This window comes from Pseudomonas sp. XP2 (assembly GCF_053557975.1).
Genome location: NZ_JBNRIK010000038.1, coordinates 1 through 41004, shown reverse-complemented (window position 1 = coordinate 41004; position 41004 = coordinate 1). Strand labels below are relative to the sequence as shown.

Annotated in this window: 21 protein-coding genes; 10 read left to right on the top strand and 11 right to left on the bottom strand. The window is 62.5% G+C overall.

Annotated features, from left to right (window positions below; genetic code table 11):
- From ACK1VC_RS27040 to ACK1VC_RS27030, 3 genes are all read left to right on the top strand, one after another.
- On the top strand, positions 1-5246 hold a 5246-nt coding region (locus tag ACK1VC_RS27040), incomplete at its 5' end, for an amino acid adenylation domain-containing protein (RefSeq protein ID WP_449118157.1).
- On the top strand, positions 5243-17569 hold the full coding sequence (locus ACK1VC_RS27035; protein WP_191086820.1) for a non-ribosomal peptide synthase/polyketide synthase: 12327 nt from the start codon (positions 5243-5245) through the stop codon (positions 17567-17569). The genes ACK1VC_RS27040 and ACK1VC_RS27035, both read left to right, overlap by 4 nt.
- Positions 17570-17600: 31 nt before the next feature.
- Complete coding sequence (locus ACK1VC_RS27030; RefSeq protein ID WP_070086765.1) at positions 17601-18563, top strand: alpha/beta hydrolase; 963 nt, start codon at positions 17601-17603, stop codon at positions 18561-18563.
- A 153-nt stretch (positions 18564-18716) separates the two neighbouring features.
- Here the strand turns inward: ACK1VC_RS27030 and ACK1VC_RS27025 are convergent, their stop codons facing one another.
- The 6 genes from ACK1VC_RS27025 to ACK1VC_RS27000 form a co-directional block, all read right to left on the bottom strand.
- Positions 18717-21143 carry a TonB-dependent siderophore receptor gene (locus ACK1VC_RS27025; protein ID WP_095116953.1) on the bottom strand — a complete coding sequence of 809 codons (2427 nt, stop codon included), beginning with the start codon at positions 21141-21143 and terminating at the stop codon, positions 18717-18719.
- Positions 21144-21261: 118 nt separating this feature from the next.
- Positions 21262-22911 (bottom strand): cyclic peptide export ABC transporter, encoded by a 1650-nt coding sequence (locus tag ACK1VC_RS27020; RefSeq protein WP_016488306.1) that lies wholly within the window; start codon positions 22909-22911, stop codon positions 21262-21264.
- A gap of 18 nt (positions 22912-22929) precedes the next feature.
- The gene (locus tag ACK1VC_RS27015; RefSeq protein ID WP_191086818.1) at positions 22930-24258 is read right to left on the bottom strand and encodes a lysine N(6)-hydroxylase/L-ornithine N(5)-oxygenase family protein; all 1329 of its coding nucleotides are present in this window, start codon (positions 24256-24258) and stop codon (positions 22930-22932) included.
- Between the two features lie 245 nt (positions 24259-24503).
- Entirely contained in the window at positions 24504-25598 is a 1095-nt protein-coding gene (ptaA, locus tag ACK1VC_RS27010) for a pyoverdine biosynthesis transaminase PtaA (RefSeq protein WP_191086817.1), read from the bottom strand.
- A gap of 21 nt (positions 25599-25619) precedes the next feature.
- Complete coding sequence (gene pvdO, locus ACK1VC_RS27005; RefSeq protein ID WP_016488303.1) at positions 25620-26495, bottom strand: dihydropyoverdine dehydrogenase; 876 nt, start codon at positions 26493-26495, stop codon at positions 25620-25622.
- Complete coding sequence (locus tag ACK1VC_RS27000; RefSeq protein ID WP_197884465.1) at positions 26492-27868, bottom strand: dipeptidase; 1377 nt, start codon at positions 27866-27868, stop codon at positions 26492-26494. Before ACK1VC_RS27000 ends, pvdO begins: the two co-directional genes overlap by 4 nt.
- A gap of 146 nt (positions 27869-28014) precedes the next feature.
- Here ACK1VC_RS27000 and pvdP point away from each other — a divergent pair, with 146 nt between their 5' ends.
- Positions 28015-29625: a pyoverdine maturation tyrosinase PvdP gene (gene pvdP, locus ACK1VC_RS26995; protein WP_016488301.1), complete on the top strand. Its 1611-nt coding sequence runs from the start codon at positions 28015-28017 to the stop codon at positions 29623-29625.
- A gap of 72 nt (positions 29626-29697) precedes the next feature.
- Here pvdP and ACK1VC_RS26990 read toward each other — a convergent pair whose 3' ends face one another.
- From ACK1VC_RS26990 to ACK1VC_RS26980, 3 genes are read right to left on the bottom strand one after another with little or no spacing between them, the layout of a single operon-like run.
- Positions 29698-31116 carry an efflux transporter outer membrane subunit gene (locus tag ACK1VC_RS26990; protein WP_191086815.1) on the bottom strand — a complete coding sequence of 473 codons (1419 nt, stop codon included), beginning with the start codon at positions 31114-31116 and terminating at the stop codon, positions 29698-29700.
- Positions 31113-33080, bottom strand: a complete 1968-nt coding sequence (locus tag ACK1VC_RS26985) for a MacB family efflux pump subunit (protein ID WP_145913928.1) — start codon at positions 33078-33080, stop codon at positions 31113-31115. Before ACK1VC_RS26985 ends, ACK1VC_RS26990 begins: the two co-directional genes overlap by 4 nt.
- A gap of 1 nt (position 33081) precedes the next feature.
- Entirely contained in the window at positions 33082-34263 is a 1182-nt protein-coding gene (locus ACK1VC_RS26980) for an efflux RND transporter periplasmic adaptor subunit (RefSeq protein ID WP_031312009.1), read from the bottom strand.
- A 230-nt stretch (positions 34264-34493) separates the two neighbouring features.
- Between ACK1VC_RS26980 and ACK1VC_RS26975 the strand changes: the two genes are divergently transcribed.
- On the top strand, positions 34494-34994 hold the full coding sequence (locus ACK1VC_RS26975; RefSeq protein ID WP_095116961.1) for a sigma-70 family RNA polymerase sigma factor: 501 nt from the start codon (positions 34494-34496) through the stop codon (positions 34992-34994).
- A gap of 37 nt (positions 34995-35031) precedes the next feature.
- Here the strand turns inward: ACK1VC_RS26975 and azu are convergent, their stop codons facing one another.
- On the bottom strand, positions 35032-35493 hold the full coding sequence (gene azu, locus ACK1VC_RS26970) for an azurin (RefSeq protein ID WP_023048064.1): 462 nt from the start codon (positions 35491-35493) through the stop codon (positions 35032-35034).
- Positions 35494-35792: 299 nt separating this feature from the next.
- Between azu and ACK1VC_RS26965 the strand changes: the two genes are divergently transcribed.
- From ACK1VC_RS26965 to ACK1VC_RS26950, 4 genes are all read left to right on the top strand, one after another.
- The gene (locus tag ACK1VC_RS26965; RefSeq protein WP_449118156.1) at positions 35793-36272 is read left to right on the top strand and encodes a histidine kinase; all 480 of its coding nucleotides are present in this window, start codon (positions 35793-35795) and stop codon (positions 36270-36272) included.
- Between the two features lie 72 nt (positions 36273-36344).
- A complete protein-coding gene (locus ACK1VC_RS26960) occupies positions 36345-37670 on the top strand; it encodes an MFS transporter (protein WP_060519867.1) in 1326 nt (441 codons plus the stop codon).
- 94 nt (positions 37671-37764) lie between these two features.
- Positions 37765-38061 carry a type II toxin-antitoxin system MqsR family toxin gene (locus ACK1VC_RS26955; protein ID WP_060519866.1) on the top strand — a complete coding sequence of 99 codons (297 nt, stop codon included), beginning with the start codon at positions 37765-37767 and terminating at the stop codon, positions 38059-38061.
- 2 nt (positions 38062-38063) lie between these two features.
- Positions 38064-38465, top strand: a complete 402-nt coding sequence (locus ACK1VC_RS26950) for a type II TA system antitoxin MqsA family protein (protein ID WP_024717924.1) — start codon at positions 38064-38066, stop codon at positions 38463-38465.
- 70 nt (positions 38466-38535) lie between these two features.
- Here the strand turns inward: ACK1VC_RS26950 and ACK1VC_RS26945 are convergent, their stop codons facing one another.
- Positions 38536-40218 (bottom strand): electron transfer flavoprotein-ubiquinone oxidoreductase, encoded by a 1683-nt coding sequence (locus tag ACK1VC_RS26945; RefSeq protein ID WP_080641073.1) that lies wholly within the window; start codon positions 40216-40218, stop codon positions 38536-38538.
- A 533-nt stretch (positions 40219-40751) separates the two neighbouring features.
- Here ACK1VC_RS26945 and ACK1VC_RS26940 point away from each other — a divergent pair.
- A partial coding sequence (locus ACK1VC_RS26940) for an electron transfer flavoprotein subunit beta/FixA family protein (protein WP_449118155.1) occupies positions 40752-41004 on the top strand: 253 nt, incomplete at its 3' end.

Here is a 41004-nt window from a genome sequence, read left to right as displayed (position 1 = left end):
CGCGTTATCGGGCGGACGGGGTGATCGAGTACAAGGGCCGTCTCGACCACCAGGTGAAAATCCGCGGCCTGCGCATTGAATTGGGCGAGATCGAGACACGCCTGCTCGAGCACCCGAGCGTGCGCGAGGCGGTGGTGCTGGACATCGACGGGCCCGGTGGCAAGCAGCTGGCGGGGTATCTGGTGGTCGGCGAAGCACCGGCCGACCCGCAGCAGCAGAACGCACTGCGCAGCGAACTGCGCGAGCACCTCAGGCACGGGCTGGCCGACTACATGGTCCCGACCCACCTGTTGTTCCTCGAGCGCCTGCCGGTAACGGCCAACGGCAAGCTCGACCGCAAAGCCCTGCCCAAACCCGACGCAAGCGTGCTGCAGGACAGCTACGTGGCCCCGCGCAGCGAGCTGGAACAACAGATTGCGACGATCTGGGCCGAGGTCCTGAAGCTCGATCGGGTCGGCGTGACGGACAACTTCTTCGAACTGGGCGGGGATTCGATCATCTCGATCCAGGTGGTCAGCCGGGCGAGACAGGCCGGGATCCACTTCACACCCAAAGCGCTGTTCCAGCATCAGACCGTACAAGACCTGGCCTCGGTGGCCACGCGCATGGAAGGCAGCGGCCCGCAGATCGACCAGGCCCCGGTGGTCGGCGAGACACGCTTGCTGCCTATCCAGCAGGCGTTTTTCGAACAGTCGATCGCCGAGCCTCATCACTGGAACCAGGCGGTCCTGCTTGCTTCGACGAGGCTCATCGATGGCGCCGCGCTGGAAAAGGCCTTGCACACGCTGGTCGAGCATCACGATGCGTTGCGCCTGCGCTTCACGCCACAACAGGACGCAGGCGCATGGCTCGCCGCCCATTGCGCCCCGGGCGACGTTGAGGCCGGGCTGCTGTGGGCAGAGACCCTGACCGACGCGAACGCGCTACAAGCCCTGTGCGAGCGAGCGCAGCGCAGCCTGAACCTGCAACAGGGTCCGCTGTTGCGCGCTGTACTGGCGACCTTGCCCGATGGCAGCCAGCGCCTGCTCCTGGTGATTCATCACCTGGCGGTGGACGGGGTGTCCTGGCGCATTCTCCTGGAGGACCTGCAGAACGCCTATGACCGCCACGTGGCAGGCCAACCTGCCGTGCTGCCCGCCAGGACCACCTCGACCAAAGCCTGGGCCGAACGGCTGCAGGCCTACGCGCAGAGCGATGCAGTGCAGGCAGAGCTCGGTTACTGGCAGTCGCAGTTGCAAGGGGTCGACGCGCAACTGCCCCAGGACAGGGCTGATGGATCGCTGCATGGCCGCCACACCGCGACGGTGCATGCGCGCCTGGACCGGCAGCAAACGTCGCGGCTGTTACAACAGGCGCCAGCCGCCTACCGCACCCAGGTCAACGACTTGCTGCTGACCGCCCTGGCCCGTGTGATCGCCCGTTGGACGCAGCGCGATGAGGTGCTGGTGCAACTGGAAGGGCATGGCCGTGAAGACCTGTTCGATGCGGTCGACCTGACCCGTACTGTCGGCTGGTTGACCAGCCTGTTCCCGGTGAAGCTGACAGCGGCGCCGACCCTCGATGCCTCGATCAAGCAGATCAAGGAACAACTCCGCGCGATCCCCGACAAGGGCATCGGTTATGGCGCGCTGCGTTATCTGGGGGATTCGCACGCACGGGATGTGCTGGCTCGCCTGCCAGTGCCCCCCATCACGTTCAATTACCTGGGGCAGCTTGACAGCACCTTTGCCGAAAGCCCAGGCACAGCCACGGAGCGATTCCTGCAGCCGGCCAGCGAGAGCAGCGGGGCTAGCCAGTCTGCCGAGGCCTTGCTGGAAAACCTGCTGTCCATCAACGGGCAGGTCTACGCTGGCGAGCTGAGCCTTGCCTGGACGTTCAGCCAGGACATGTTCGACCGCGCCACGGTACAGGCCGTGGCCGACGACTATGTCAGCGAACTTCAGGCGCTGATCGACCATTGCGTCAATCAGGACGTAGTCGCCCTGACACCGTCCGATGTCCCGCTGGCTGCGCTGGATCAGGCCCAGCTGGATGCCTTGCCGATTCCGGCAGGTGCCATCGAGGACATCTATCCGCTTTCGCCCATGCAGCAGGGCATGCTGTTTCACACGGTCTTCGAGCAAGGCCAGGGCGAGTATGTCAATCAGATGCGCGTCAACGTTTCGGGCCTGGATATCGAGCGGTTCAAGCGTGCCTGGCAGGCAATGCTGGACCGACACGACGTGTTGCGCGCCGCATTCGTCGCCAACCTTGAACGCCCGGTGCAGGTGATCCGCAAACACGTCGAGCTGCCGTTCGACGTGCTGGACTGGACCGCGCAGGAGGACATCGAGGGGCGGCTGGATGCCTGGGCCGAGGCCGATCGTCGGCGTGGCTTCGACCTGCAGGCGGCACCCTTGTTGCGACTGACAGTCATCCAGACAGACAGTGCGCAGCATCACCTGGTCTTCACCAGTCACCATATCCTGATGGATGGCTGGAGCAATGCGCAGCTGCTGGGCGAGGTGTTGCAGCACTACGCGGGCGTTGCTTTGGCGCGACCGGCCGGGCGCTACCGCGACTATATCGAATGGCTGCAGCGCCAGGATGCCGAGCAGAGCGAGACGTTCTGGCGCCAGCAATTGCTGCACCTCAGCGAGCCCACGCGACTGGCCCAGGCGCTACGCCTGGATAGAAGCCGCGCGGACACCGGCCATGGCGAACATCATCAGACGCTCGACGCTGCCTGCGCCCAGGCGTTGAGCGCGTTTGCAAGGCAACGACGGGTGACGGTCAATACCTTGCTGCAGGCAGCCTGGCTGCTGCTGTTGCACCGCTATACCGGCCAGGAAGGCGTGGCATTCGGTGCCACGGTTGCCGGCCGGCCGGCGGACCTGCGTGGCGTCGAGCACCAGCTGGGCCTGTTCATCAACACGCTACCAGTGGCAGCCAGGCTGCAGCCTGACCTGCGGGTGGGGGAGTGGGTCGAACGTCTGCAGGCACAGAACCTGAGCATGCGCGAACATGAACACACGCCGCTCTACGACATTCAGCGTTGGGCGGGCTCGGCCGGTGAGCCGTTGTTCGACACGCTGCTGGTGTTCGAGAACTACCCGGTCGGGGAAGTCCTGCAGCAGGGCTCCAGCGGAGGCCTGGCGTTTTCAGGCACGCAGAATCGCGAGCGGACCAACTATCCGCTGACGCTGATGATCGAGTCGGGCAATGCCCTGACGATCCACTACCACTACGACCGCAGTCACCTCGGCGACACCGGCGTCGAGCAGATCGCCCGGCACTTTGCCAATCTGCTGAACGCCCTGGTGCAGCACGCCGATACCCCGGTCGGTGAACTGCAGATGCTCGATGACGAAGAGCGACAGCGCATCGTCCACGACTGGAACCGTACCCAGATGCAGTACCCGCATGAGCGCAGCCTGCCCGAGCTGTTCGAAATGCAGGTCGCGCGCACCCCTGAGGCCCCGGCACTGTTGTTTGCCGAGCAGACCTTGAGCTATGGCGAGCTCAATCAGCGCGCCAACCGCCTGGCGGGCAAGCTGCGCACAATGGGCGTCGGGCCGGATGTGCTGGTCGCGATTGCCGTCGAGCGATCAGTGGAAATGGTCGTTGGCCTGCTGGCGATCCTCAAGGCCGGTGGCGCCTATGTGCCATTGGACCCGGAGTATCCGCGCGAGCGCCTGGGGTACATGATGGAGCAGAGCGGGGCGCATCTGCTGCTGACCCTCAGCCATCTGCTGCCGCAGCTGCCCACCCACAGCGCGCAAACCTGGTGCCTGGACAGCGACTGGCATCAGGTGGCGGCCTTCGATGGCGAGAACCTCGGTATCGTGCAGCATCCCGAGCACCTTGCCTATTGCATCTACACCTCCGGTTCCACCGGTCGGCCCAAGGGGGTCGAGGTGCGCCACCAGGCACTGGTCAACTTCCTTGCCAGCATGGCGGTCGAGCCTGGGATCGACGCCGGCGATCGGGTCCTGGCGCTGACCTCGCTGTCGTTCGACATTGCCGGCCTGGAGCTGTACCTGCCGTTGCTGGCCGGGGCTTCGGTGGTGCTGATCGGCGAGCGCCAGAACAAGGATCCGTCGGCGCTGCAGGCTGTGATCGAGCGCCACGCCATCACCACCCTCCAGGCCACACCTTCGACTTGGCGCATGCTGCTGCAGGCGCTGCCTGCGCAGACCCTGCGCGGTTGCAAGGTCATCAGTGGCGGTGAGGCGCTGCCTGTCGACCTCGCCGAGCAGTTGCTGGCGCTGTGCGGGCGCATCTGGAACCTGTACGGGCCAACCGAGACGACGATCTGGTCGGCGGCGTACTGCCTGGACAACCAACATCCCTTGCCGTTGCTGGGCAAGCCGATCGCCAACACGACCTTGCAGGTCATGGCGCACGATCTGTCGACTGCCGCGATCGGCATGGCCGGGGAACTGATGATCGGTGGCGATGGCCTGGCGCGGGGTTATCAGCGCCGCGCGGCATTGACGGCCGAGCGCTTCGTCCCGGACCCATACGATCGCAGCGGGCAGGGTGGTGGCCGGCTTTACCGTACCGGTGACCTGGCCAGCTATCGCAGCGATGGGGTGCTCGAGTACGTGGGCCGCATCGACCACCAGGTAAAGGTGCGTGGCTATCGCATCGAACTGGGCGAGATCGAGGCAAGGCTGATCGATGATCCCGCTGTGCGCGAGGCGGTGGTCATCGACATCGATGGCCCTGGTGGCAAGCAACTGGCCGGCTACCTGGTCTCGAGCGGCGAAGCAGCGGTCGCGACGGAGGAACAGCGCAGCGCCCTGCGTCGCCATCTGCGCGAACAGCTGCGCGCGACCTTGCCGGATTACATGGTCCCCGCGTACCTCACCTGGCTCGATGCACTGCCGCTGACACCCAACGGCAAGCTCGACCGCAAAGCGTTGCCCCAGCCTGATCCTGGCGTATCGCAGCAAGGCCATGTCGCGCCGCAGAGCGAGGTGGAGCAGCAGATCGCTGCCGTCTGGGCGCAGCTGCTGAATGTCGAGAAGGTCGGCCTCAATGACAATTTCTTCGAGTTGGGAGGGCACTCGCTGTTGGCGCTATCAGTGCTCTCGCGCTTGCAACTTTCGCTGGGATTGACCGTGGAACCGGCCGTTCTCTTCCAGCACCCGGTCCTTGGCGATTTTGCCAGATACATCGAATCCATCGGCGATGCGTCGGCTTTCGACGAAAAACTGCAGCGTCTGGATAGGCTTTTTGAAGAGTTCGAGGTGAATGAATGAGTAACGATGCCGCGCTGAATATCGCCACGCGTTTTGTCACGCTGCCGCTGGCCAAGCGCAAGCTGTATCTGCAGAAGATGCACGCCGAGAACATTTCTCCGGCTAACTTGCCAGTGCCTTGCACCCAGTCGCTGTTCGACCGCGTTCCGGTATCGTTCGCCCAGCAGCGTCAATGGTTCCTGTGGCAGATGGATCCGCAGAGCACGGCCTACAACCTGGCTATTGCGCTGAGACTGCAGGGCGCACTGGATATCGACGCCCTGCGTGGCGCCTTCCAGGCCTTGATCGTACGGCACCAGACCTTGCGCACCACGTTCTCGCTCGATGACGAACAGCTCGTTCAGGTCATTCACCCGCCAGAATCGTTCGAAATCGACGCGCAACCCGTCGACGTCGGGGCGGCGCCGGAAACCGACTTACAGATCAAGGCATGGGTCGAATCTGAGGCTCGCACGCCCTTTGACCTGGAGCGCCAGTGGCCGACCAGGGTCAGGTTGCTGCGTTTGCACGCGCATGACCATGTGTTGATCATCACCCTGCACCATATCGCTACCGATGGCTGGTCAATGCAGGTGCTGGTCGACGAGCTCATCGGGCATTACGCCCACGCATGTACCGGCGAGGCCGTGGACCTTGCTCCGCTGCCCATTCAGTATGCCGACTATGCCATCTGGCAGCGGCACTGGATGGAGGCAGGTGAGCAGGAGCGTCAGCTGGCGTATTGGCGGGCCCACCTGGGGGATGAACACCCGGTGCTGGAACTGCCCAGCGACCGGCCGCGTCCGGCGACGCAGCGCTTCGAAGGCGCGAGCCTGAAGTTCGAGCTCGAATCAGCACTGGCCGACGCGCTCAAGCAACAGGCGCAACAGCAGGGGGTGACGCTTTTCACACTGCTGCTGGCCAGCTTCCAGACCTTGCTGCACCGGTATTCTGGTCAGGATGAAGTGCGTGTCGGGATTCCCATCGCCAATCGTAACCGGGTCGAAACCGAGCGGCTGATCGGTTTCTTCGTCAACACCCAGGTACTCAAGGCGCAGTTCGATAGCTCGCTGACATTCACGGGCTTGCTCAGCCAGATGCACAAGACCACGCTGGCCGCCCAGGCGCATCAGGACCTGCCTTTCGAGCAACTGGTAGAAGCGCTGCACCCGGAACGAAGCCTGAGTCACAGCCCGTTGTTCCAGGTCATGTACAACCACCAGGCGCAAGCCAGGGGAAATGCCCGGCGCCTGCAGGGTCTGCAGGTCGAAGGCATCGCCTGGGAGCGACAGACCGCGCAGTTCGACCTCACGCTGAACACGGTCGAGCATGAGCATGGGATTGCGGTAGAGCTCAACTACGCGACTGCGCTGTTTGAAGCATCGACGGTCGCGCGCATGGCTTCGCATTTGACCCACTTGTTGGAGGCAATCGCCGAGCGGCCTTGGCAGCTTGTCGCCGAGTTGCCGATGCTCGGGCAGCAAGAGCATCGCCAGATTGTGGAGCAGTGGAACAGCACTCAAGCGTCCTACCCTGCCGACCAGGGCATGCATCAGCTGATCGAAGCGCAAGCCCGTGCGACGCCCCAGGCCCCTGCGGTGCTGTTCGGCGAGGATGTGTTGACCTACCGTCAACTGAACCAGCGCGCCAACCGGCTCGCTCACGCGTTGCGCGACAAAGGCGTGGGCCCGGACGTGCTGGTAGGGATCGCGGTGGAGCGTTCGCTCGAGATGGTGGTCGGGCTGCTCGCCGTTCTGAAGGCCGGGGGCGCCTATGTGCCGTTCGATCCCGACTACCCGGCCGAGCGCCTGGCCTACATGATGGAGGACAGCGGCATTCGTCTGCTGCTGACCCAGACTACCCTGCGCGACCAGTTGCCAATCGCCCCCAGCATGGCCTGCATTGTGCTTGATGACGCAGATGAATGGCTGGCTGCCTATAGCGACGTCGACCCTGTCAACCTCAGCGTGCCGGCCGATCTGGCCTACGTGATCTACACGTCGGGCTCGACCGGCAGGCCCAAGGGCGCCGGCAACACGCACCAGGCGCTGGTCAACCGGCTCTGGTGGATGCAGAAGGCCTACGGTCTGGATCACGGCGATACCGTGCTGCAGAAGACGCCCTTCAGCTTTGACGTATCGGTGTGGGAATTCTTCTGGCCACTGTTCACCGGTGCGCGGCTGGCAGTGGCTCGCCCTGGCGATCACCGGGACCCCGAACGCCTGGTGGAGGCGATCAGGCAACACAGGGTCACGACCCTGCATTTTGTTCCGTCCATGCTTCAGGCCTTCATGACCAGCGAGCACGTGGAGCGGTGCGAAACCCTCAAGCGCGTGGTGTGCAGTGGCGAAGCATTGCCTGCTGACCTTTCAGAGCAGGTCTTGGCCAGGCTCAAGCACGTCGGGCTTTTCAACCTTTACGGCCCGACGGAAGCGGCGATCGACGTTACCCACTGGACCTGCCAGGCGCAAGCCAATGGCAGTGTGCCGATCGGCACACCTATCGACAACCTCAAGACCCATGTCCTCAGCAGTGCCTTGCTGCCGGTGCCGCAAGGTGTGGCAGGCGAGCTCTACCTGGGTGGTGTGGGTCTGGCGCGTGGCTATCATCGTCGTCCGGGGCTTACGGCGGAGCGGTTCGTGCCCGACCCGCTTGATCGGAGCGAGCAGGGTGGTGCGCGCCTTTACCGCACCGGGGACCTGGCGCGGTACCGCTCGGGCGGCGTAATCGAATACGCTGGCCGCCTCGACCATCAGGTGAAGATTCGCGGCCTGCGCATCGAGCTTGGCGAGATCGAGTCCAAGCTCCTGGAGCACGACAGTGTGCGCGAGGCCGTGGTAATCGATATCGATGGGCCGGGTGGCAAGCAGTTGGCCGCCTATCTGGTGGTCGATGTACACGCTGGCGAGCTGGAAGAACACCTGCGCCGGCACCTCAAGGCCACACTGCCGGACTACATGGTTCCCAGCCATCTGCTGTTCGTCGACGCGCTGCCGCTGACCCCAAACGGCAAGCTGGATCGCAAGGCATTGCCACGCCCGGATGTACGTCAGCGGCAGAAACACCATGTGGCGCCGCGCACCCCTCTCGAGGCGCGAATCGCCGCGATCTGGGCTGACGTCCTCAAGCTTGAACGGGTAGGGGCCACCGACAACTTCTTCGAACTGGGCGGCGACTCGATCATCTCGATCCAGGTGGTCAGCAGGGCCCGCCGCGAGGGCATGACGTTCACGCCCAAACAGCTATTCCAGCTGCAGACAGTCGAGGGGCTGGCGGCCGTGGTCGCCAAGGGGCACGCCCCGGCCATGCAGATTGATCAGGGCGCGGTGCAGGGGCGCATGCAGCTCTTGCCGATTCACCAGGCATTCTTCAACGAAGACATCGCCGATCGTCACCACTGGAACCAGGCCCTTCTGCTCAAGCCCGGACAGGCCTTGGACAGCAACGTGCTCGACCGCGCGCTGCAAGCGCTGCTGGCCCATCACGATGCGTTGCGCGTGAGCTTCCAGCAGGAAGACGGCAGCACTTGGTCGGCCTGCTATCGCCAGATCGGCGAGCCAGCCCAGGCGACTTGCCTGTGGCAAGCGCAACTTCAGCACCCGTCCGAACTGCAGGCGCTGTGCGACAAGGCGCAACGCAGCCTCGATCTGCACCAAGGGCCACTGCTGCGAGCCGTGCTGGCAGACCTGCCCGACGGTAACCAGCGGCTACTGCTGGTGATCCACCACCTGGCGGTGGATGGCGTTTCATGGCGAATTCTGCTCGAAGACCTGCAGGCCGCCTACCGTCAGGAGGCGCTGGGTCAGACCATTTCCCTGCCAGCCAAGACCAGTTCCGTCAAGGCATGGGCCGAGGCGCTGCAGACGTACGCCAACAGCGAGGTATTGCGCAATGAACTGCCGTATTGGCAGGCACTGTCAGCGGTCGATGCCACGCTCCCTTGCGACAACGTTGACGGTTCACTGCAGGCCAGGCATGCAGCTGTCGCCCGGACACGGCTCGATGAGCGCTACACCCGCCAGCTCCTGCAGGACGCTCCTGGGGCTTATCGCACTCAGGTCAACGACCTGTTGTTGACGGCCCTGGCCCGCGTGATCGCCCGCTGGACGAAGCAGGAAGAGGTGCTCGTGCAACTGGAAGGGCACGGTCGTGAGGAACTGTGCGATAACGTCGATCTCAGCCGTACCGTTGGTTGGTTCACGAGCATGTTCCCGGTCAGGCTCAGCACCGCCGAGGCGATGGACACCTCGATCAAGACCATCAAGGAGCAGCTGCGTGCGGTTCCCAACAAGGGGCTTGGGTTCGGAGCGCTGCGCTATCTGGGCGACCAAGAGGCCAGCCAGGCCTTGGCCGAACTGGCACCACCCAGGATCACCTTCAATTACCTCGGGCAGTTCGATGCCAGCTTCGACGAGCCTGCCGGCGAACTCGGCCAGGCAGCCTTCCTCATGCCTGCTGCCGAGCACAGTGGCGCAAGCCGGGGCGAGACAGCGCCGCTGGGCAACTGGTTATCGATCGATGGGCAGATATTCAAAGGCGAGCTGAGCCTGAACTGGACCTTTAGCCAGGCCATGTTCGAGGTCACGACGGTCGAACGCCTGGCAGCCGAATACGCTCGGGAATTGCAGGATCTGATTGATCACTGCGTATCCGAAAGTGCCTTCGGCAGGACGCCTTCGGATTTCCCCCTGTGCAACTTGAACCAGGCGCAACTCGACGCCTTGCCTGTGCCCCTCGTCGAAATCGAGGACATCTACCCGTTGTCGCCGATGCAGCAGGGGATGCTGTTTCACAGCGCCTATGAGCAGACCGGAGATTACATCAACCAGATGCGTGTCGACGTTCAGGGCCTGGACGCTGCGCGCTTCGATCAAGCCTGGCAAGCGATGGCGGCGCAGCATGATGTGCTGCGTGCCAATTTCATCACCTTGTTCGAGCAGCCCTTGCAGATCATTCGTGAGCAGGTGCAGATCCCTTGCACCGAACTGGACTGGTCGGCGTCCAAGGATCTGCAACGCGAGCTCTGCGTCTGGGCCGAGCACGATCGTCGCAAGGGCTTCGACCTGCAGCATGATCCGTTGCTCAGGATAACCGCGATCCGTACAGGCCCCGATAGCCATCACCTGATCTATACCAGCCACCACATCCTCATGGATGGCTGGAGCAATTCGCAGTTGCTTGGCGAGGTGCTGCAGCACTACGCGGGGCAGCCGGCCGAGCGTAAGCCTGGACGTTACCGTGACTACATCCAGTGGCTGCAGGGACAGGGCAAGGATCGCAGCGAAGCCTTCTGGCGAGAGCAGCTTCAGGATCTGCAGGAGCCGACACATCTGGCGCAAGTGTTCCGACAAGGCAAGTCGAACAAGGACAGCGGTTATGCCGATCATTATCAGGTGCTGGACTGGCAGCCCACGCTGAGTGAGTTCGCCCGTGAACGACGGGTTACCGTCAATACGCTGGTGCAAGCGGCCTGGCTGTTGCTGCTACAACGTTATACTGGCCAGGAATGCGTCGCCGTGGGCGCCACGGTCGCTGGCCGACCGGCGGAAGTGGCCGGTGCGGAGCATCAGCTGGGTCTGTTCATCAATACGTTGCCGGTGATCAACCGGCTGCAGCCGACGATCACCGTGGAGCAATGGGTCACCGAACTGCAGGGGCGGAACCTGGCACTGCGCGAGCATGAACACACCGCGCTGTATGACGTCCAGCGCCTGGCTGGCGTAGCGGCGGATGGGCTGTTCGATACCTTGCTGGTGTTCGAGAACTACCCTGTCTCCGAGGCGCTGCGCGAGGGTGCTCCCGCAGGCTTGAGGTTCATCGACACGCACATTCACGAGCAGACCAACTACCCCTTGACCTTGGCCATTGGCCTGGGTGCGCAGTTGTCCGTTCACTACAGCTATGACCGTTCGAGCTTCAGTGACCGGGACATCGAGCAAATCGCCGGGCACTTCGCCAACCTGCTGCATGCCATCATCCAGAAGCCGCAGCGCCTTATTTCCGAGCTGCCGATGTTGGGTGTGGATGAATGCCGTCGCATCGTGGAGGAATGGAACCACACGACGGTCGATTACCCTGGCGCTCACTGCGTGCACCAGTTGTTCGAGGCCCAGGTACTGCAACGACCCGAGGCCGTCGCCCTGGTATTTGCTGGGCAGCAGCTCACGTACCGGCAGCTCAATGTCCGCGCCAATGGCCTGGCGCACCGCTTGCGCGAGCGCGGCGTGGGCCCGGACATATTGGTCGGTATTGCCCTGGAACGTTCGGTGGACATGGTTGTGGGATTGCTGGCAATCCTGAAAGCAGGGGGGGCCTATGTCCCTCTCGACCCTGAATATCCCCAGGACCGTCTGGCGTACATGATCGAAGACAGTCGAATCCAGCTGCTGTTGACCCATCGAAATGTCCAGCTACCTGCCTGTCCACACATCCACACCCTGATGCTTGATGAGCTGGATGACTGCCTGACGTGGCCGGCTGACAACCTGGCGTTTGCAGGGCACCCTGGCAACCTGGCCTATGTGATCTACACCTCCGGCTCGACGGGCAAGCCCAAAGGTGCCGCCAATACCCGCGAAGCGCTGCTGAACAGGCTGTTCTGGATGCAGGACGCCTACGCGTTGCGCACCGATGACAAGGTCCTGCAGAAAACCCCTTTCAGCTTCGATGTATCGGTCTGGGAGTTTTTCTGGCCGTTGATGACGGGAGCCCGACTGGTGCTCGCCCAACCGGGCGAACATCGCGACCCGGCGCTGCTCATGCGGCTGATCGAGACCGAAGCCATCACCACGTTGCACTTCGTGCCATCGATGCTGCAGGCCTTCATCAGTGGTGACAGCCCGCAGGCGGCCTGTACTTCGCTACGGCAGGTGATGTGTTCCGGCGAGGCGCTGCCGCTTGAGCTGCAACGCAGCGCGATGGCATTGCTGCCGGGTACCCAGTTCTACAACCTGTACGGGCCTACCGAAGCGGCTATCGACGTCACCCATTGGCACTGTGTGGACGAGCAAAGTCACAGCGTTCCGATCGGCCGGCCGATTGCCAACCTGCATACCTACATTCTTGACGATGAGCTCAACCCGGTGCCTGCGCCGGTCACGGGCGAACTGTATCTGGGCGGTATCGGCCTGGCCCGCGGTTACCATGAGCGCGCGATGCTGACGGCCGAGCGTTTCTGTGTCAGCCCCTTCGGTGACGGGGAGCGTCTCTACCGCACAGGTGACCTGGCGCGCCAGCGTGAAGACGGGGTGATCGAGTACGCTGGGCGGATCGACCACCAGGTGAAGATCCGTGGCCTGCGTATCGAGCTTGGCGAGATCGAGGCGAGCCTGCTGGAGCACCCGGCCGTGAAGGAAGCCGCTGTCCTGGCAATCGACCTGGCGACCGGCAAGCAACTGGTGGCGTTTGTCGTCATCGACCGTGAAGAACACCTGAACGATGTAAAGGCCGTACTGGCGCGACGGCTGCCTGATTACATGGTGCCTTACCATTACGTTCTGCTCGACAGCATGCCGCTGTCACCCAACGGCAAGCTGGACCGCAAGCGCCTGCCGATGCCCGAGCTCAAGGCCAACGTGCAGCAATACAGCGCCCCGAGCAACGAAGTCGAAAGCGCCCTGGCGCTGATCTGGCAGGAAGTCCTGCAGCGGGAACAGGTAGGTATTCACGACAACTTCTTCGAGCTTGGTGGCGACTCGATCGTGTCGATCCGCATCGCCAGCAAGGCGCGGCTTGCAGGTTACGACGTCTCTCCGAAACGGGTATTCGAGCACCAGACCATCGCTCAGCTCGCCGCGACGTTGGAGCGCCATGCGCCTGTATCCGAAGCGCCAGTCATTGCCCGAGTCGCCGTCAGTGAAGAACAGCGAGCGTTGTTGCCCCTGTCCGCCGACGTCATCGAAGATGTCTACCCGCTCTCGCCGATGCAGCAGGGCATGCTGTTCCATTCCATCGAGGAGAAGGGTGAAGGGCTGTATATCCATCAGGTCAGCCTGCCGGTGACCGGCCTGAAGACCGCACCTTTCATTCAGGCATGGGCAGCGGTGACCGCGCGTCACGAGGTGCTGCGTACCAGTTTCCACTGGGCCGGCCTGGCCGAACCGCTGCAGGTTGTCCATACACAGGCGCAGATGCCCGTAAGGGAAATCGATCTGCAGGGCAGCGAGGCGCCTGACGCGACCGTGCAGGCGCTTGCCCATGAAGAGTGGCTGAACGGTTTCGACCTGACCCAGGCACCTCTGCATAGGCTATTGCTGGTGAAGCTGGACTCGAACACCTATCACATGATCTGGACCAGCCACCACATCTTGATGGACGGCTGGAGCACCTCCCGGCTGTTTGCCGAGGTCATGCAGCACTACGCCGGCAAACCAGTGTCCGGCAGTGTCGGTCGTTATGGTGATTTCATCGCGTGGCTGCATGCCCAGGACAAGGGGCGGCAGGAGGCCTTCTGGCGTGAAAGTCTGGCAGGTGTCGAGCCTACCTTGTTGGCCCAGACGATTCACCCGCGACACAGCGCCAACGAAACCGGGCACAACGCACTCTATTCACGCTGGGACAAAGCGTGGACGACGCGCCTGCAGGATTACTGCCGAAGCCTGAGAGTCACGCCCAACACCGTAATCCAGGGCGCCTGGCTGTTGTTGCTGCAGCGCTACACGGCCAAATCTGCAGTCACCTTCGGGGCGACCGTCGCTGGTCGGCCGGAGTCGCTGCCGGGCGCGGACAGCACCTTGGGGCTGTTCATCAACACATTGCCGGTATCGCAGGAACTTGACCCGACCGCCTGCCTGGGGGACTGGCTCCGTGACCTGCAGGCTTACAACCTGGAGCTGCGCAACTGGTCACATACCCCACTGAACGATGTCCAGAGGTGGTCCGGTACCCCAGGTCAGACGCTGTTCGACAGCATTATCGTGTTCGAGAACTACCCGATCGACGAGAGCATGCGCGAGTCGTCCGATGCCGAAGTGGGCTTTGGCGAATCCAGTGGCGTGGGTGTGACCAACGTTCCCATGGACTTGGCCGTGCATCTCAACGACACCTTGTCGATTGAATACCTGTACCTGCGCAACAGCTTCAGTGAAGCGGCGGTACAAGGCATCCGGCAGACCATGGAAGCCACACTGGACGCCATGTTGAGCCAGCCTCGGGCGAGGCTTGGCAATCTGCAGTGCTTGCTGCCTGCCCAACTGGAGCAGGCAGCGCAATGGGGCGCCGAGCCTGCGACGGTCTATGGTACGCAGACACTGGCGCAGTCGATTGCAGCGCAAGCTCAGCGCCAACCGGATGCCGTCGCGCTGGTGTGTGCCGAGCGAAGCCTCACCTACGCGGAGCTGGAGCGGCAGGCCGAGCATCTGTGCACCGTGCTGCGGCTCAAGGGTGCCGCGCCCGAAGTGATCGTCGGCGTGGCCCTGGAGCGGTCGCTGGAGCTGGTCGTGACGTTGCTGGCGATCATGAAGACGGGGGCTGCCTATGTACCTCTGGATCTCGAGTACCCGGCAGATCGCCTGGCCTGGATGATCGAGGACTCGGGCATGCAGCTGCTGGTGACGCGCCACTCGCTGCTGCAGCGCCTGCCGTCACTGGAACGTGTACACGTCATCGAGCCTGTTGCTGATCAGCGGGTCCCCCAGCCGACGCTGCCTCCTGCGGCCATCGAAGACGGCAACCTGGCCTACCTGATCTACACCTCGGGCTCGACCGGCAAGCCAAAAGGCGTAGCTGTCGCCCAGGGCCCATTGAGCCGGCATTGTCAGGCTATCGTGGAGCGATACGAAATGGGGCCCTCGACGCGAGAACTGCATTTCATGTCGTTCGCCTTCGATGGTGCTCAGGAGCGCTGGCTGAGTACCCTGCTCTGCGGTGGCACGCTGGTCATTCGCGACGGTGACGTGTGGACAGTGGAGCAGACCCTGCAGGCTTTGTGGCGCCAGCGCATCACCATCGCCTGTTTCCCGCCGGCCTACCTCAAGCAGTTGGCAGAGTCGGTGCAGGCCAGCGGCGATCAGCCGCCACCGGTGCAGATCTACTGCTTTGGTGGCGATGCGGTGCCCGAACAGACGTTCGAGCAGGTCAGGAAGACCCTCAAGCCCACCTGGATGACCAATGGCTACGGCCCTACCGAAACGGTGGTGACGCCGCTTTTGTGGAAGGTGCCTGGAGACGGTCATTGTGCGGCTGCCTATGCGCCTATCGGCCATGCGGTCGGTCGGCGCTCCCTTCGTGTACTCGATGACGAGCTCAACCCGCTGCCTCCGGGCTTCGCGGGCGAATTGATGATCGGCGGCGACGGCGTCGCTCGCGGCTATCATGGCCGCCCGGCCCTGACTGCGGAGCGCTTCGTGCCTGACCCATTGGGTAAGGAGGGTGCCCGTCTGTACCGCAGCGGTGACCTGGTACGTAGACGGGATGACGGTGTGGTCGACTACGTGGGCCGTATCGACAACCAAGTCAAGATCAGGGGGTTCCGGATCGAGCTCGGTGAAGTCGAAGCCGCTCTGCGTACCCAGGACGGGGTGCGGGACGCCGTCGTTGTCGTGCACGAAACGACGGTGGGCAAGCAACTGATCGGGTATGTGGTAGGCGAAGACACGAGCATGGCGAAGGCTTTGAGAGCCGTACTGGCTGCCCAATTGCCGGAGTACATGGTGCCGTCGCAGATCATCGTGTTGCCTTCATTCCCGGTCACGCCGAACGGCAAGCTCGACCGCAAGCGCCTGCCGGATCCGGTATTCGAGTCGTCAGGGCATGTCGCTCCTCGCAATGAACAGGAGCGATTGCTGGCGCAGATCTGGGAAGAGGTACTGCAGGTCGATCCCATTGGCATTACGGACAACTTCTTCGAGCTTGGCGGCGACTCCATCCTCAGCCTGCAGGTGGTGTCTCGGGTGAGGAATCACCCGACCTTGGACATGGAACTCAAACTCCGTGATGTGCTGCGTTATCAGACGATCGAGGCGATCGTCGGCAAACAGGAGCAGGCCGACCATGCACCCGTGCAGGTGGCCGACACCGGGGCGGTCGACGGCCTGTTCAATCTGCTGCCCATCCAGGAGTGGATGTTCGCCGAGGCGCTTGCGGACCCCGCGCACTTCAACCAGGCCCTGATGCTCAAACCGCGCATCGCGCTGGACCTGGATGCGCTCGACCAAGCGCTTGCCTGCATCGAAGCGCACCATGACGCCCTGCGGCTGCGCTTCGTTCAGGAGAACGGTCGTTGGCTGCAACGCTACCTGACACCTGATGAGGCCAGGCAACCGCTGCTGCAGCGGGAACAGGCTTGTGACGAGCAGGCGCTGATGACGCTGGCGAATCAGGCTCAACGTAGCCTGAGGCTTGTCGATGGACCTGTCTGGCGAGCTGTGCACGTACAGCTTGCCGATGGGCAGGCGCGACTGTTGCTGGTCATCCATCACCTGGTCATGGACGGTGTGTCATGGCGGGTACTGCTCGAAGACCTGCAGCGGGCTTACCAGGCCTGTACCCAGGGTGACACGCCGGCATTGCCTGCTCGCACCACGAGCTACAGGGCCTGGGCAGAGCTTCTGCGAAAAGAGGCTGCATCGATTGGCGCGCAGCAGGGTGACTGGTGGCTTGCTCAACTCGAACCGCTGTCGAACGAGTTTCCTTGCGACAACCCGCGCGGGCGCAATGAGGTCAGCGAGCAGGCGGCCGCCCATCTGTACCTGACACGGGAAAAGACTGCGCAGTTGCTCAAACAGGCGCCTGCCGCCTATCGCACGCAGGTGAACGACATCCTACTGGCGGCGCTGGCACGTGTGCTGTGCCGTTGGAGTGGCGAAGAGGCCGCATTGATCCAGCTGGAAGGACATGGTCGCGAAGACCTTTACGAAGGCGTGGATCTGTCCCGGACAGTGGGCTGGTTTACCAGCATGTTCCCGGTACGTCTCGCCCCTGGCGAGGCTGCGGCGGTCGGTGAGTCGATCCTGGCCACGCAACGGCAATTGGCGGCGGTACCTGACAAGGGGGTCGGTTATGGCGTGTTGCGTTACCTGGGCGAACCTCGGATGCGCGAGCGCCTGGCGGCAGTAGCTCAACCGCGGGTGACGTTCAACTATTTCGGTCAGTTCGACCAAAGCTTTGACAAGCACGCTTTGCTTGAGCCTGCGCCGGAAGGGTCAGGCGATTGCTATAGCCCGAGGGCGCGCCTGGCCAACTGGCTGGAGATCGTCGGCCAGGTCTACGACGGCTCGCTTTCATTGCGATGCGTCTACAGCAAACGTCGTTATCGGGCGCAGACCATCGACGCCCTGATGGAAAGCTATCGCGAAGAACTTGAACTGCTGATTGATCACTGCCTCTCCGTGACTGGCGCTGCCTGAGTGCAAGCGCCAGGCGGTTTTTTCAAGGAATATCAAGTTGAATAACGATCTGGAAGCGTTTCTCGATATGGTTGCAATGAACCCACAGGATCAGGCCTTGCATCGGCTGGGTCCGGTGCAGGCACGCACCCGTTTCGAGTTGGCCACGCAGCGTCTTCGCTGGCAAGCGCCGCAGGACCTGGCGCTAGGTTCGCTGACCTGCACCGCACGCGATGGTACGGCTTTGCCGTTGCGTGTTTACAAACCTGCGCAGGCCGATGGCCGGCCCCTGCCGGTGCTGGTTTATTTCCATGGCGGTGGCTTTGTCGTCGGCAGCCTGGATTCACATGATGGCGTATGCCGTGAGCTGTGCGCACGGTCAGGCTGCGCGGTGGTTTCGGTAGGCTATCGCCTGGCCCCTGAGCACCGGTTCCCAACGGCTTTCGAGGACGGTTGGGATGTGCTCGAAGCGCTGCCCTCCATCGCCCAGGCACAGGGGCTGGACCTGCAACGCGTCGTCCTTGCGGGCGACAGCGTGGGCGCGACCCTGGCCACCACCTTGGCCCTGCATGCCGCCAGGCAAGGCCTGGCGGCCGTGGTACGGCCGATCGGGCAACTGTTGTGTTACCCGGTCACGGATGCGGGGGGCGAATACGCCTCGCGCACCCTGTTTGGGGAGGGGTACCTGCTGGAAGACGAAACGCTCGAATGGTTCTATGACCTTTATGCACGCGAACACCTGGATCGTCACGACTGGCGTTTCTCTCCCTTGCGCGCAGAAAGCCTGAGCGGTGTCGCTCCAGCCATCGTCCTGCTGGCCGGCCTGGATCCGCTGCTGGATGAAGGGCAAGCCTACGCTGAGCGATTGCAAGCATCCGGGGTGGATGTGGAAATCATCCTGGCGCAGGACATGACCCACGACCTGCTGCGCATGATGTCAGTGACTGCAGAAGTTTCGACAGTGTACAAGCGATTGGTCGACAGTCTGCTTGCGCTTATCGCCAAGGCACGATAGACCTCCAGCCCCAAGGGCATTGTGGTCGCGCTGAGCGCAATGCCCTGGCGAGCCCCGCGTCAGGGCCCTGCTGAATCAAGCAGACAGGTGGTGTAGGAACAGAGGAGGGAAAGGCGCCAGCCACCTTCGGCGGTGGCTGGCGCAGGGGGGGGATCAGTTTTCGTAACGCAGGGTAAGCGCGAAATTGCGTGGGGCGCCGTAGTAGTTGCCGGTGTCTTCGCTGAAGATGGCAGTGTAGTATTTCTCGTCAAACACGTTGTTGAGGTTCAACTGCACGCTAACGTTCTGGTTGACCCGAAAGTTGGCATTGAGATCGACCAGGTTGTAAGCGCTCTGGGTGATGTTGTTCAGGTAGAGCTTGCTCTGGTGATAGACGCTGGTACCCACTCGCCACTGGTCCAGCGCACCCGGCAGCTGGTAGGTGGTAGCCGCCTTGAACAGTCGCTGGGGCGAGTTTTCCGTACCGTAGGTGTCGCCCTTGTTGGCCCCGGCAACGTACTTGGGATGGCTGTAGGTGTAGCCCATCGAAGCATTCCACCCAGGCATCAGCTCGCCTGACACTTCGGCATCGAAACCGCGATTGCGCACCTTGGCACCTTCGGTATAGCAACGTGCATCGCGGTTCGGTCCGCACACACGACCGGCTTCTGGCACGACCTGGGGCAGGCCAGTCTGATCGACCTGGAACAGCGCCAGAGAGGTGTTGAGCCTGCCGTCGAACAGCTCGTTCTTGAGGCCGATCTCGTAGTTGCTGCCCGTGGTGGGGGCCAGCAGCTTGTTGTCGACACTGTAGTTGCTTTGCAGTTTGTAGATTTCAGTGTAACTGGCGTAGACCGAGGTCTGATCGGTGATGTCATAAACGATGCCCCCATACGGAATGACCTTGCGGTCTTCCTTGAAGCGATCGGTTTCCCAAGGTCCTTGGGTATCGTAATCGACCCAGCTCAAGCGGCTGCCGAGGATTACGTGGAGGTCGTCGGTAGGATTAAGACGGGTAGCCGCGTAGATCCCTTTGTCCTTGCGCACGTGGCGGCTTGGCGTAAGGTTGCCGACTATTTCCGGTTTGGGGAATTGCGAAGCATTGAAGTCGAGGACGTCTACCTTGGGGTAGATGCTCGGCGAGCCGGTCACGTACTGCAGGCGATCGCGGCGCATGCTTGTGCCCACGACCACTTCATGCTTCTGGCCCATCAGGTTGAACGCGCCATTCAGCGCTGCATCCAGGTTGACCTGCTCGTCATCGTATCTGGCGCTGTTGGGGTAGTACTGCATCGACGAGTCGGTCTCGCCGGTGTGATAACCGACCTGTGCCAAAAAGTCCGCATTGGACCAGATGAGGTTGGTCGCGACGGTCAGGTTCCAGTCTTCGTTGAACGAATGCTTGATATCGGCGAAGACGTTGCGGTTCAGCTTGTCCAGATAGGCCCATTTGCCGGCCAGGGAGGTCGAGCGGGAGAAGTCGTAGAAACTGCCGTCCTGGTGTGTTGGCAGGCCACCCCAGTCGTAACCATTGTTGTTGTCCTGCTGCAGCGAGCCACCGAGGGTCAAGGTGGTCGAGTCACTCAGGTCAGCTTCGCCGATGGCATAGAACAGCTGGTTTTCCTTGCCGGCATAATCCTGGTAGCTATTGCGGTTGTTGTACATCAGTACCGTTCGACCGCGCAGTGTCCCTTCGGCATTCAACGGACCGCCCACATCCAGCTGGGTGCGGTAGTTATCCCATGAACCTGCGCCGATCTCGGCCTTGAGCTGATAGCTCCGGGTAGGCCGCTTGCGCACCATGTTGATGGCTGCCGACGGGCTGCCCGCCCCCTGCAGCAGGCCATTGGCGCCGCGCACGATCTCGACCCGATCATACATGGCCATGTTATTGACCGACATGACGTCCATCGAGAAGCTTTCAGTCACGCTGGTCGGCAGGCCATCGACCTGCAGGTCGTCCACCTGGAACCCTCGCGAGTAATACAGTGGGCGCTCGGTGCCGAAACCCTTGACGGTATTGATCCCTGTCGCGGCCATGGCCACGTCTTCCAGGGACTGCATGTTCTGGTCGTCCATCTGTTGGCGGGTGACGACGCTGACCGATTGGGGCGTCTCCCGGGGTGACAGCCCCAGCCTGGTGGCCGTGCTGGTCACACCCGTGGTGTATGAGCCTGTGTTTTCGGTAGTTGCACCCAAGGCAGCGGACTGGATGCTCGTGGCATCGAGGAGCATTGCGCTGTCACCCTCGTTGCTCGCCTGCAAGGTCAATGTGTTGTCGCGCAGCTGATAGCGCAGCCCACTCTCCCCGAGCAAGATACGCACCGATTGATCCAGGCTGTGACGACCGCTTAACGCACCCGAGCGAAGGTTCTGCACGGCACCGGGCTCGTACAGCACTTGCACGTCGGTCAGTTCTGCAAACTTCTGCAGCGCCGAGCTCAGTGGCTGTGCCGGGATATTCAAAGTCAGTTGCTGATCTTGCGCCTGGGCCGCCAGGGGCAGCGCCAGGGTGAGGGCCAGCGCTGGCAGTTGTGCATTGAAAGCGCGTCGAAGGCCAAGCGCCCTGGTCAAGTGATTCAATCGAAGGTGGGTGGGCATTTCGGTGCTCGTTGTAGATGTTGAGTGGGCAGGCTGGGCAGATCTGTTTTTATGTCGACTACGGGTATGACGCACGATGGGTGACAAACCGGAATGCAAATGTTTCGCTTTTGTTGCATCAGGCGACGCACGTTTCGACCAGCACCCTACCGGCCTCCATGCGCACCAGTTGGTCGGCGACATCGAAATAGCGGTCATCATGGCTGATGACGATGATGGTCTTGCCCAGGCGCTTCAGTTCGGGGAGCAGCTCGGTATAGAAGATGCGCCGGAATGTCGGGTCCTGGTCCGCTGCCCATTCGTCGAACACCAGCACCGGGCGCTCCTCGAGCCAGGCGTTGATCAGTGCCAGCCGCTTGCGTTGCCCGGTCGAGAGGTCGGTGGTGGTGAAACTGCCGTCGCGGATGCTGACCTTGTGTGCAATTTCCAGCCGCTTGAGATAGACCTCGGCGCTCTCCGGCACCTGCTGCGCGCCCAGGAAGGGGTCGTCGAACAGGTAGTAATCAGAAAAGACAGTGGTGAAGAGCTGGCGGTAATCGTCGCGATTGAGCGCGGTGATGGGTTGGTCGTTGATGCGTATCTCGCCTTTTTGCGGCGGATACAGACCTAGCAGCAGCTTGATCAGGGTGGTCTTGCCACAGCCGTTTTCACCGACGATGAACACGATATCGCCCTGGCTGACCTGCAGGTTCACCGGCCCAAGGGTAAACGGCGCATTGCCGTCGACCGGAGGGAAGGCAAAACGCACGTCATGCAACTCGAGAGTACGCAAGACGGGCAGCTGGCTGGCCTTGTCTTCGAGCAGCAGGTGCGGCTCGGGGGAGGAGAACTGTTCGGACAACTCGGCAATCCGGCGGAAGGCGATCTGAGCCCGGCTGACGATGGGCAACGTGCCTACCAGATATTCCAGCGGGCCTTTCATGTACAGCAGTACCAGCACGAAGCCGCTCATTACTGCCTTGTCGCCGCTAGGCCACAAGGATTGCAGGGCAAGGGCCAGGCCGATAACCACGAAGAACAGCATCGAGCCGAAGGTCTTGGCGATGACGAAGGTATTGATGGAGCGGATCTGGATATCGCGTATCTGGTCAGCTGTGCCTTGGATATTGCGGCTGAACATGCGTTGGCGGCGCGCGCGGTGGATGCGCAGCTCCTTGGCTCCGGCGGCGATCGCATTGTAATGCCGTTGCAGTTCATCTTCGGCGTCCCGTGCCGCAACAAACCCTCGAATGCCCTTGGATCGGGCGATGTACTGCACGACGGTACCGAGTGCGATCGCTGCCAGCATCAGCAGGAACATCGGCCAGGAAAGCAATGCCAGATAGCCAAGGCAGCCCAAGGTAACGGTCAGGGCGATCGCCAATGGCGCGAAAGCGAAAGCGAAATCGCTGATGGTGTCCACGTCGTGCGTCAGCACGGGGATCAGTCGATGGCTGCGATAGCGCTCGATCTGTTCGATGGGGGCAGACAGAACCTTCTCGCCCAGTTCCTTGCGCAAGGCGGCGATGATGTTCTGGCCCACCCGGTTGCTACCGATGTCGGAAAACACCGAGCTGGCCAGGGCCACCAGGCAAAGCCCGGCGAAACCCCAGACAACGCCTTGGGTCAGGCCGCTGTCGTCGTGCAGGGCGCGGTTGATGGTGGCCAGCAGGAAGGTGATGCTGAGGCCGCCGACCATGCCCAGGATGACGGACAGCGCGACGGTATATTTGAACGGCTTGAGCAGGGCGAAGAGATCCTGCACGGCGCCGCGGGAGGACTGGGACATGATGGGCTCCTGAGTTGATCAGCCGACGCTGGCAAGGGGTTTGGTTTGCGCCTGGTGTGCGCTGCTGGAAAGGTTCAGGGCGCCATAGAGCGCTTTTCCGATCTCTTCGCTGCGCATCGGCAGCACTGAAAGCAAGGTGTCGCTCAAGCCGTGGGTGGCCTCGCAGAAGCCTTGCAGGAAGACTGGCGCCTGGAGCTGTGGGGTGGCCAGGGCGCGATAGGTACGGTCCACTTCCAGGCCATGCAGGTAAGGCAGAAGCGGTTCGAGCAGGTGCTGATGGCTGTTGCGCTCGTAGCCGGTGGCCAGTATCACGGCATCGTAGCGGTGGGTCTGCTGTTGCCCGGTGGCGAGGTCGCGCAGGGTCAGTTCGATGCCCCCTTCGACATCGACTGCCGCTTCCAGGTGTTGACGGCAGAGCACCGCGTGGCGGGGCTGACGGGTGATCTTCTGCCGGTACAGCACGGCATAGATGCGCTCGATCAGCCCCAGGTCGACGACCGAGTAGTTGGTGTTATGGTATTCGCCGATCAACTTTTCGCGGTCTTGCGGTGCTTGCTGGAAAACCAGGTCGGTGTACGCAGGGGCGAAAATTTCGTTGACGAAAGGCGAGTCGTCGGCGGGCTTTAGGGCTGAGCTGCGCAGGATCATTTCAGCCCGCACCGAAGGAAAGCTGTCGTTGAGGTCGATGAACGCTTCGGCGGCACTCTGCCCGGAACCGATGATCGCGATACGCATCGGCTTGCCTTCGCTGCAGGCCAGGTGCTGCATGCCGGTGAGGTAGCGGGAATGATGAAAAACCCGGGCATTGTTGCGCAGCGGGGCGAACATGGCTGGAATCTTCGGTGAGCCACCGGTGCTGATCACCACCGAACGCGTGCGACGGGTGCGCTGCATGCCTTGTGCATTGCGCGAGATCAGCCGGAGGTGATGAATGACCCCATTATCGAGCTCGGGCTCGATGCGCAACACTTCTTCGCCATACAGTGCCTGCTCGGCGAACTGCTCGGCGACCCAGCCCAGATAGTGGTTGTACTCCAGCCGGCACGGGTAAAAGGTGCCGAGGTTGACGAAGTCGACCAGGCGGCCCTGCTGCTTGAGGTAGTTGACGAAGCTGTAGGGGCTGGTGGGGTTGCGCAGCGAAACCAGGTCCTTGAGGAACGAGATCTGCAGTTCGCTCTGCGAGGACAAGGTATCCCCATGCCAGCGATAGTGCTCCTGCTTGTCCATGAACAAGGCGTCAATGGGCTTGCCATTGCTCTGGGAAAGCTCCTGCAGGGCGATGGCCAGGGCCAGGTTGGACGGGCCGAAGCCTACGCCGATCAGGTCGTGGAGAGTTGAGGCGCTCATGTCGTTGACTCCTGCTGTTGCTGGTGAGCGGTGAGTAGGTGTTAAACGAAGCCGCAGAGGCTGGATTTAGCCGGTCACGACCAGCCGGGCATGCACCCCACGCAGGTGTTCGCAGAGACGCAGAAGTTGTGATCCGAGGAGGGGCATACGTTGCGCGCTGGCGCACGAAAACCCCGCAGGCATGCTGCGCCAGGCGCCCGCCGGGGTTCGTGGCTCAGGGTAGATGCGGGTAGGCGCAGCGCAGCCTAGCGTTGCATGACGTCGAAGAACGCCTTCAGAAAGGCTTGCATCTGCGCCGCCGTGCCGACACTGACGCGCATCCACTGCGGCCACGCCTCGAATACCCGTCCAACCCGGACCCGGCGTTGTGCAAGTGCTTCGATCACGGGTTTGGCAGGTCGGCCAAGGGCCACCATGAAACAGTTGGCGTGTGCGTCGGTGCAGCGGTAACCGGCCTTTTGCAGGGCGTCGGTAGTGGTCAGAAGAATGTGGCGATTGATGCGTTTGCGTTCGCTGACCAGGTCGCCTTGTTGCAGGCTGGCGATACCGCCCATGGCGGCGGCAAGCGGCACGAAGTTGTAGCCGTTCAGGCGTTGCAGGTCGTGCAGCAACGCCGGTTTGCCGATCGCCAGCCCCAGGCGGGCACCGGCCATGCCATAGAGCTTGGAGAATGTCCTCAACACCAGGACATCGTCATGGCTGACCGCCAGATCCAGGCAGGAAGGGGCGTCGCAAAAGTGGATGTACGCCTCATCGATGATGGCCAGGCTGCCTGCCGGCTTGTGGCTGACCAGGTGCTCGATGTCGGCGCGTGGCGTCAGCGTGCCGGTGGGGTTGTTCGGATTGCACAGGTACAACACCCCGGGCTGGGGGTTGGCGGCAAGCATGCCGCGCACGTCATGGGCGTGGCGGGCATCGAGCGGCACTTCATGCACGGTCGCGCCGACGGCTCTGGCGCCATTGGCCACGGAGTCATAGGTCGGCGCGGCGGTGACCACGGCCCGCTTGTCGGCGTGGCGAGCCAGGGCATATTGCAACGGTGAGCGGGAGCCGCAGAAGACTGCCACATGGTCTTCGGGCACGTTGTGCTGCCGCGCGAACAGCTCGATCAGGCGATATTCATGCTCCGGAAAGTAATGCCCGCTCTGGCGTATCCCCAGGCTCATTGCCTGGAGCGCCGAGGGGCAGGGGCCGTAAGGGCTCTCGTTGTAGTCCAGGCGGATGATGTCATCGTCCACCGTCGGATCGCCCGCTGCGCCCGCCGCCCAGGCGGGCATGGCGGGTACGAGGCCGGTCAAGGTGGCTGCCGCTACGAAACGGCGTCTGCTCAAAGCGGACATGGTCACTCTCCCTGTAGGTTGTCAGTTGTGCTCGCCGTCCTTGAGGTCGCGGGCTACCCGAAAGCCCAGCCAGTCACCGCGCACTTCGGGTTCGCGCTCGTTGCGGTTGCCCGAGCGGGAGAAGATGGGCGGTTCCAGGTAGTCGTTGCCGCGGATCTGCCGGTGCGTGCAGGTGCCACCTGTGGTCCAGGCGCTGCCATCGGTGGGCGCACCGACATAATCGGTGTGCCAGCAGTCTTCGACCCACTCGTAGATGTTGCCATGCATGTCATACATGCCGAACGCGTTGGCCGGGAAGCTGCCGACCGGCGCCGTGTAGGTGAAGCCATCCCGTGGCCCGTAAGTGTTGGCATGCTTGCTGATCTGATACTCGCCTTCCTCATCGAAGGGGAACGGGAAAGGACCGGTGGAGCCAGCGCGACCTGCGTATTCGCGTTCGGCCTCGCTGACCATGCGGTAAGGCTTGCCGGTTTTCTTCGCCAGCCAGCCAATATAGCCGCGCGCTTCCTCCCAGGTCATGCAGACCGCTGGCTGGGTAGGCCCTTGCGGGTAACTGGGCTTGCCGTTCTTGCACAGACGGCCCGGGCGATCGTCGCCGTCGGGCAGCACGGTGTGGGTGTCCCTGGCATAGGCTTGCCATTGGCTGGCCGTCACGTGGAAGCGACTCATGGCGAAGGCCTTGGCGAATGTTACGGTATGCAGCGGACCTTCATCGTCCTGTTTGCCCAGTTCGTCATCGGGGGTGCCCATCACGTAGCTGCCGGCGGGCAGCACGACCATTTCCGGGCAATCCTTGCAGTCCTTGAAGACCTTGCCCGGTGCACTCGGGGCGCCAGCGAGGGCATCGAGCGACAGCGAGAGACAACCGAGGGCAATCAGTGAGGTCAGCCGTTTCATGGGGTTCCTTGCGGGTAGTGGGCAATGGGAGGTGGGGTGGGCTTGGCAGCTTTCTGGGCGGCTTCCCAAACACGCAGGAAGTTGGCCCCCCAGAGCTTGGCGATGTCTTCATCGGAATAGCCACGCTGCATCAGTTCGGCGGTGACATTGCGGCTCTGGCTGACATTTTCCCAGCCGACCACACCGCCGCCGTCGTTGAAATCGGAACTGATGCCTACATGGTCGATACCGATCTTCTTCACCGCGTAATCGATCGAGTCGACATAGTCGGCCAGGGTGGCCTCTGGCTCGGCGCCGAGGATTTCGTAGAACGGTGTGAGGTATTCACCGAACTTCTTCTCTGACCAGATCGAGAACACCGGGTCGGTGGTGGTGCCCATCTGGGTCTGGTTTTGTACGTCGGGCAAGCCATGCCTGGCACGCAAAGCGTTCATCTTCTCGATGGTCGGGCGCGAGAACGGCTTGAGGTAGTGGGAGTAGGCCACGATATTGACCAGCCCATCGGTGGCCTTGATGTGTGCCAGGTCGGTATCGCTGAGGTTGCGGCGAATGTCCATCAGGCCTTGTACGCCGGTGTGCGAGGCCATGACCGGCGCTCGGCTAAGCTGGGTGACCTGGGTCAGCGCCTGGCTGGACATCTGCGACACGTCGATGACCACGCCGAGGTCGTTGAGCCGGGTGATGGCGCGCCGACCAATCGCGGAAAGCCCGCCCAGCGGGTCGACCGAATCGCCCAGGAAAGGCAGGGGCCGTGCCGAGTCTACCCAGCTGTTGTTACCGACGTAGCCTGGTCCGAATACCCGCATGCCGCGTGCGGCCCAGTGGTCCAGTTTGTCAATGTCGTCGCCCAAAGGCGCGGCATTGAGCATGCTGATGATGATGGCGAACTTGCCTTCACTGACCAGTCGGCGGAAGTCAGCGGGGGTGTAGGCGATGCCGGCCTGTGCAGGGAAATCCTTGGCGATGCTGGTGATGATCCGGTAGCGCACTTCCAGTTCGTTGGCCATTGCGGCCTCGAAGCCTGGGGTGGGGCGGTGTGGCCAGTTGGGCCCACTCCAGAATTCCGGCCATGACCAGATCGCGATCGAAGCGCCGCTCAGGCGGCCTTTGGCGGCTTTCACCAGATCGAACTGTGTCGGGCCATCGCGGTTTGCTTCCTCGCCATCGGTGCCATAGCTCAGCGGCACATCGAGGTGCGCATCCAGGGCCGGGATGCGCGCCTGCAGGGCGTTGGCTCGCTGTTCGATTTCCCGGCTGTAGGGGTGCTTGGCAAGGTAAACCCAGTACCACCAGGCGCCTGCGGCCATCAGGAGCAGGAGCAGAAGTGCCAATGCCCATGGCCATCTGCGCGAAAACAAAGCCGGTTTCTTCATTGCGTACTCGATCGCCTGCACGACGGCCCCATGCCGTTCGAACTTGCTGGGTGAAACGAGCCGGGGCAAAGAGAATTTAGCAACCCTCTAAATCGCTTCCTCAACCATTCGTTTTTGCAGCAGTAGTCACGTCATGAGTACAGTGGATGAAAGTGTCACGTCGAAAGATCCTGGCAGGCCTGGTGGCTGCCGGTGTAGCTCTGCCTGCCGGCTATTACGCACAGCAGGAGTGGCAGCGGGCCCAGGAAGCGGAGCTGAGCAGTGACGAACCTGCGGTGCCGGTCGACGACCTGCCCAATGCGCTGCTGGGGGAACGCCTGGTCGGGATCTGGGACTGGCGCCTGACAGGCAATCACCCGGCGCTGGCTGTGCTGGCCGGGCCGCAGCAGCTGTTGCTCGACGTCGGGCAGGGTGCCCGTGCCTTGCGTGGCTACCTGGGTACCGCGCCGTATGGCGACCGGGGTTTGCAGGTTTACGGGCCGCTGGCTGCCGACCGATTGCCAGCGGTGCGCCTGAAGATAATTGCCGGCTCTGGCGAAGCCTACGACTGCGACGCCGTGCTGGATGAGATATGGGGCGACTGGAGCGAGGGCGGAGGCAGCGCCACCCTGAGTGGGCAAGTGCGTCTGGCAGGGACGCAGGCGGGGCATTCCGGTGTGCAAGCGGGTTTTGTCGCGGTCCGTCGACCGTTTGTGCTGGCGCGTGAGCGGCTGCCTTTTGTGGCGGCCCTGCACGAGGACCTGATTTCGCCGCAGCGCCGCTACTATCATCAGCTGTGGCATGCCAGCCGCGATCGTTGGCACCGCATCGATGATTCCCGACGGCAGATGGTGCGTGCGCTGGGCTGGCAGGTCGGCCCGTTGGGCAAGGAGCGCAACGCCCGCGGGCATGATCGCCATCGCAACGGCTCCGGCGAGGATTTTCTGTTCATGCATCGGCATATGCTGCACGGGGTACGTAAGGTCCAGGACCTGCGTTCCTGGGCCAGCCTGCCCGCGGCACGTCCTTCGATCGGGCATGGCGCCCAGGCGTTTTTCGATTACCTCGACAACCGCGACGGCTACAGCGTCCCGCCCAATTGGCAGGCGGCCGGCGATGATGCCTTCAGCCAGTGGCTGTACTACGTGAAGAGCACTCAGGGCCTGCACGCCAACTTCCAGCTGTGGGAAGCCCAGCTGCATGACCCGGAATATCTCAGCACCTTGTGCCTGGGAGAGTTGGGGTCGCGTATCGAGTTGGGGGTCCACGATTGGTTGCACATGCGCTGGGCATCCCTGGGGCGCGATCCGAACTCGGATTACCCGATGCCCTACGGGCGTCGCAACTATGATTTTTCCGAACGTTGGTTTCGCGCCGAGAACGACTTCCTTGGCGATCCGTTTTCATCCCACGTGAACCCGGTGTTCTGGGCGTTTCATGGCTGGATCGACGACCGTCTGAACGACTGGTACCTGGCCCACCAGCAGGCGCACCCGGGGGAAGTGAAGCCGCGAATGATCGAGGGTGTTCCGTGGTTTGCGCCGGGGCGCTGGGTGCGTGTGGCCGAGCCTTGGCTAGGGCCCACCCGTGACGGTTGCGGTGCCTGGGGGCTGGGCAATGGAGGCGGCACCGGGAAACTGGACATCGAGACCATGAAGCTGGCCTTGCAGGTCATTTTCAGCCCGGAAGAAGACGCCGATCGCCTGTCTGGCAGGGTGCCACAGCGGCCCTGGTATGCTCGCCATCTTGCACCTGGCCCGCGGCGTGACGGGTTGTAGCGCGGGTGCCCGGCATCGGATCTTCAGTGCCTGTGAGCGCGGGCTCACAGGCACTGAAGACAGCGTGACAAACTACCTCACCGTCATCAGCGCATCCGTGCCTGTCCACCCCCCGCCCAATGCCTTGTAAAGCGCAACACTGGCCTGCAGCCGCGCCTCACGCAGGCGTACCCGCTCGGCCTGTGCTGCAAACAGGCTGCGTTGCGCCTCCAGCACGCTGAGCAGGTCTTCGGCCCCGGCCCGATAGCGGTTTTCGGCCAGGTCGAACGCGCGCTGTGCCTGGCTAAGCGCCTCATTCTGCCAGCGAGTCTGGCGGTCCAGGCCGTCCACGCTGTTCAGTGCCTTCTCGACTTCGCCGAAGCTGGTTATCAGTACGCTGCGATACGCATCGAGCAACTCGTCCTGGCGAGCGATGGCGCGATCACGCGCAGCGCGCAAGGCGCCATTGTTGAAAATGGGGGCCGTCAGACCGGCACCGAGGTTGAACGCCGGGTTGTGCAGCAGGTCGATGGCCTTTCTGTCGCCGGTGGCCAGGCTGGCCGTCAGGCTTACCGTGGGGAACAGGGCTGCCCGTGCAACGCTGACATCCGCCTGAGCCGCTGCCAGGCGCGCCTCTGCGCTGGCAATGTCCGGGCGACGGGTCAACAGCTGGCTGGGAATGCCGGCGGCAATGCTCGGGCCGCGCAGTTGATCGAAAGGCTGATCGGCAAGCTCAAGTGCCTGCACCGGCACACCGAGCAGGGTTGCCAGGGTGATCTGCGCATCGCGGGCTTCTTGCTGGTAGAGCGGCAACTGTCGTTGCTGATTGGCCACCAGGCTCTCTTGTTGGGCCAGCTCCAGGGCAGTTGACGAGCCAGCCTGAAACCGCGTGCGCACCACATTGAGGATCTTGTCGGCGTTTTCCAGGTTGAGCGTGGCGATGTGGGCCTGCTCGCGAGCGGCGAGGGCTCGCAGATAGGTGTCGGCAACACTGCTCGTCAGGCTCAGCTCGAGGGTGTCACGGTCAAATGCAGTGGCTTGCAGGCCAAGCCGAGCACTGTCCTGCGCAGCGGCATTTGCGCCCCAGAAGTCCAGCTCGTAGCTGGCCGTCAGGGCCGTGTCGAAGTAGCGGTAAGTCCGTTTGCTGCTCGAGGTGTCCTGTTCGCTGTACCCTTGGCCTCGCAGCAGGCGCTGCTGATAGGCGTCGGCGCTGGCGTCCAGGCTCGGCAGCAGAGGGCCACCGGCAATGCGAAGGTCGGCCCGAGCCTGCCTGACCCTGGCCATGGCGGCGCGCAGGTCATGGCTGCCGTGGCGCGCCTGCTCGATGAGCTGGCTCAATTGAGCGCTGTTGAAGGTTGTCCACCACTGCGCCGAGGCAGCCGTGACCCCAGTCGGACCTTGCCAGCTGGCGGGCGCAACAATACCGCTGTCCAAGGGGGCGGGTGGGTGGCTGCAAGCGCCAAGCAGGGTCAGCAGCGGCAGCAGAAAAAGCGGGGTTCTGGTCATGGTCATTCACTGGTCAGAGCGGCGACAGGGTCGAGGGCGGCAGCCTTGCGCGCGGGCATGAAGCCGAAGATGACGCCGGTGGCTACCGAGCAGGCGAAAGCACCCACCATCGCCAGGGCGGAAAACGCCACGGCCACCTGGGCCAGGCTGAGTACCACACCGATCAGCAGCGCCAGGCACACGCCGATAAGGCCACCGGTGAGCGAAAGCACAACGGCCTCGGTCAGAAACTGGCGCAGGATGTCGCGCTGCCGGGCACCGGTGGCGATCCGTATACCGATCTCGCGGGTGCGTTCGCGCACGGTCATGAGCATCACGTTCATCACGCCGATTCCGCCCACCAGCAGCGAAATGGCGGCAATGGCCCCCAGCATCAGGGACAACCCGTTGCGCGTCGCGGCTTCGGCCTGGATCATCGCCGCGCTGTTGTCGATCTCAAAATCTTCGATGCCATTGTGCAGTCTCAGCATCAACTGGCGTATCGCCCGTTCGGCTTCATGCACCTGGGTGCTGTCGGCGGCGCCGATGATCACGTATTCCGGGTGCTGTGTGCCGGACAGCCGTATGGCAGTCGCTGAGTACGGCACTGCGATGCGCAGGTCGTTTCGCTGATTGGCGCCGCTGGAGCCTTTGCTGGCCAGCACGCCGATCACCTGGAAAGGCACGTTCTCGATGAGGATGTATTGGCCGATCGGGTCTTGGCCGTCCACGAACAGCTTTCTGCGCACTTCAGAGCCGATCACGGCCACGGCGGCAGCCGTAGCCAGGTCGTTGTCGGTGAAGAAACTGCCCTCGCTGACGGGCCAGCTCATCAGGGTCGGGAACACCGGCGTATAGCCGCCTATGGTCGATTCGAGATCGCGGTTGCCGAAGCGCACCTGCGCTTCCAGCGTCATGGCCGGCATGATGGATTTCACCTGGGGCAGCTCGGCCAGCGCCTGTACGTCGCTGAGGCGAACGTCGCCGGGTGGGGCGCGCGGAGCGGGAGAGGCGCCGTTCATGAACATGATGTTCGAGCCGAACGCGCCCATCTGGGCCATGACCTGGCGCTTGCTGCCTTCGCCCACCGCCAGCATCACGACCACTGACGCGACGCCGATGATGATCCCCAGCAGGGTCAGCGCGGTGCGTGTACGGTTGCTCCACATGACCCGCCAGGCGGCCTGCAGCGCGTCGCGGGTTTCGCCCAGCCAAGGGCTGCGCTGGGTGTCGGCCCGGGCCAGGCGATGGGCCAGATCATCTGCCTGCAGTGCGCCCTGGCGATCCTGTGGCGGCGCCTGACCGGCGCCACTGTCGCTGATCACTTCGCCGTCGCGGATCTCTATGATGCGCTGCGCACGAGCGGCCACATCGCGGTCATGGGTGATCAGAATCACCACATGGCCCTGCTCGGCCAGCTCATCCAGCAGGCGCATGACCTCGGTGCCACTGTGGCTGTCCAGCGCACCGGTGGGCTCGTCCGCGAGGATGATGTGGCCGCCGTTCATCAATGCCCGGGCGATGGATACCCGTTGTTGCTGGCCACCTGAAAGCTGGCGCGGGCGATTGCCGGTGCGCTCACCCAGGCCCAGGCGTTGCAGCAGGGCCCGGGCCCTTTCGGCGCGCGTGGCAGCGGTGGTCCCGGCGTAGATTGCCGGCATCTCCACGTTCTCTTGCGCCGAGGCGGAGGGGATCAGGTGGTAGCCCTGAAACACGAACCCGAACGCCTCGCGGCGCAACCAGGCCAGCTCGTCATTGTTCAGCCCGGCAACATCCTGGCCGGCGAAGCGATAGCGCCCGGCGCTCGGGCGATCGAGGCAACCCAGGATGTTCATCAGGGTCGACTTGCCGGAACCCGAGGTGCCGACGATGGCGATGAATTCTCCGGCATGGATCTTCAGGTCAATGCCGCGCAACACATCGACCTGAGGGCTGTCACCGCCACCGTAGGATTTACGGATGCCGACCAGTTCTATCAGCGGAGTGTTCATGTCAACCCTCGCTGCCGACAGGGCCGATCAGCAACTTGTCACCTTCATCAAGGCCCTCGAGTACCTGCACGCGCAGGCGGTCGCTGAGCCCGGTGCGTACCTGGCGCGTCTGGACTTCGCCCTTGCCGGTCAGCACGTGGGCAGTCTGCAGCCCCTCGCGCTGGCCGCGTCCCTGCAGTGCGGCGATGGGCACGGTCAATACGTCCTTGGCGGCTCCGGCGACGAAGAACACCTGTGCGGTCATGTCGGCCATCAGCGCATTGTCATCGTTGTCGACGTCCAGCAGCACGGTGTAGAGCACCACGCGCCCGGTCCCGTTGGCACTTGTACCGCTGGCGGCAACCGGGCTGCCGCCGCCTTGACTGAGCTGATCCAGCGGCTTGGGCGGGATTGGCAAAATTTGCCTGACGGTGCCGGTCCAGCGCCTGCCGCCACTGCCCAAGGTGGTGAAGTAGGCCTGCATGCCGGTCTTGACCTGGCCGATATCGGCTTCCGAGACTTCGGCCCAAACCGTCATCGGCGACAGCTTGGCGATCCGCAGGATCAGCGGGGTGCGCTGCTGTGCGTTCAAGGTCTGCCCCTCGCGTGCATCGACCGCCACCACCGTGCCGCCAATCGGGGCATAGATGCGCGTATAGCCAAGCTCGGCTTCTGCGCTGCGTAACGTGGCCTGTGCCTGGAGAATCTGTGCCTGGTACATGTCAATCCGCGCCTGGGTTGTCAGCACTTTCGCCTGGGCGGTTTGCACATCTTCCTCGCGCGTGGCGCCGTCGTTGGCCATCCGCTGCTGACGCCGCAACTGCTGCTCGGCCAGGACATGCTCGGCGCGTTGCTCCTTGACCTGCGCTTTCAGGGTTTCGATGGCATAGCGCTCGGCATCCAGCCGGGCCTGTTGCGTTGCGGGGTCGATTTCCACCAGCAACTGCCCTTGCTTGACGGTGTCCCCTACCTCGACATGCAAGGTACGGATCTGGCCGGAGGCCTGCGCGCCGACATCGACGTACTGGCGGGGTTGCAAGGTGCCCAGAGCGGTGACGCTGGCTTCGATGTTGCCACGGCTGACGCTGACGAAAGGCCGCTTATCGGCTTCGCCGGGCAACAATTGCCAGGCTGCGAGTGCGGCCAGCGGGATCAGGCAAAGCACGAGTGTGACGGCGCGACGAGTAAGGCGTTGAGGGATCATGCAGTATTCCGACCATGAGAGGGCCGCTGTCACCAAGGAGCAGCTAGGGAGGCTGCCGATTAAACGAAAGCGCCAAGGACGGATTTAGCGGGAAGCGCCCGTTGCGGGCGGGGGAAATGTAACAGCGTCTTTAAACTTGATGAGAATTATTATAGTTTAAGCGTCGGCAATGCCATTACTTGGCCTGCACTGCAGTCATATCATCATCGGAAAACAGGGAAAGCGCTTCGATGCCGTCTTCGGGTGTACTGCTCGAGCAATACTATCGTGAACTGGTCGGGTACCTTCGTTCGCGTCTCGGCAGCCGCCATGCTGCCGAGGATATCGCTCAGGAGGCCTATCTGCGGATACTCGAGCGGTGTGACGACACGCAGATCTCCCATCCGCGCGCTTTCCTTTATCGCACGGCCCTGAACCTGGTCACCGATGGCCATCGGCGCAGCAAGGTCCGCCGCGCCGAGCCTTTGGAAGTACTGGAGACCGACGAGCGGTTCTTTGTCGCGCCCGTGCACGGTGTCTGTCGGCAGGAAGAGCGCCTGGCGTTGCTGCAACGTGCGGTGGCCGAATTGAGCGAAACCTGCCGGCAGTGCTTTTTGCTCCGCAAGCTCGAAGGCCTGTCGCATGGCGAGATCGCCACGCGGCTGGGTTTGTCCAAGGCCACGGTGGAAAAACACATCGTCAACGCCATGAAACATTGCCGCCTGCGCATGCGCGAGTGGGCCGAGGCCTGAGCGCACGCGCGGCTGCGCGGCGCGGGTTGCGTTCGCATCAGTTGCCTGACGGTGCACCGAATGTCAGGGCGCCCTTCATCATTGTCGAATGGAAAGGGTAGGAGCAGAAGAACGCGTACGCCTGGCCGGCCTGCAGCACGCGGGTGTCGAAGGTGACCGAATCCTTTTCGCCGCCACCGATTAACCGGGTATGGGCGAGCACGCGCTGGTCGCCCGGCTGGATATAGTCATCGGCTTCACCGGCTGCAGCGCCATCGGTGGTCACGCCTTTTATGTCTTCCTTTTTGGCTAGCACCCAGTTGTGGCCCATGATGTTCCTGGGCATCGTGCCGGTGTGCTGCAGGTTCACCGTGAAGCGTTGGCAGGACTGCGGCACGGTGATCGTCTTCAGGTCGTAGGTCATCTGGTCGGTACTGCGAATGTCCACGGAGCAGGGCTCGGCGGACCATGCGACGCTGGAAAGGCTCAGGGCGAAAAAGGCGAGGGCAGGGCGAAACATCTGGGTACTCCGAAAATGTAAGAGGCAATGCCTTGGGGCATGCGCCTTTTTTATACGAAGCCCGGACGTCAGGGTTTAGGGCGGGCGCTAGCCGCTCGCTTTGCCGGGGGGAGCACGGGTGGTAATCCTGCTTGCCGGGTTAAAGGCAAATGCAAATTCCGTCAGTCAATCACTTGATTTATGCGGGTTTACCGACTTCTATCAAAGAAGACCGCTGCCAGGCGTGACCTTGGCAGTAGCCGTTACTGGCGCAGTACGGTCATGGAGCGTACCCATTACCCAACTGCCCAGGTCCCACCATGGCAAACAAGACCCTGCGCATCCTCATCGCCGACGCCCACCCATGCCAGCGGCTGCAGCTGGAACGGTTGCTCAATGGCCTGGGCTATTACCGGATAGCCCCCGTGGAGAGCTTCGAGGAGCTGCAGCGCCTGGTGCATTGCGCCTTGCAGCCCTTTCATCTGTTGCTGGGCAATATCGAGCTGGCAAACCATGCAGGGGTTGAACTTGAGCGCTTCTGCCGGGTCAGCACGCAAATCCAGCACGCCCTGCTTTACCACTCCAGTCAATTGAGGGTGCCTTCAGTACCGGCGACCGAACGCCAGGCGGTCAGCCTGAGCCTGCCGCACGTGCCAGATAACGAGGCGCTGGAGTCGTTCATGGCGATCATCGACGCGCCACTGCTGGTCGGCAAATTGCCGCTGCCGAGTGGCATGCCGGCTGCTACGGTGCGGCCACGGCCGCGGGCCAACTTCGCGCACACGGTGTTCAACCGCTAGCGGCGCAGCGGGCAGGGCAACGGGGCCGCTATTTGTTATCCTCTTGCCCTTTGCCGATTTGCGGACCCTGCCATGACTGCCATCGATACCGCTCGCCCGCCCCGGTTCAGCCGCGGCGATCACCGGACCTTGGGCCTGGCTGCGTTGGGCGGCGCGCTGGAAATCTACGACTTCATCATTTTCGTGTTCTTTGCGCTTACCCTCAGCCAGTTGTTCTTCCCGCCCGAAATGCCGGAGTGGCTGCGCCTGCTGCAAAGCTTCGGCATCTTCGTCACCGGGTACCTGGCGCGGCCGCTGGGCGGCATCCTGATGGCGCACTTCGCGGACCACCTGGGGCGCAAGCGGGTCTTCAGCCTGAGTATTCTGATGATGGCCTTGCCATGCCTGTTGATCGGGGTAATGCCGACCTATGCCGACATCGGTTATGCCGCGCCGCTGATCCTGCTGGCCTTGCGCATCCTGCAGGGCGCGGCGGTGGGGGGCGAAGTGCCGAGTGCCTGGACCTTCGTCGCCGAACATGCGCCCATCGGGCGGCGCGGTTACGCCTTGGGCTTCCTGCAGGCCGGGCTGACCTTCGGCTACCTGCTGGGGGCGCTGACCGCGACCTTGCTGGCGCAAGTGTTCACACCGCAGGAGATCCTCGACTACGCCTGGCGCTACCCGTTCCTGCTCGGTGGGGTGTTTGGTGTGATTGGCGTGTGGCTGCGCCGCTGGCTCAGCGAAACGCCGGTGTTCCTGGCCCTGCGCGCGCGCCAGGAGCAACCGGTGAAGTTCCCGCTGCGAAGGGTACTGGGCGAACACCGCCGGGCGCTGATCCCGGCGGCGTTACTGACCTGTGTGCTGACTTCTGCCGTGGTGGTGCTGGTGGTAATCACCCCAACGGTGATGCAGCAGCGCTTCGGCATGAGCGCCGGGCACACCTTTGCCCTCAGCAGCGTGGGGATTGTCTTCCTCAATATCGGCTGCGTGCTGGCCGGCTTGCTGGTTGACCGCGTGGGCGCCTGGCGCGCGCTGATGCTCTACAGCGTGCTGCTGCCGCTGGGCATTGGCACGTTGTACGCCAGCCTGAATGGGCAGTGGGGCATGACCTGGCTGGCCTACGCGTTGGCGGGTTTGAGTTGCGGTGTGGTGGGGGTGGTGCCGTCGGTGATGGTCGGGCTGTTCCCGGCCGAGATCCGGGTGTCGGGCATTTCCTTCACCTACAACGTGGCCTACGCACTGTGGGCCAGTACCACGCCGCTGGCGCTGATCGCGCTGATGCCGTGGAGCCCGTGGGTGTGTGTCGGGTTTTGTCTGATCATGGGTATGGTTGGGTTGCTGACGGCCCTGTATTTCGGGCGCCGTGAGCCATTGGCGTTTGCGGCAGAGCCGATGGCGATCATGTGTGGTGACAAATGATCGGGTAACGCGCATGGGGCCTTGAGTCATCCTTCCGGGCGGGGGTTATTGGAATAACCTATTGGCCAAATTTAACCTGGAAGGTTAATTTCTCATGGAAAAGAGAACGCCTCACTGTCCGTTGGAAAGGGTAAAAGTCTTGGCTGCTGCAAGGCGCATCAGCCCTACAGGCGCTGCACTGAGAGGCGCCAGAGCCCTGGGAATGGATTATCCGGGCATGCTTGAAGTGATCTCCTGTTTGGAGCGTACTGATTTCTACAAGAGCATGACCAGCCATATGGATCACCGCGTTTGGCAGGACGTCTATCGTCCGCTTACAGCATTTGGGTACGTTTATCTGAAAGTGTCCGTGGTAGACGACGTGCTCATCGTGTCTTTCAAGGAGTTGTAACCATGAGATGTCCAGTATGCGGCGGTGCGGAGCTTGCACCTGATGTTCAGGGGATGCCCTATAGCTATAAAGGAGAGGCGACCGTCATCCCTGACGTAAGTGGCGATTACTGTTGCGCCTGTGGTGAATGTGTACTTAGCCACGATGAAGCCATGCGTGTCAGTAACCTGATGACGGCATTCGAGCGTCAAGTCAACGCAGCTGTTGTGGATCCTTCCTTCATTGCTTCAATCCGCCGTAAGTTCGACCTCGACCAGCGTGAAGCGGGGGAAATTTTCGGGGGTGGCGTCAACGCGTTCTCCCGTTATGAAAACGGCAAGACCACACCACCCGTGGCGTTGGTGAAACTGCTCAAGCTGCTGGATCGCCATCCAGAACTCTTCGAGGAAGTGCGTACTGCCTGATTTTGGCACGTAACAAAAAGCCCCCGGCTCATGAGAACCGGGGGCTTTTTGTTACGGCAAGGGCAGGGCCTTACATGTTCGGGTAGTTCGGCCCGCCAGCGCCTTCAGGGGTAACCCAGGTGATGTTCTGGGCCGGGTCCTTGATGTCGCAGGTCTTGCAGTGCACGCAGTTCTGCGCGTTGATCTGGAAGCGCTTGTTGCCGTCTTCCTGGGTGACCACTTCGTACACGCCCGCCGGGCAGTAGCGCTGGGCCGGCTCGTCGTACAGCGGCAGGTTGCTGGCGATCGGGATGCTCGGGTCGGTCAGCTTCAGGTGGCAGGGCTGTTCCTCTTCGTGGTTGGTGCTGGAGAGGAATACCGAGCTGAGCTTGTCGAAGCTGAGCTTGCCGTCCGGTTTCGGGTAGTCGATCTTTTTCGAGTCGGCGGCCAGCTTGAGGCAGGCGTAGTCCGGCTTGGTATCGTGCAGGGTGAACGGCAGCTTGCCGCCGAACCAGTTCTGGTCCACATAGTTGAACGCGGCGCCCAGCAGCGGGCCGAACTTGTGCATGGCAGGGCCGAAGTTGCGGCTGGCGAACAGTTCTTCGTGCAGCCAGCTGGCCTTGAAGGCGCTGACGTAGCTGTTCAGCTGGTCACCGCCTTCGCTGCCGGCGATCAGGGCGTCCGCCACCGCTTCGGCGGCGAGCATGCCGGACTTCATGGCGGTGTGGCTGCCCTTGATCTTGGCCACGTTCATGGTGCCCAGGTCGCAACCGATCAGTGCGCCACCCTTGAAGACCATTTTCGGCAGCGAGTTGATACCGCCCTTGGCCAAGGCACGGGCACCGTAGCTGATGCGCTTGCCGCCTTCGAGGTACTGGCTGATCACCGGGTGGTGCTTGAGGCGCTGGAATTCGTCGAATGGCGACAGGTACGGGTTGGCGTAGGACAGGTCGACGATCAGGCCAACCACCACCTGGTTGTTTTCCAGGTGATAGAGGAACGATCCACCGGTGTTGTCCTTGGCGACCACATCCAGCGGCCAGCCGGCGGTGTGAACCACCAGGCCCTGCTCGTGTTTGGCCGGGTCGATCTCCCAGATTTCCTTCAGGCCGATGCCGTAGTGCTGGACGTCGGACTCGCTGTCGAGGTTGAAGCGCTTGATCAGCTGCTTGCCGATATGGCCGCGGCAGCCTTCGGCAAACAGGGTGTACTTGGCGCGCAGTTCCATGCCCGGGGTGTACAGGCCGTCCTTCGGGTTGCCTTCGCGGTCGACACCCAGGTCGCCGGTGACGATGCCGCGGACTACGCCGTTGTCGTCGAACAGCGCTTCCTGGGCGGCGAAGCCCGGGTAGATTTCCACGCCCAGGTTCTCGGCCTGCTGGGCCAGCCAGCGGCACAGGTTGCCCAGCGAGATGATGTAGTTGCCATGGTTGTGCATGGTTTTGGGCACGAACAGGTCAGGCACCTTGGTGGCGCTGCCGGCATCCTTGAGCACATAGATGTCGTCGCGCTTCACTTCGGTATTGAGCGGTGCGCCGAGTGCTTTCCAGTCCGGGAACAGTTCGTTCAGGGCGCGGGGTTCGAACACCGCGCCAGAGAGGATGTGGGCGCCGACTTCAGAGCCTTTTTCCACCACGCAGACGCTGATTTCGCTACCGGCTTCGGCGGCCTTCTGCTTCAGGCGGCAGGCGGCGGACAGGCCTGCCGGGCCGGCGCCGACGATGACCACGTCGAATTCCATGTATTCGCGTTCCACTGGTTCTCTCCTACTCATCAAGGCTCGTGCTGTTGCTTTGTCTTATTGGGTGCTTGCGCGCAGTGGCTCATCACGGGAGCGGAACTGTAGCTGCGCAAATGACGGACTACACCGTTTTGTCTTGGCCGCGCATTATATCTACACCACTTGGCAGGTCCAATACAAACGTTTGTTTGAATTTGCCGCAGGCCAGTAAAATCACAGGAACGCGGCTGGAGGGTGACCGATTTGCCGTATTGACCGGATGGGGTGTTACGGTCAAGATACGAGCGGTTTTACGTTCGCCGTAGGCTTGCAGCCGGGCGCAGGTACACCTCTAAAGACCAGGTGTGGAGCAGGGTTTTGCGGCCTTTGGCCGGTTTGTAGTGGAGTTTACACGCCACGACAGAAAATGACCCGTGAGTATTTGTCTCAGGAGTCCGGACAAGACTGTTCGGTCACTGTGAAGTTTGCTCGCTCCGGTACGTTTTTAGAGGTGCCCTTGTACCCACGCGCATCGCCGGGCTCAGCCCCAGGCGACTATCTATTCACCGGAGAGTAACGAGGAATCCATGAAGGTTCTTGTAGCTGTCAAACGAGTGGTCGACTACAACGTCAAGGTTCGCGTCAAGGCGGACAACTCCGGCGTCGACCTTGCTAACGTCAAGATGTCCATGAACCCCTTCTGCGAAATCGCCGTGGAAGAGGCCGTACGCCTGAAGGAAAAAGGCGTTGCGACCGAGATCGTCGTCGTTTCCGTCGGCCCGACCACCGCCCAGGAGCAGCTGCGTACTGCGCTGGCCCTGGGTGCCGACCGTGCCATCC

Coding starts and splice junctions, on each gene's coding strand:
- pvdP (WP_016488301.1), top strand. CDS start 28,015: ATGAAAGTGTCACGTCGAAAGATCCTGGCAGGCCTGGTGGCTGCCGGT.
- pvdO (WP_016488303.1), bottom strand. CDS start 26,495: ATGAAACGGCTGACCTCACTGATTGCCCTCGGTTGTCTCTCGCTGTCG.
- ACK1VC_RS26975 (WP_095116961.1), top strand. CDS start 34,494: ATGCCGTCTTCGGGTGTACTGCTCGAGCAATACTATCGTGAACTGGTC.
- ACK1VC_RS27025 (WP_095116953.1), bottom strand. CDS start 21,143: ATGCCCACCCACCTTCGATTGAATCACTTGACCAGGGCGCTTGGCCTT.
- ptaA (WP_191086817.1), bottom strand. CDS start 25,598: ATGTCCGCTTTGAGCAGACGCCGTTTCGTAGCGGCAGCCACCTTGACC.
- ACK1VC_RS26955 (WP_060519866.1), top strand. CDS start 37,765: ATGGAAAAGAGAACGCCTCACTGTCCGTTGGAAAGGGTAAAAGTCTTG.
- ACK1VC_RS26990 (WP_191086815.1), bottom strand. CDS start 31,116: ATGACCATGACCAGAACCCCGCTTTTTCTGCTGCCGCTGCTGACCCTG.
- ACK1VC_RS27000 (WP_197884465.1), bottom strand. CDS start 27,868: ATGAAGAAACCGGCTTTGTTTTCGCGCAGATGGCCATGGGCATTGGCA.
- ACK1VC_RS26980 (WP_031312009.1), bottom strand. CDS start 34,263: ATGATCCCTCAACGCCTTACTCGTCGCGCCGTCACACTCGTGCTTTGC.
- ACK1VC_RS27035 (WP_191086820.1), top strand. CDS start 5,243: ATGAGTAACGATGCCGCGCTGAATATCGCCACGCGTTTTGTCACGCTG.
- ACK1VC_RS26950 (WP_024717924.1), top strand. CDS start 38,064: ATGAGATGTCCAGTATGCGGCGGTGCGGAGCTTGCACCTGATGTTCAG.
- ACK1VC_RS26985 (WP_145913928.1), bottom strand. CDS start 33,080: ATGAACACTCCGCTGATAGAACTGGTCGGCATCCGTAAATCCTACGGT.
- ACK1VC_RS26945 (WP_080641073.1), bottom strand. CDS start 40,218: ATGAGTAGGAGAGAACCAGTGGAACGCGAATACATGGAATTCGACGTG.
- ACK1VC_RS27020 (WP_016488306.1), bottom strand. CDS start 22,911: ATGTCCCAGTCCTCCCGCGGCGCCGTGCAGGATCTCTTCGCCCTGCTC.
- ACK1VC_RS26965 (WP_449118156.1), top strand. CDS start 35,793: ATGGCAAACAAGACCCTGCGCATCCTCATCGCCGACGCCCACCCATGC.
- azu (WP_023048064.1), bottom strand. CDS start 35,493: ATGTTTCGCCCTGCCCTCGCCTTTTTCGCCCTGAGCCTTTCCAGCGTC.
- ACK1VC_RS27015 (WP_191086818.1), bottom strand. CDS start 24,258: ATGAGCGCCTCAACTCTCCACGACCTGATCGGCGTAGGCTTCGGCCCG.
- ACK1VC_RS26960 (WP_060519867.1), top strand. CDS start 36,345: ATGACTGCCATCGATACCGCTCGCCCGCCCCGGTTCAGCCGCGGCGAT.